43 protein-coding genes and 1 pseudogene (2 of these 44 running past the window's edge) are annotated in these 57671 nt (G+C 72.9%); 30 read left to right on the forward strand and 14 right to left on the reverse strand.

What is annotated here, in order from left to right; genetic code table 11:
* On the forward strand, positions 1–615 hold the 3' portion of the coding sequence (locus C2L59_RS37450; RefSeq protein ID WP_103354322.1) for a hypothetical protein. The gene continues 444 nt to the left of window position 1, outside the view; 615 of the gene's 1059 nt are visible here — the last part of the coding sequence; the start codon falls outside the window, past its left edge; it ends in the stop codon at positions 613–615.
* A 4-nt stretch (positions 616–619) separates the two neighbouring features.
* On the opposite strand, the gene C2L59_RS37455 is transcribed toward C2L59_RS37450, so the two are convergent.
* Entirely contained in the window at positions 620–1132 is a 513-nt protein-coding gene (locus C2L59_RS37455; protein WP_233223888.1) for a 2'-5' RNA ligase family protein, read from the reverse strand.
* 16 nt (positions 1133–1148) lie between these two features.
* Entirely contained in the window at positions 1149–1568 is a 420-nt protein-coding gene (locus tag C2L59_RS37460) for a hypothetical protein (protein ID WP_103354323.1), read from the reverse strand.
* Between the two features lie 155 nt (positions 1569–1723).
* On the opposite strand from C2L59_RS37460, the gene dinB reads away from it, so the two are divergent.
* A complete protein-coding gene (gene dinB, locus C2L59_RS37465) occupies positions 1724–2914 on the forward strand; it encodes a DNA polymerase IV (protein ID WP_103354324.1) in 1191 nt (396 codons plus the stop codon).
* A 298-nt stretch (positions 2915–3212) separates the two neighbouring features.
* On the opposite strand, the gene C2L59_RS37470 is transcribed toward dinB, so the two are convergent.
* The gene (locus tag C2L59_RS37470; protein ID WP_199199451.1) at positions 3213–3752 is read right to left on the reverse strand and encodes a class I SAM-dependent methyltransferase; all 540 of its coding nucleotides are present in this window, start codon (positions 3750–3752) and stop codon (positions 3213–3215) included.
* Between the two features lie 217 nt (positions 3753–3969).
* Between C2L59_RS37470 and C2L59_RS37475 the strand changes: the two genes are divergently transcribed.
* From C2L59_RS37475 to C2L59_RS37485, 3 genes are all read left to right on the forward strand, one after another.
* Positions 3970–4380, forward strand: coding sequence for an Lsr2 family protein (locus C2L59_RS37475; RefSeq protein ID WP_103354325.1), 411 nt, complete (start codon positions 3970–3972; stop codon positions 4378–4380).
* A gap of 429 nt (positions 4381–4809) precedes the next feature.
* Positions 4810–6099 carry an MFS transporter gene (locus C2L59_RS37480; RefSeq protein ID WP_103354326.1) on the forward strand — a complete coding sequence of 430 codons (1290 nt, stop codon included), beginning with the start codon at positions 4810–4812 and terminating at the stop codon, positions 6097–6099.
* A gap of 1 nt (position 6100) precedes the next feature.
* On the forward strand, positions 6101–6697 hold the full coding sequence (locus C2L59_RS37485) for a formate dehydrogenase accessory sulfurtransferase FdhD (protein ID WP_199199454.1): 597 nt from the start codon (positions 6101–6103) through the stop codon (positions 6695–6697).
* On the opposite strand, the gene C2L59_RS37490 is transcribed toward C2L59_RS37485, so the two are convergent.
* The 3 genes from C2L59_RS37490 to sucC are packed head-to-tail and all read right to left on the reverse strand — an operon-like array spanning position 6685 to position 9503.
* Positions 6685–7473: a LysR family transcriptional regulator gene (locus C2L59_RS37490; protein ID WP_199199455.1), complete on the reverse strand. Its 789-nt coding sequence runs from the start codon at positions 7471–7473 to the stop codon at positions 6685–6687. The two genes, C2L59_RS37485 and C2L59_RS37490, sit on opposite strands and share 13 nt — an antisense overlap.
* The gene (gene sucD, locus C2L59_RS37495) at positions 7473–8354 is read right to left on the reverse strand and encodes a succinate--CoA ligase subunit alpha (protein WP_103354328.1); all 882 of its coding nucleotides are present in this window, start codon (positions 8352–8354) and stop codon (positions 7473–7475) included. The genes C2L59_RS37490 and sucD overlap by 1 nt, the downstream gene beginning before the upstream one ends.
* 3 nt (positions 8355–8357) lie before the next feature.
* Positions 8358–9503, reverse strand: a complete 1146-nt coding sequence (sucC, locus tag C2L59_RS37500; RefSeq protein WP_103354329.1) for an ADP-forming succinate--CoA ligase subunit beta — start codon at positions 9501–9503, stop codon at positions 8358–8360.
* A 262-nt stretch (positions 9504–9765) separates the two neighbouring features.
* Here sucC and C2L59_RS37505 point away from each other — a divergent pair, with 262 nt between their 5' ends.
* The 4 genes from C2L59_RS37505 to C2L59_RS37520 are packed head-to-tail and all read left to right on the forward strand — an operon-like array spanning position 9766 to position 16277.
* The gene (locus tag C2L59_RS37505) at positions 9766–11496 is read left to right on the forward strand and encodes a thiamine pyrophosphate-binding protein (protein WP_199199456.1); all 1731 of its coding nucleotides are present in this window, start codon (positions 9766–9768) and stop codon (positions 11494–11496) included.
* Positions 11497–11509: 13 nt separating this feature from the next.
* The gene (frc, locus tag C2L59_RS37510; RefSeq protein WP_103354330.1) at positions 11510–12739 is read left to right on the forward strand and encodes a formyl-CoA transferase; all 1230 of its coding nucleotides are present in this window, start codon (positions 11510–11512) and stop codon (positions 12737–12739) included.
* Position 12740: 1 nt separating this feature from the next.
* A complete protein-coding gene (locus C2L59_RS37515; protein ID WP_103354331.1) occupies positions 12741–14885 on the forward strand; it encodes an acetate--CoA ligase family protein in 2145 nt (714 codons plus the stop codon).
* Between the two features lie 15 nt (positions 14886–14900).
* Positions 14901–16277 (forward strand): OFA family MFS transporter, encoded by a 1377-nt coding sequence (locus C2L59_RS37520; RefSeq protein ID WP_103354332.1) that lies wholly within the window; start codon positions 14901–14903, stop codon positions 16275–16277.
* Positions 16278–16289: 12 nt separating this feature from the next.
* Here C2L59_RS37520 and C2L59_RS37525 read toward each other — a convergent pair whose 3' ends face one another.
* Positions 16290–17087, reverse strand: coding sequence for a GntR family transcriptional regulator (locus C2L59_RS37525; protein ID WP_103354333.1), 798 nt, complete (start codon positions 17085–17087; stop codon positions 16290–16292).
* 178 nt (positions 17088–17265) lie between these two features.
* On the opposite strand from C2L59_RS37525, the gene C2L59_RS37530 reads away from it, so the two are divergent.
* The 14 genes and pseudogenes from C2L59_RS37530 (at position 17266) to C2L59_RS37595 (ending at position 33982) form a co-directional block, all read left to right on the forward strand.
* Positions 17266–18261: a 2-dehydropantoate 2-reductase gene (locus C2L59_RS37530; RefSeq protein ID WP_103354334.1), complete on the forward strand. Its 996-nt coding sequence runs from the start codon at positions 17266–17268 to the stop codon at positions 18259–18261.
* A 12-nt stretch (positions 18262–18273) separates the two neighbouring features.
* A pseudogene (locus C2L59_RS49960) lies at positions 18274–19768 on the forward strand (molybdopterin oxidoreductase family protein).
* 283 nt (positions 19769–20051) lie between these two features.
* Entirely contained in the window at positions 20052–20864 is an 813-nt protein-coding gene (locus tag C2L59_RS37540) for a hydroxypyruvate isomerase family protein (RefSeq protein ID WP_103354387.1), read from the forward strand.
* Positions 20861–21748 (forward strand): 2-hydroxy-3-oxopropionate reductase, encoded by an 888-nt coding sequence (locus tag C2L59_RS37545; RefSeq protein WP_103354335.1) that lies wholly within the window; start codon positions 20861–20863, stop codon positions 21746–21748. The genes C2L59_RS37540 and C2L59_RS37545 overlap by 4 nt, the downstream gene beginning before the upstream one ends.
* A gap of 1 nt (position 21749) precedes the next feature.
* On the forward strand, positions 21750–23438 hold the full coding sequence (gene gcl, locus C2L59_RS37550; protein WP_103354336.1) for a glyoxylate carboligase: 1689 nt from the start codon (positions 21750–21752) through the stop codon (positions 23436–23438).
* Between the two features lie 191 nt (positions 23439–23629).
* Complete coding sequence (locus C2L59_RS37555; protein ID WP_103354337.1) at positions 23630–24499, forward strand: xanthine dehydrogenase family protein subunit M; 870 nt, start codon at positions 23630–23632, stop codon at positions 24497–24499.
* A complete protein-coding gene (locus C2L59_RS37560) occupies positions 24490–24960 on the forward strand; it encodes a (2Fe-2S)-binding protein (RefSeq protein WP_103354338.1) in 471 nt (156 codons plus the stop codon). Before C2L59_RS37555 ends, C2L59_RS37560 begins: the two co-directional genes overlap by 10 nt.
* On the forward strand, positions 24957–27248 hold the full coding sequence (pucD, locus tag C2L59_RS37565; protein WP_103354339.1) for a xanthine dehydrogenase subunit D: 2292 nt from the start codon (positions 24957–24959) through the stop codon (positions 27246–27248). The genes C2L59_RS37560 and pucD overlap by 4 nt, the downstream gene beginning before the upstream one ends.
* Position 27249: 1 nt before the next feature.
* Positions 27250–27795, forward strand: a complete 546-nt coding sequence (locus C2L59_RS37570; RefSeq protein ID WP_233223889.1) for a nucleoside deaminase — start codon at positions 27250–27252, stop codon at positions 27793–27795.
* 198 nt (positions 27796–27993) lie between these two features.
* Complete coding sequence (locus tag C2L59_RS37575) at positions 27994–29439, forward strand: NCS2 family permease (RefSeq protein ID WP_103354340.1); 1446 nt, start codon at positions 27994–27996, stop codon at positions 29437–29439.
* 9 nt (positions 29440–29448) lie between these two features.
* Positions 29449–29826 carry a gamma-glutamylcyclotransferase gene (locus tag C2L59_RS37580; protein WP_103354341.1) on the forward strand — a complete coding sequence of 126 codons (378 nt, stop codon included), beginning with the start codon at positions 29449–29451 and terminating at the stop codon, positions 29824–29826.
* Positions 29823–30917 carry a glycerate kinase gene (locus tag C2L59_RS37585; protein ID WP_103354342.1) on the forward strand — a complete coding sequence of 365 codons (1095 nt, stop codon included), beginning with the start codon at positions 29823–29825 and terminating at the stop codon, positions 30915–30917. Before C2L59_RS37580 ends, C2L59_RS37585 begins: the two co-directional genes overlap by 4 nt.
* Positions 30918–30952: 35 nt before the next feature.
* Positions 30953–31648 carry a TetR/AcrR family transcriptional regulator gene (locus tag C2L59_RS37590; protein ID WP_103354343.1) on the forward strand — a complete coding sequence of 232 codons (696 nt, stop codon included), beginning with the start codon at positions 30953–30955 and terminating at the stop codon, positions 31646–31648.
* Positions 31649–31756: 108 nt separating this feature from the next.
* On the forward strand, positions 31757–33982 hold the full coding sequence (locus tag C2L59_RS37595; protein WP_103354344.1) for a glycoside hydrolase family 15 protein: 2226 nt from the start codon (positions 31757–31759) through the stop codon (positions 33980–33982).
* 43 nt (positions 33983–34025) lie between these two features.
* On the opposite strand, the gene C2L59_RS37600 is transcribed toward C2L59_RS37595, so the two are convergent.
* Positions 34026–34895: an NAD(+)/NADH kinase gene (locus C2L59_RS37600; protein ID WP_103354345.1), complete on the reverse strand. Its 870-nt coding sequence runs from the start codon at positions 34893–34895 to the stop codon at positions 34026–34028.
* A 79-nt stretch (positions 34896–34974) separates the two neighbouring features.
* Positions 34975–35976, reverse strand: coding sequence for an SPFH domain-containing protein (locus tag C2L59_RS37605; protein ID WP_103354346.1), 1002 nt, complete (start codon positions 35974–35976; stop codon positions 34975–34977).
* Between the two features lie 84 nt (positions 35977–36060).
* Between C2L59_RS37605 and C2L59_RS37610 the strand changes: the two genes are divergently transcribed.
* The gene (locus C2L59_RS37610; RefSeq protein WP_103354347.1) at positions 36061–36738 is read left to right on the forward strand and encodes an NUDIX domain-containing protein; all 678 of its coding nucleotides are present in this window, start codon (positions 36061–36063) and stop codon (positions 36736–36738) included.
* 16 nt (positions 36739–36754) lie between these two features.
* Here C2L59_RS37610 and C2L59_RS37615 read toward each other — a convergent pair whose 3' ends face one another.
* From C2L59_RS37615 to C2L59_RS37625, 3 genes are all read right to left on the reverse strand, one after another.
* A complete protein-coding gene (locus tag C2L59_RS37615) occupies positions 36755–39370 on the reverse strand; it encodes a glycoside hydrolase family 2 TIM barrel-domain containing protein (protein ID WP_103354348.1) in 2616 nt (871 codons plus the stop codon).
* Between the two features lie 89 nt (positions 39371–39459).
* Positions 39460–40461 (reverse strand): LacI family DNA-binding transcriptional regulator, encoded by a 1002-nt coding sequence (locus C2L59_RS37620; RefSeq protein ID WP_233223890.1) that lies wholly within the window; start codon positions 40459–40461, stop codon positions 39460–39462.
* Positions 40462–40492: 31 nt separating this feature from the next.
* A complete protein-coding gene (locus C2L59_RS37625; RefSeq protein WP_103354350.1) occupies positions 40493–41884 on the reverse strand; it encodes an amino acid permease in 1392 nt (463 codons plus the stop codon).
* Positions 41885–42016: 132 nt separating this feature from the next.
* Between C2L59_RS37625 and C2L59_RS37630 the strand changes: the two genes are divergently transcribed.
* A complete protein-coding gene (locus C2L59_RS37630; RefSeq protein ID WP_103354389.1) occupies positions 42017–42922 on the forward strand; it encodes a glutaminase in 906 nt (301 codons plus the stop codon).
* 2 nt (positions 42923–42924) lie between these two features.
* Here the strand turns inward: C2L59_RS37630 and C2L59_RS37635 are convergent, their stop codons facing one another.
* On the reverse strand, positions 42925–43542 hold the full coding sequence (locus tag C2L59_RS37635) for a transcriptional regulator (RefSeq protein WP_103354351.1): 618 nt from the start codon (positions 43540–43542) through the stop codon (positions 42925–42927).
* Positions 43539–44648 carry a pyridoxal-phosphate dependent enzyme gene (locus C2L59_RS37640; protein WP_103354352.1) on the reverse strand — a complete coding sequence of 370 codons (1110 nt, stop codon included), beginning with the start codon at positions 44646–44648 and terminating at the stop codon, positions 43539–43541. The genes C2L59_RS37635 and C2L59_RS37640 overlap by 4 nt, the downstream gene beginning before the upstream one ends.
* Before the next feature lie 763 nt (positions 44649–45411).
* On the opposite strand from C2L59_RS37640, the gene C2L59_RS37645 reads away from it, so the two are divergent.
* The 5 genes in view from C2L59_RS37645 to C2L59_RS37665 are tightly spaced (at most 5 nt apart) and all read left to right on the forward strand, a layout consistent with a single transcriptional unit that may run on beyond the window.
* Positions 45412–52212 (forward strand): type I polyketide synthase, encoded by a 6801-nt coding sequence (locus C2L59_RS37645; protein WP_103354353.1) that lies wholly within the window; start codon positions 45412–45414, stop codon positions 52210–52212.
* Between the two features lie 5 nt (positions 52213–52217).
* Entirely contained in the window at positions 52218–56549 is a 4332-nt protein-coding gene (locus C2L59_RS37650) for a type I polyketide synthase (RefSeq protein WP_103354354.1), read from the forward strand.
* Entirely contained in the window at positions 56546–56851 is a 306-nt protein-coding gene (locus tag C2L59_RS37655; protein ID WP_103354355.1) for an acyl carrier protein, read from the forward strand. The genes C2L59_RS37650 and C2L59_RS37655 overlap by 4 nt, the downstream gene beginning before the upstream one ends.
* Positions 56848–57654: an alpha/beta fold hydrolase gene (locus tag C2L59_RS37660; protein ID WP_103354356.1), complete on the forward strand. Its 807-nt coding sequence runs from the start codon at positions 56848–56850 to the stop codon at positions 57652–57654. The genes C2L59_RS37655 and C2L59_RS37660 overlap by 4 nt, the downstream gene beginning before the upstream one ends.
* On the forward strand, positions 57654–57671 hold the beginning of the coding sequence (locus C2L59_RS37665) for a glycosyltransferase (protein ID WP_103354357.1). Its footprint extends 1161 nt past the window's final position; 18 of the gene's 1179 nt are visible here — the first part of the coding sequence; its start codon is at positions 57654–57656; the stop codon falls past the right edge of the window. The genes C2L59_RS37660 and C2L59_RS37665 overlap by 1 nt, the downstream gene beginning before the upstream one ends.

Raw genomic sequence — 57671 nt, forward strand, 5'->3', positions numbered from 1 at the left:
GTCATCGACATCGGCATCGTGTCGGCGGTGACGATCCGCGCCAGCGGCGGCGCCCTGCGCGCGGGGCTCGCGCTGTTGCTGCTGGCGTCGGCTTTCGCGGTGGCCTACCTGGCCGGCAAGGTCGTGGCGACGCTGCACGCGCTGCAGGCCGACCACCCGGCGAAGGGATTGTGCCGGGGGCCGTTCTCGACACTGCCGTGCACGCTGGACGTGGGGTTCCCGGCCGTGTCGGTGCTGTTGATCGTCCTGGGGTTGACGATCCCGGCGGTCCCGGGCCTCGTGGCGGCCCGGCGTGACGCGCGCACGCTCCGGCTGCTCCGGCCGTTGCGCGAGCACCTGACGCGCCGGTTCCCGGAGATAGCCCGCATCGACCCGGGTGGGGCCTCGCGCCGCGAGCGGCTGCTGACGGCGATGAGCGAGACGAACGACGGCCTGATCCTGGCGGGCGTGACGCCGGAGCTGCCGCCCCCGGCCGCGGCGAGGCTGGTGCGCGACCTCCCGGACGAGCCGGACGAGACGGAGCCGCCTGCCGCGCCGGCAGAACCGTTCGCCGCGGACGTGGCCCGGTTGCGGGCGATCGCCCGGGCGTACGGGAAGCTGGCGCACGACGGCTGACCGCTCAGCCTCCGAGCGGGGCCTCCAGACGCGGCTCCCAGCCGCGTTCGGTGAGCGCCACCAACCGCAAGGTCTCCGCCCGATCGGCCACCGGGAGCAGCGGCCGCACTTCCCGGCCGACCCCCTCGAGCGTCTCCGCCGAGCCGCCCATCGCCACGGTCAGGTGCGCAGCCGGCCGAGGACCGAACCTGCCCCCGTACGGCGGAACGCCGGGCCACCGGGCACAGACGGCATCGGCCACCCCCTGCAGCTCCGGAGCCGGGATCGCCGCGAAGCCCGGCGCTGTCACGAGCTCCGTGAGCCGAACCGACGCCGGCGCAAGTTCCGCCGCCAGCGTCCGGACTGCCCCCAGCACCGAGTCGTTCAGCGAGTCATCCGGCAGGAACGGGTACAACGCCGTCACGTGGGCCGGGAGGCCGGGGCGGACCAGCTCGGGCGACACCCGCCGGACCGCGGCCAGGACCGGCTCGGCGGCGGGCAGCAACACGACCAGCGCGGTGGTTCCGATCTCGGGCACCCCCGCATCATGGCAGTCAGGCGACGGCGCTCTCCGGGAACCGTCCCGACCGGGCCAGCGCCAGGCTCCGCCGGCACAGCTCCACGAGCTCCTGGTTCGCCCGGCTGTGCGGGGTCCGGCCGCAGAGCCCGCAGCGGATCGTCACCTCGCCGGCGAGTTCGTCCACCGCGACCAGCGCCTGGTGGTCGCAGCGGCGGCACCACCGGTACCCGACCGCCGGGTTCGTGTGCACCGGGGACGCCACGCAGTCGTGCAGCCAGCGGCGGTGCGTCCGGCACGTGACGCGGTCGGTCGGGTCGAGCCCGTCGGTGTCCTCCGCGCGGTCTTCGCGGGCCAGCGTCGCGGCCAGCAGGGGCTGCCGCACCGCCGCCGGCCTGTCCTCCGGGCTGGGTGCGGCCCACGCGTGGTGGTCGCCGCATCGGCACTTGTCGGTCATGTCGCCCCCAGTGGTCGGGTCGTTCGATCCCTCGAGTGTGAGCTGGGCAACAGAACGGCGACAACCGGAAAAGGGCGCACTTTCGTCCGGCGGCCGGTCACCCGCGGCGGGCGGAGGGGCGGACTTCGGCCCGCGGGTATGCGAACATGTGTTCTATGACCGACGAGGGGCCCATCCTGCACGCCGACCTCGACTCCTTCTACGCGTCGGTCGAGCAGCGGGACGATCCGGCCCTCAGGGGACGGCCGGTGATCGTCGGCGGCGGGGTCGTCCTCGCCGCGAGTTACGAGGCGAAGGCCTACGGCGTGCGCACCGCGATGGGGGGCACGCAGGCCCGCCGGCTGTGCCCGCACGCCGTCGTCGTGCCGCCGCGGATGTCGGCCTACATGGCTGCCAGCCGGGCCGTCTTCGACGTCTTCCACGACACGACGCCGTGGGTGGAGGGCATCTCGGTCGACGAGGCGTTCCTCGACGTCGGTGGGTTGGGCAGGATCGCCGGGCGGCCGAGCCAGATCGCCGAACGGCTGCGCACCGCCGTCGCCGAGCGGGCCGGGCTGCCGATCACCGTCGGGGTGGCGCGGACGAAGTTCCTCGCCAAGGTCGCCAGCCGGGTGGCCAAGCCCGACGGCCTGCTCGTCGTCCCGCACGACGGGGAAATGGCGTTCCTGCACCCGTTGCCGGTCACGGCGCTCTGGGGGGTGGGCAAGATCACCGCCGAGAAGCTGCGGATCCGGGGGATCACCACCGTCGGGCAGCTGGCCGCGTCGGAGCAGGTGGACCTCGTCGGCCTGCTGGGCCGGGTCGCCGGCGCGCACCTGCACGACCTGGCGCACAACGAAGACCCGCGACGCGTGGAGCTCGGGCGGCGGCGGCGCTCGATCGGCGCCCAGCGGGCCCTCGGCCGCGGCCGGCGGACACCGGCCGAGCTCGACGTCGTGCTGGTGGCGCTGATCGACCGGATCGCCCGCCGGCTGCGCGCGGCCGGCCGCGTCTGCCGCACGGTGACGATCCGCCTGCGCTTCGCCGACTTTTCCCGCGCCACCCGCTCGCACACGCTGACCGACCCGACGGCCGGCACCGGCGTGCTGCTGGCCGCGGCGCGGGACCTGCTCGTCGCCGCGCTGCCGCTGATCGCCGACCGCGGGCTCACCCTGCTCGGCGCCGCGCTGTCCAACCTGGCCGACGAAAACCCGTTCCAGCCGACGCTGCCGTTCCGGGAGGAACGGGCCGGTGAGCTCGACTCCGCGCTGGACGCGGTGCGGGACCGGTTCGGCAAGTCGGCGGTCACCCGGGCGGTCCTGCTCGGCCGCCCGGACGACCTCGAAGTGCCGCTGCTGCCCGACTGACCGGGAGGCAGCACGGCGGAAAAAGCCGTCAGCGGCCCGGCATTCCCGGCCGGCGGGGGAATGCGCGCGTGCGTCAACGCGGAAAGCGCGGCCGGCCGCAGCGCGTCCGTGCGCCGCTGCGGGGGAGAGGAACGTGGGCCACGGCTCGCCCTGCGCGGCGGCCACCGGCCGGACGGCTTCGGCGTAGGCGGCCCCGGCCGCGTCGCGCAGTTCCGCGGGCCGCAGGTGATCGGCCGGTTTTCCGTTCCCGGGGCGAATCCGCCGGGATCCGTCAATGTGGCGGCAATCGCCGGACGGGTCAGGTGCACGGTGACACCGAGCCAGCTCGCGGACACGGGGCGAAACAGATCCAGTCCACACTGGACGAGCCGTCCTCGAGAGGCTCGGCTTCGAAGCCGGCCGGGACGAAGGTGACCGATGGCGGTTCGGCGACGCCGGCGGCGGCCGGCAGTTCCCGTTCGACCTCCTGGGTGGCCGGGTGGCCGACCTCGAACACGCGGAATCGTCGTGCCATGGTTCGATACGCGAACGAATCGGGCCCGGTACCCGGAATCGGATACTGGTATATACCGGAATTGCCGGTCGCCGGCCGGTCGTCGGCGAACCGGCTGCGGCACACCGCTTCGGCGCAGGCGCCGGCCGGCACCGGGTGCGTGGTGTGCATCCGGTGGTAGGCCAAAAGTTCCTCGGCGTGGTCGCCGGGCAGGGGAGCGGCAAGAGGGCCGGAGAAGATGACCGGCTCGCGGTCGACCAGCAAATGTGCCGCGCGTGCGGCGACGGCCGTGAAGGCGGCGTGGCCGGCTCGGGGAGTATTACGGCTAACGGCGGTGGTCCGCATCCCGCCACGGTACCGATTTGATTTCGAGCATATCACAAAAATGGATTTTCGACAAGGTCGCGAGCATTTCGGCCCGGTTGCGGTCACTCTGGACGCGGGCGGCCCGGCCGCCCGAGCGGCCATTGTGGACGCTTCAGGGTGTCGCGCGTGCTGGACGTGATTCGACAGGTTAGGGTCTGTCCGACCGTGTTCTGGAGAAGATGAGGAACGACGAACCATGGCGCAACGGGTGCAGGTCCAGATGGTGGACGACCTCGACGGGAGCGAGGCTTCGCAGACCGTCCCCTTCAGCCTCGACGGGGTGACGTACGAGATCGACCTGTCCGAGGAGAACGCCTCCGCGCTGCGGGACGAACTCGCCCGGTACGTCGCGGCCGCGCGGCGCATCGGCGGCCGCAAGGTGCGCCTGGCGACCGGGCAGTCGCTGTCCGGCCCGTCCGGCTCGGGCACCGACCGTGAACGCAACCGGCAGATCCGCGAATGGGCGCAGGCCAACGGCTACGAGGTCGCCGAGCGCGGCCGGCTGTCCAGCGAGATCATCGCCGGCTTCGAAGCCGAACAGGCCGCGGCGGCCGAGCCCGCCGACGCCAAGCCGGCGCGCAAGCGAGCGTCCCGCCGGAAGTCTTGAGGTCGGTTGCCCGGCCCCGCGCGCTGACGAAGCCACGCCGACGGGAGTGGCTTCGTCAGCCGGCAGCCCGGTGAGGGCGCCGGTGCGCTGATCTCTCCCGCTGGACGCCCAGGTGGCGTTCAGTGCTCTTTTCGCGCCCCGCCGTCACTTTTCGTGGCCGCGGCCCGCACCGGATGGTGCGTTGTGGACAAAGCCCGGCCCGCTGCCGGGCGAAAGCTTGTCGGAGGGCGGCTCCGATCGCCACACTGTCAGTGCTCCCCGCGGCCGGTACCGCGGCGGGGCACCGGCCCGGTGGCCGCCTCCTCCCTCGATGGCCACCGGGCCGCCTTCTTCCCCCTCGGGATCCCTCGGTAGACATTCGCCCGCAATGAGCGCACACTCAGCCTACTCCATACTGCATACAATCTTCAGTGTGAGGAGGCGGTCGCCTTGACGGAGGTCCGCGAGTTGCGGGACGTCTACGGACGGTGGTACCGGGTCGGCGAGACCGACCGGGAGCTGCTCGGCCGGCCGCGGACCTGGATCACCTGGCTCGCCGCGGCGGCCATGCTCGCGGCCGGGGTGCAGCAGTACGGCTTCGGCGCGATCGTGCCGTCGCTGAGCCGGACGCCCGGCTGGACGTCCGGCGGGATCGTGCTCTCGCTCGCGGTGTGGGCGATCTGCCAGGCCGGCGCCGCGTTCCCGGCGGCGTGGCTCCGCGAACGCGGCCTGCTGCCGGCGCGCGCGGCGATGGCCGCCGGCGCGGTCCTGTGCGCGGCCGGGCTGGTGACGCTCGGCCACGCGACCAGCCTCGTCACCGTCTTCGTCGGGTACTCGGTGCTCGGCGGGCTCGGCACCGGGCTCGTCTACGCCACCTGCGTCGGCGCGGTGCTCGCCTGGTTCCCGGACCGCACCGGCTCCCGGGCCGGCATCGTGAGCGGCGCCTTCGCCTACGGCAGCGTCCCGTTCGTCGTGCTCGCCGCCGCGTTGCCGGCCGCACGGCCGGAGCTGCTCGATGGCACGGCCGCGGTCGTGCTCGTCGTCATCACCGGCTGCGCGGCGCTGCTGCGGTACCCGCCACGGCACTGGTGGCCCGCCACGCCCGAACCCCGGACGTGGGCCCTCGACCGGGCGCACAACCGCCGGCCGGCGGTCCGGCACTACCGGCCGGCCGAACTGTTCCGGTGCCGCGCCACGCTTTCGCTGTACCTCGTCGTCGTGCTCGCGGCCGCTGTGCTGCTGTTCGACCTGGCCTACCTGGCGACGTTCGCCGCCGCCCGCAGCGGGCCCGGGCTCGCCGCGGCCGCCCTGGCGTCGCTGGCGGCGGCCACCGGCAGCGGCCGGGTCCTCATCGGACGGCTCGCCGGCCGGCACCGGATCCTGCGGTTCGCGTTGCTCGCGGGCGGTGTCGCGCAGTTCGTGCTGTGCTATTCGGGCGAACACCGGCACGCCGTCGGCCTGCTGCTGGGCGCCGCGCTGGCCGGGCTTGGCAACGGCTGCTGCTACACGCTGCTCGTCGGCCTGGTGCGGGAGTACTTCGGCGACGAATCGGCGGCGCAGAACTTCGGAATCCTGTACAGCGCCAAGGCCATCGGCGCGGCGGTCGGGATCGCGCCGGCCGCGCTCGTCGTGGCGGAAAACGGGTTCGTCGCGGCCGGTGTGCTGAGCCTGGCCGCCGCCGTGCTGTCCGGGCGGCTGACCCAGCCGGGCCGGCCCGCGTCGCTGCTGCCGGCGGCCTGACGTGGGGCGGATGACGGCCCGGCGGCGGGTGCTGCGGGTTCACGACGGCGCGCACACCGCGCGGCCGGACACGCTGACCGTCGAGGAACCCCTCGAGATCCGGGTCGCCGGCCTGTGCGGCAAGGCGAGCCTGGACGCCGTGCGCACGACCGTCACCTGGCCGGTCGACGGCGACCCGTTCACCACCGGCCCGGCGACGCTGGCCGGGCTGCCGGACGAGCTCCGTGCGGCGCAACGGGTCTTCGACCGCACCGGCGGTCTCCACGCGGCCGGGCTCTTCGACGCCGGCGGGAAGCTGCGGTGCCTGCGCGAGGACGTCGGCCGGCACAACGCGGCGGGCAAGGTGGTCGGCTGGGCGGCCCGGGCCGGCGAGCTGCCGCTGTCCGCGACGGCGCTGATGGTCAGCGGGCGGGCGTCGTTCGAGCTGGTGCAGAAGGCGGCGATGGCCGGGATTCCGTTGCTGACGGCGGTTTCCGCGCCGTCGTCGCTGGCCGTGGACCTGGCCGCCGAGCGGGGCCTGACGCTGGTCGGTTTTCCGCGCGGGACGTCGATGAACGTCTACACGCGACCGGACCGCCTGGGGCTTCAGCCGAGCTGAGCGAGCACGGCGGCCACGGCGGGGGAGACGCCGGCCCGGTGCACGGCGGCGAGCTGCCACGGGACGGGCCGCTCGAACCGCCGCACGGTGAGCTCGGGGAACCGGGCGGCCGCGGAGGCGGGAAGGACGCAGGCGGCGAGCCCGGCCCGCACCAGCCCGGTGGCCACGGCGAGGTCGTCGACCTCCAGGGAGATCCGGCGGTGCGGGAAGGCCCGGTCGACGGCTTCGCGGATCGCCCAGCCCGCCGGGAAGCCGGCGAGGGACAGCGCGGAGAGGTCGGCGGGGGCGGACTGCGAACCGCCGGGCGCGGTGGCGAGGACGAGCTCTTCGGCGGGAAGAAGCGTGACTTCGGTGCTGGGAGCGAGGTCGGCGGCCGACGTCAGGGTGACGTCCACAGTGGATTCCGCCGGGCCGCAGCGGACCTCCAGCTCCACCCGCGGGTGCGTGTGCCGCAGCCGGTCCAGCACCCGGTGGAGGTCGGCCAGCAGACCGGGGCGCACGCCGAGCCGGACCCGGCCGCGCACGGGGGACACCGCCGCGCGGGCGCGCTCGGCCGCTTCCAGCGCCGCGCGGGCGGCCGGGACGAACGCCTCGCCCGCCGGGGTGAGGATGACCCGGTGCGTCGTCCGGTGGAACAACGGGGTGCCCAGGTCGCGCTCCAGGGCGCGGACCACCGTGGACACCGTCGACTGGACCGTCCGCAGGCGCTGGGCGGCCGCCGTGAACCCGCCCTCCTCGGCGACCGCCACCACCACCGCCAGCTGGCGGAGTTCCATCAGCCGAGCACCTCGCGCACGAGCGCCGCCGTCTCGCCCGGCGTCCGGCCGACGCGGATTCCCGCTGCCTCCCACGCTTCCTTCTTCGCCGCCGCGGTTCCCGCCGAGCCCGAAACGATCGCGCCCGCGTGCCCCATCGTCTTGCCTTCCGGGGCGGTGAAACCCGCGACGTACCCGACGACCGGCTTGGACACGGTGGCCCGGACGAACTCTCCGGTCCGCTCTTCGGCGTCGCCACCGATCTCGCCGACCAGCACGATCAGGTCGGTCTCGGGGTCCTTTTCGAACGCCTCCGCCGCGTCGATGTGCGTTGTCCCGATGATCGGGTCGCCGCCGATGCCGACGCACGTCGAAAAGCCGATGTCCCGCAGTTCGTGCATGAGCTGGTAGGTCAGCGTGCCGGACTTCGACACGAGGCCGATCCGGCCCGGGCCGGTGATGTCGGCCGGGATGATGCCGGCGTTCGCGCGGCCCGGGGAGATGATGCCGGGGCAGTTCGGGCCGACGATCCGGGTCCGGCCGCCCGCCGCGACAGCGTGCGCCCACAACCGCGCGGTGTCGTGCACCGGGACGCCTTCGGTGATCACCACCGCGAGGCCGATCCCGGCGTCCACCGCCTCGATCACCGCGTCGGCCACGAACGGCGGCGGGACGAACAGCACGCAGACGTCGGCGCCGGTCGACGCCATCGAGTCCGCGACGCTCGCGAACACCGGCAGCTCCTTCGGGCCGATCCGCACCGGCCGCCCGGCCTTGCGCGGGTTGACCCCGCCGACGACGTTCGTCCCGGCGGCGAGCATCCGCCGCGTGTGCTCGGCCCCTTCGGAGCCGGTGATGCCGGAGACGACGATCCGGCTGTTTTCGTCCAGGAAGACGGCCATGGTTCAGACCTCCGCGATCGCCAGCTTCGCCGCCTCGCGGGCGGCATCGTCCATGGTGGCCACCACGGTGACCAGCGGGTGGGCGGCCTCGGCGAGGATCCGCCTGCCCTCGGTGACGTTGTTCCCGTCGAGCCGGACGACCAGGGGCTTGGCCGCCCGCGGACCCAGGACCTCCAGCGACCGCACGATTCCCGCCGCCACGGCGTCGCACGCCGTGATGCCACCGAAGACGTTGACGAACACGCTGCGGACCTGCGGATCGCCGAGGATCACCGTCAACCCGTCGACCATCACCCCGGCCGACGCCCCGCCGCCGATGTCGAGGAAGTTCGCCGGCCCGCGGGCGCCCGCCTCGGCCGCAGCGGCCGCAACTACGTCCAAAGTGGACATGACCAGCCCGGCGCCGTTGCCGATCACGCCGATGTCGCCGTCGAGCTTGACGTAGTTGAGGCCCTTCGCGCGGGCGGCACGCTCCAGCGGATCACCGTCGACGGACTCGTCGTACGCCGAGGAGCGGCGGAAGGACGCGTTGTCGTCCAACGTGATCTTGCCGTCCAGGGCAACGATCCCGGCCGGCGTGCTCGCGAGGGGATTCACCTCGACCAGCGTGCAGTCCTCGGCGACGAACACCTCCCACAGCTTGGCGACGACGCCCGCCACTTCCGCCCGCACGCCGGCGGGGAACGCCGCCGCGACGGCCGCGGCGTCGACCCCGGCCAGGGGGTCGACCGGCACCCGGACCAGTGCGTCCGGCCGGGACGCCGCCACCTCCTCGATCTCCATCCCGCCTGCGGTCGACGCCATGGCGAGGAACCTCCGCCCGGCCCGGTCGAGCAGGAACGAGACGTAGTACTCATCGGCGATTTCGCTCGCCTCGGTCACCAGCACGCGGCGGACGGTGTGGCCCTTGATGTCCATCCCGAGGATGTCGTCGGCGGCCTGCTCGGCGTCGTCGGCGGTGCGCACCACCCGGACCCCGCCCGCCTTGCCGCGGCCGCCGGTTTTCACCTGCGCCTTGACCACCACGGGGCCGCCGAGGTCCGCGGCCGCCGCCCGGGCCGCGGCCGGATCGTCGGCGACCCGCCCGCGGGGGACCGGTACGCCGTGCTTTTCGAAGAGATCGCGGGCTTCGTGTTCGAAGAGGTCCATCCGGGAGCGTCCTTTCCGCGACGGGGCAGGGCGGGCGAACCCGCCGTGTCCGGGCGTGGGGCGGTGGTCCGCGGGGATCGGATCCGAGTCCGGAAAAACCCTGCGGATAGCCCTGGACACAGCCAGCCTGCAGGGTGACTATATGCCTACCCCATACGGTATGCAATCTACAGTCTGCCATGAAGGGGTCGCTGACCTCGGGAAAAGGCGGCACGCACCGCCGGACAAGAGAGCTCCGGTGGCGGACCAGAGGAGTTGAGCCATGGCGCTGACCACGACCGGCACGACCGCGGGGGAGAGTGCCGCGGCGACGAACGGTGCCGAGCCCGCCGGGATATCCGGCGGCCACCTGGTGGCCAAGGCGTTGAAGGCCGAAGGGGTCGACACGATCTTCACCCTGTGCGGCGGCCACATCATCGACATCTACGACGGCTGCGTCGACGAGGGCATCGAGGTCATCGACGTCCGGCACGAACAGGTCGCCGCGCACGCGGCCGACGGCTACGCGCGGATCACCGGCAAGCCCGGCTGCGCGGTCGTCACCGCCGGGCCGGGCACGACCGACGCCGTCACCGGTATCGCGAACGCGCTGCGCGCCGAGAGCCCGATGCTGCTCATCGGCGGCCAGGGCGCGCTGACCCAGCACAAGATGGGGTCTCTGCAGGACCTCCCGCACGTGGACATGATGACGCCGATCACCAAGTTCGCCGCCACCGTCCCGCACACCGCCCGCGTCGCCGACCTGGTGAGCATGGCGTTCCGGGAGGCCTACGCCGGCGCGCCGGGACCGTCCTTCCTGGAGATCCCGCGGGATGTCCTCGACGCGCGCGTACCCCTGGAACAGGCACGGATCCCCGAAGCCGGCCGCTATCGCGCGTCCACGAAGAACGCGGGCGACCCGGCCGACGTCGAAAAGCTCGCCGACCTGCTGGTGCACGCGAAGAAGCCGGCCATCCTGCTCGGCAGCCAGGTCTGGACCACCCGGGCGACCGGCCCGGCCACCGAGCTGGTGCGCACGCTCGACATCCCGGCCTACATGAACGGCGCCGGCCGCGGCACGCTGCCGCCCGGCGACCCGCACCACTTCCAGCTGTCCCGCCGGTACGCCTTCGACAACGCCGACGTGATCGTGATCGTCGGCACCCCGTTCGACTTCCGGATGGGCTACGGCAAGCGCCTGTCGAAGGACGCCACCGTCGTCCAGATCGACCTCGACTACCGCACGGTCGGCAAGAACCGCGACGTCGACCTCGGCCTCGTCGGCGACGCCGGCCAGGTGCTCGCCGCCGTCGCCGAGGCCGCGTCCGGCCGCACCGACAACGGCGCCACCGGCCGCAAGGCCTGGCTCGAAGAACTCCAGGCCGTCGAAGAGAAGGCTAAGCAGAAGCGGCTGCCGCTGCAGCACTCCGACGCGCGCCCCATCCACCCGTACCGGCTCGTCCACGAGATCAACGAGTTCCTCACCGAGGACTCGATCTACATCGGTGACGGCGGCGACATCGTCACCTTCTCGGGCCAGGTCGTGCAGCCCAAGTCGCCCGGGCACTGGATGGACCCCGGTCCACTCGGGACACTCGGCGTCGGGATCCCGTTCGTGCTGGCGGCCAAGCACGCGCGCCCGGACAAGGAGGTCGTCGCGCTCTTCGGCGACGGCGCCTTCAGCCTGACCGGCTGGGACTTCGAAACGCTGGTGCGGTTCGACCTGCCGTTCGTCGGGATCGTCGGCAACAACTCGTCGATGAACCAGATCCGCTACGGCCAGGCCGCGAAGTACGGTCTGCCGCGCGAGCGCGTCGGCAACACCCTCGGCGACGTCCGCTACGACGAGTTCGCGCGGATGCTCGGCGGCCACGGCGAGGAGGTCCGCGACCCGGCCGACATCGGGCCGGCCCTGCTGCGGGCGCGCGAGTCCGGCAAGCCGTCGCTGATCAACGTCTGGATCGACCCCGACGTGTACGCCCCCGGAACCATGAACCAGACCATGTACAAGTGAGCGGAGGCAAGGCATGGGCAAGGCATTGGAGGGCGTCCGCGTCCTCGACATGACGCACGTGCAGTCCGGTCCGTCGTCGACGCAGCTGCTCGCCTGGCTCGGCGCGGACGTGATCAAGCTCGAAACGCCCGGCCGGGGCGACATCACCCGCGGACAGCTGCGGGACCTGCCCGGTGTGGACAGTCTCTACTTCACGATGCTGAACGCCAACAAGCGCAGCATCACGCTCAACATGAAGAGCGACGAAGGCAAGGGCGTCTTCGAGAAGCTCGTGTCCGGAGTGGACGTCCTGGTGGAGAACTTCGGCCCGGGCGTGGTCGACCGGTTCGGCTACCCCTGGGAGAAGCTCGCCGCGCTCAACCCGCGGCTGGTCTACGCCTCCATCAAGGGGTTCGGCCCCGGCCGGTACGCCGGTTTCAAGGCGTACGAGGTGATCGCGCAGGCCATGGGCGGGGCGATGAGCACCACCGGGTTCGAAGACGGGCCGCCGACCGCGACCGGCGCGCAGATCGGCGACTCCGGCACCGGCATCCACCTGGTGGCCGCCATCCTCGCCGCGCTGTACCAGCGGACCTCGACCGGCCGCGGCCAGCGCGTCCAGGTCGCCATGCAGGACGCCGTGCTCAACCTGTGCCGGGTCAAGCTGCGCGACCAGCAGCGGCTGGCGCACGGCCCGCTGGGGGAGTACCCGAACGACCAGTTCGGCGACGAGGTCCCGCGCTCGGGCAACGCCTCCGGCGGCGGCCAGCCCGGCTGGGCCGTCAGGTGCGCGCCCGGTGGGCCGAACGACTACATCTACGTGATCGTCCAGCCGCCCGGCTGGGCGCCGCTCGCCCGGCTGATCGGCCGGGCCGAGCTGGCCGACGACCCGGCGTGGGCCACCCCGGAGGTCCGGCTGTCCAAACTGGACAAGATGTTCGCGCTCGTCGAGGAGTGGACCGAGCGGCACACCAAGTGGGAGGTGCTGGAAGAGCTGAACGCCCGCAACATCCCGTGCGGCCCGATCCTGTCCACCAAGGAGCTGATCGAGGACGAGACCCTCGCCGAGCTCGGCTCGGTCGTCGAGGTGCCGCACCCCGAGCGAGGCAGCTTCACGACCGTCGGCTGCCCGCTCAAGCTGTCCGACTCGCCGGTGGAGATCGAACGGTCGCCGCTGCTCGGCGAGCACAACGACGAGGTGCTGACCGAACTCGGCTACAGCGAAGCGGAACTCGGCAAGTTCCGCGCGGCGGGGGTGATCTGACGTGGCTGATCGTGCGGCGGTCGAACAGATCCTCGAGCGGGTGGCGGCCGACGGCCGGTCGTCGCTGACCGCGCCCGAGGGGCGGGCGGTCTGCGAGGCGTACGGTATCCCGACGCCGGCCGAGCGGCTGGCCACCACGGCCGGGGAAGCCGTGGCCCACGCCGAAGCCATCGGGCTGCCGGTGGTGCTCAAGATCGTTTCGCCGGACATCCTGCACAAGACCGAGGCCGGCGGGGTGCTCGTCGGGCTGACGGACGTGGATGCGGTATCCGCGGGATTCGTGCAGATCGTGGCCAATGCCCTGGCGTACGACGCCGACGCGAAGATCCTCGGCGTCCAGGTCCAGCAGATGCTCACCGAAGGCCAGGAGGTGATCATCGGTTCGGTCACCGACCCGACGTTCGGCAAGGTCGTCGCCTTCGGCCTCGGCGGGGTGCTCGTCGAGGTGCTCAAGGACGTCACCTTCCGGCTCGCGCCGACGTCGACCGACGAGGCGCTGTCGATGATCGACGGTATCCAGGCGGCCGAGATCCTGCGGGGCGTCCGCGGGTCGGCTCCGGCCGACCGCGGCGCGCTCGCGGCCGTGCTCACCGGCCTGGGCGAGCTGGTCACCGACTTCCCGCAGCTGTCGGAGGTCGACCTCAACCCGGTGCTCGCCACGCCGGGCGGCGCCACCGCGGTCGACGTCCGCATCCTCGTCGACCCGGAAGCCGCGAAGAAACCGCACCGGTTCACCCGGGACGAGATCCTCGCGTCGATGAACCGGATCATGAAACCGGCGGCGGTCGCGGTGATCGGCGCGTCGGCCGAAGCCGGGAAGATCGGCAACTCGGTGCTGAAGAACCTGGTCGATGGCGGGTACGCGGGCGAGATCCACCCGATCAACCCCAAGGCCGCCGAGATCCTCGACCGCAAGGCCTACCCGAGCATCACCGACGTCCCCGGCGACGTCGACGTCGCGGTGTTCGCCATCCCGGCGAAGTTCGTCCCCGCGGCGCTGGAAGAGGCCGGGAAGAAGGGCGTCGCCGGCGCCATCCTCATCCCCTCGGGATTCGGCGAGACCGGCAACGTCGAGCTGCAGGACGAGGTCGTCGCGATCGCCCGGAAGCACGGCGTCCGCATCCTCGGGCCGAACATCTACGGCTACTACTACACGCCGGAAAACCTGTCGGCGACCTTCTGCACACCGTATGACCTCAAGGGTGGCGTGGCCCTTTCGTCGCAGAGCGGTGGGATCGGGATGGCGATCCTCGGCTTCAGCCGTTCGGCGAAGATGGGCGTCTCCTCGATCGTCGGCGTGGGCAACAAGGCCGACATCGACGAGGACGACCTGCTCACCTTCTTCGAGCAGGACGACAACACCCAGCTCGTCGCCATGCACCTGGAGGACCTCAAGGACGGCCGGGCGTTCGCGGAAACGGCGAGCCGGGTGTCGAAGCGCAAGCCGGTCGTCGTGCTCAAGGCCGGCCGGACGTCGCAGGGCGCGAAGGCGGCCAGCTCGCACACCGGCGCGCTGGCCGGCGACGACAAGGTCTACGACGACATCCTCCGCCAGAGCGGCGTGATCCGGGCCCCCGGGCTGAACGACCTGCTCGAATACGCCCGCGGCATCCCGCTGCTGCCGGCGCCGCAGGGGGAGAACGTCGTCATCATCACCGGCGCCGGCGGGTCCGGCGTGCTCCTTTCGGACGCCTGTGTCGACAACGGGCTGCAGCTGATGGAGATCCCGCCGGACCTCGACACGGCGTTCCGGAAGTTCATCCCGCCGTTCGGCGCGGCCGGCAACCCCGTCGACATCACCGGCGGTGAGCCACCCTCGACCTACCGCAACACGATCGCGCTGGGCCTCGAGGACGACCGCATCCACGCCCTGATCCTGGGCTACTGGCACACCATCGTCACCCCGCCGATGGTGTTCGCGCAGCTCGTCTCCGAAGTGGTCGGGAAGTACCGCGCGAAGGGGATCCACAAGCCCGTCGTGGCGTCGCTGGCCGGGGACGTCGAAGTGGAGGAGGCGAGCGAGTACCTGTACGACCGCGGCATCGTCGCGTACCCCTACACCACCGAAAAGCCCGTGGCGGTGCTCGGCGCGAAGTACCGCTGGGCCCGGGCCGCGGGCCTGCTTTCGAACCTGAGTCAACGGTGACGAAGGAGAACTCCGATGACAGCAGCCACTCACCAGGAGATAGTCGACGAGAACGGAAGAGTTTACCGGGTAGGCGAGTCCCCGTACGACATCATGGGACGTTCGCGCAGCTGGATGGTCTGGCTGCCGTGGATCGCCATGATGGCGGTGAGCGTGTTCGAGTACGGCTGGGGCGCCGTCGAGGGCACGCTGGAGGAGAAGTACGGCTGGACGCTGTCGGACGCGTTCTGGCTGGCCAGCATCTGGGCGGTGTTCCAGGCCGGGGTGGCGTTCCCGGCGGGCCGCCTCCGGGAGAAGAACATCGTGTCGGCGAAGACGGCCATGCTGACCGGCGCGGTGTGCAGCGGCATCGGCTACTTCACCATCGCGCACAGCGGGAACCTGACGCTGGCGTTCATCGGGTACTCGGTCCTCGGCGGCACCGGCGCCGGGCTGGTGTACGCGACCTGCATCAACATGGTCGGCAAGTGGTACCCGGAGAAGCGCGGCGCCCGCACCGGGTTCGTGAACGGCGGGTTCGCCTACGGCTCGGTGCCGTTCATCTACCTGTTCAGCGCGTTCCTCGGGCACGAGAACGTCACCGGGGTGCTGGACGGCATCGGCCTGTACATGCTGATCGTCGTCGGCGTGTGCGGGTTCCTGTTCAAGGACCCGCCGAAGAGCTGGTGGCCGAAGGAGGTCGACCCGATCTCCTGGGCGAAGGGCAAGGCCGGCGTGCAGAGCCTGGCCAAGAACCCGCCGGCGGTCCGCCAGTTCGCCCCGATGGAGGCGGTCCGGACCGGCATGCTCCCGCTGATGTGGGTGTGCCTGGTGATCATCGGCGGCGTTTCGCTGTTCGGCATCAACTTCCAGGTGCCGTTCGCCAAGGAGAGCCACTTCGGCGCGTTCGTCGCGGCCTCTTCGGCCGGTGTGCTGGCCATCGTGAACGGCACCGGGCGCGCCGTCGTCGGCTGGGCGTCGGACAAGCTCGGGCGGCGCCAGACGCTGACCATCGTGCTGCTGATCGCCGGCGGCGCGCAGTTCGGCGTGCTCTACGCCGGGAACACGCACAACCTGGTGCTGTTCGTGGTGTTCGCGTTCCTGACCGGGTTCGGCGGCGGGGCGTTCTACCCGCTGTTCGCCGCGCTCGTGCCGGACTACTTCGGCGAGAACAACAACGCGTCGAACTACGGCCTGGTCTACAGCGCGAAACTGGTCGGTGGCGTCGGCGGCGGCGGGCTCGCCGCGGGGGTCATCAGCGCGTGGGGCTACACCGGCGCGTACGTCCTGGCCGGGTGCATCGCGGTGCTTTCGGCGGTGCTGACGCTGTTCCTGCGCCAGCCGGGCCGGCCGCGCCACCAGCTCGCCGAAACCGAGCTGGTGGCGCGGCCGTCCGCCGCGGCGGGCGGCTGACCCGCCGGGGTCTCAGCGGCGCTCGCCCCCGCCGGGGGTTCGGGGGCGTGCCCCCGGCGGGGTCCGGGGCTCCGCCTCGGAAGGCGCGGCCGGACGTTCGTGGTAGGCCTGGCGGGTCCGTTCGGTGTGCTTGGCCATGACCTGTTCGGCCAGTTCGCCGTCTTCCCTCGCGATCGCGGTGATCAGCTCTTCGTGCTCGTGCCAGGCGTCCTGGCCGCGGGGCCGGGCGATCGGCGTGTAGTACCAGCGGACCCGGCGGTCGACGAGGCCGATCAGCTCGGCCAGCACCGCGTTCCCCGACAGCTGCGTGATGAACGCGTGGAGGGCGGCGTTGGCCGCGACCAGGCCCTCGGTGTCCTCCGCCTTCAGCGCCTGGAGACCTTCTTTCTGCAGCTCCCACAACCGCTCGACGTCTTCGGCGGTCGCGTTGCCGGCGGCGAGCTTCGCCGAGTGGGTCTCCAGCACGCTGCGGACGCTCAGCAGCTGGTCGGCTTCTTCGTCGGTGGGCAGGTGCACGAACGCGCCCTGCGCGGGGCGGAGGTCGACCCAGCCTTCGCTCTGCAGCCGCTGCAGGGCTTCGCGGACGGGCTGCCGGCTGACGCCGAGGTACTCGGCCAGGTCGGCTTCGACCAGGTGCTGGCCGGGTTCGAGGGTGCGGTTGATGATCAGCTCGGCGAGGGCCTCGTAGACGACCTGGCGCAGCGGGGCCGGCCGCTCGACGCGCTTGGCGGCGGTCGAGCCGAGCGAGCCCTTGGCCGTGCGGCGGCCGGTCGGGCCGCGGCCGGGGAGCGGGGAAGCGGGCTGGCTCACGGGACACCTCGTCGGGGAGTGGAAGCGGTGATCGAACTTCAGGATACAGGTTTTGGTATGCAAAATCCCAGTTTCTCACCCTCTCGGGAGTTTCCCGCGCCGGCGCCGGCCGGCAGGCTCTGGTCTCCCTTCCGAATCCAGGATACTGTATGCAATCGAGCGACCAGGGAGGCACATCATGAAGGTGGCTGTTCTCGGGGCCGGGGCGATCGGTGCCTACGTCGGGGCCGCGCTGCACCGCGGGGGGACCGAGGTGCACCTGATCGCCCGCCGGGCCCATTTCGCCGCGATGCGCGAGCACGGCGTCCGCGTGCTCAGCCCCCGCGGTGACTTCACCGCGTACCCCCACGTCACCGACGACCCCGTGGAGGTCGGCGAGGTCGACTACGTGTTCCTCGGCCTGAAAGCGAACTCCTACGCCTCGTGCGGGCCGCTGCTCGCCCCGCTGCTCGGGCCCGGGACGGCGATCGTCGCCGCCCAGAACGGCATCCCGTGGTGGTACTTCCACGGCCTGCACGGGCATCCGCTCGAAGGACGGCGGGTCGAGACCGTCGATCCCGGCGGATCGGTGACCGCCGCGCTGGAACTGCGGCGCGCGATCGGCTGCGTCGTCTACTGCTCGACGGTGATCGAGGAGCCGGGCGTCGTCCGGCACCTGGAAGGCACCCGGTTCTCCCTCGGCGAGCCGGACGGCGCGATCTCGGCGCGGGCCGAGGTGTTCAGCGCGGCGCTGATCGCCGGCGGGCTCAAGGCGCCGGTCGAACCGGACCTGCGCAACGACATCTGGATCAAGCTGATGGGCAACGTGGCCTTCAACCCGCTCTCGGCGCTGACCCGGGCGACCATGGCCCAGATGTGCGAGCACGACGACACCCGCGCGCTCGTCGCCACGATGATGACCGAAACCCTCGCCATCGCCCGCGCCGCGGGCTGCGACCCGGGCGTCTCGGTCGAGAAGCGCATCGACGGCGCCTGGCGCGTCGGCCACCACAAGACGTCGATGCTGCAGGACCTCGAAGCGGGCAAGCCCCTCGAGATCGACGCGATCATCGGCGCGGTCGTCGAGCTGGCCGGCCTCACCGGCGTGCCGGCGCCGGCTCTGCGGCACGTCCACGCCGCCATCTCGCTGCTCGACCACACCAGCTCCACCCCCGTCCCCGTCGGGTCGCCCTGACCGGAGGTTCCCGTGAAGCGCAGGAAGACCGAGCCGTACATCCGGCTCACCCGGCCCCTGGTGCGCGACTCCGGCGTGCTGCGGCCGGCGACCTGGGCGGAGGCCCTCGGCCGGGCCGCCGCCGGGATCCGCCGCACCCTCGAGCGCACGGGACCCGAAGCGTTCGGGATGTTCTCGTGCGCCCGCGCCACCAACGAGATGAACTTCGTCGCGCAGAAGTTCACCCGCGCGGTGATCGGCACGAACAACGTCGACTCGTGCAACCGCACCTGCCACGCGCCGAGCGTCGCCGGGCCGGCCCGCGTGTTCGGCGGCGGCGGCACGTCGTCCTACCGGGAGATCGAGGACGCCGACGTCGTCGTGATCTGGGGCGGCCGGCGTGCCGGCCGAGCTGATCCGCGAACTGGCCCACGCCTACGCCCGCGCCGACCGCGCCCAGCTGTCCTGGACCCTCGGCATCACCGAGCACCACAACTTCCTGGCGCTGATCAACCTCGCCCTGCTGGCCGGGCAGGTCGGCCGCTACGGCGCCGGGCTGAACCCGCTGCGCGGGCAGAACAACGTCCAGGGCGGCGGCGACATGGGCGCGTTCCCGGACCGGCTCCCGGGGTTCCAGGACGTCCTCGACACCGGCGTCCGCGCCAAGTTCGACACCGCCTGGGGTTCGGCGATCCCGCCGCACCGGGGCCTCGACCTGACCCAGATGCTCGACGCGACGGAACGCGGCGACCTGACAGACCGCGCAGCCGGCCGACGTCGTGCTGCCGGCGTCGGCGGCCTGGTGCGAGAGCGACGGCACCTTCACCAATTCCGAACGCCGGGTCCAGCGCGTCCGCAAGGCCCTCGAACCACCGGAAGGCACCCGCGACGACATCGAGCTGCTGTCCGAACTGGCCCGCCGGCTCGGCCACGACTGGCACTGCACCGGCGGCGAAGCAGTCTGGGACGAACTGCGCTCGCTGTCGCCGATGCACGCCGGGATGTCGTACGCCCGGCTCGAAGAGCTCGGCGGCATCCAGTGGCCGTGCTACTCCGAACACACCCTCGAACCGACCTTCCTGCACGCCCGCCTGTGGGCCGGGGACCCGGCCGCCCGGCGCCGTTCACCGTGATCGCGCACAGCCCGCCGGTGGACCTGCTGACCGAGGAGTTCCCGATCCGGCTCACCACCGGTAGGCGGCTGGACTCCTGCAACACCGGTGTCCAGTCCGGCGGGTTCCCTTCGCCGCTGCGGCAGGGTGAGATTCTCGACCTCTGCCCGGAGGACGCGCGGGCGCTCGGCGTCGAACCCGACGAACTGGTCCGGATCTCCTCTCGGCGCGGGGAGATCATGGCGCCGGTCCGGCTGGACACGCGGCTCAAACCCGGGCTCGCGTTCATGACCTTCCCCTTCCCGGACGAGGTCGACGTCAACGTGCTCACCATCGAGGCCACCTGCCCGGTCGCCGGGACCGCCGAGTACCAGGCCGCGGCGATCCGCGTCGAGAAGCTCCCGGTGGAGGTCTGAAGTGGACCTCAAGCTGCTGGACGCGATCGCGTCGCGCGAAGAGCAGGAAGCCGTCGCCGGGTTCGCCGGTGGGGGCCGCGACCAGCTGCTGCCCGCACTGCACGCGGTCGACGACCGGGCCGGCTGGATCAGCCAGGGCGCGCTGAACCTCATCGCTCACTTCCCGCCGGTTGCCGGAGCGGCCGAACTACCGCACCGGCTCGGGCCGTTGACCGCGCCGCAGGTCAGCGGCTATTCTCGATATGCGAAAGAAAAATTCCGGATAGCGAAATTCGAGGTCGCGATGCCCGAACACCGGCACTCCCTGCCGTACGTCGCCAACCTGTCGATCCTGTTCAAGGAGGTCCCCCTCCTGGAGCGGGCCGCCGCCGCGCGGGCGGCCGGGTTCACCGACGTCGAGTTCTGGTGGCCGTTCGACACCGCGGTTCCCGCGCGCGAGGAGATCGATGCCTTCGTCCACAGCCTGGACGGGGTCCGGCTGCGCGGCCTGAACTTCTACGCCGGGGACATGGCCGCTGGGGAGCGGGGCCTGGTGAGCTGGCCCGGCCGCGAGACCGAGTTCGCCGACAGCCTCGTCGTCGCGCTCGGGATCGCCGAACGCACCGGGTGCCGCAGCTTCAACGCGCTTTACGGCAACCGGCTCGACGGGGAAGACCCAGCCGAACAGGACGACCTGGCCCGCGCGCACCTGGACCAGGCCGCCGACGCCGCCGCGCGGATCGGGGCGCAGCTGGTCCTCGAGCCGCTCTCCGGTGCGGACCGCTATCCGCTCAAGACCGCCGCGGACGCCGTGGCCGTGCTCGACGACCTCGGGCGCGAAAACGTGCGGCTGCTGGCCGACCTGTACCACCTGGCAGTCAACGGTGACGACCTGGACGCGCTGGTGACGCGGCACATCGCCCGGATCGGGCACGTGCAGATCGCCGACGCGCCCGGCCGCCACCAGCCCGGCACCGGCGAGCTGGACATCGAGGGGTACCTCGCGAAGCTCCAGCGCGCCGGCTACGGCGGGTTCGTCGGGATCGAGTACGTCCCGGAGCCCGACACCGCCACGTCGCTGGCCTGGCTGCCGATCACCCGAAGGGGACGAGCATGAAACTGGGATTCATCGGACTGGGCGTGATGGGCGCCCCGATGGCCGCGCACCTCGTCGCGGCCGGGCACGACGTCGGCGGCTACGACGTCAGCCCGGCCGCGGGGGAGAAGCTGGCCGCCGCCGGCGGACGCGCGGCGACCGGCGTCGCCGACGCGGTGGCCGGGGCGGACGTCGTCATCACGATGCTGCCGAACCACCCGCACGTCGAAGAGGTGGTGCTGGCCGCGGGCGGTGTCCTGGACGCCGCCGAGCCCGGCACGCTCCTGATCGACATGAGCACCATCCGGCCCGAGACGTCGATCGCGATCGCGGAAGCTGCGCGGGACCGGAAGATCCGCGTGCTCGACGCCCCCGTCTCGGGCGGGCAGGCCGGCGCCGAGCAGGCGTCGCTGTCCATCATGGTCGGTGGCGCGGAAGAGGACTTCGGAGCCGCGAAGCCGGTGCTCGAAGCCGTCGGCAAGACGGTCGTGCACGTCGGCCCGCACGGCGCCGGCCAGGTCGTGAAGGCGGCCAACCAGCTCGTCGTGGGCGGGATCTACGGCCTGGTCGCCGAGGCGATCGTGCTGCTCGAAGCGTCCGGTGTGGACGCCACGACCGGGCTGGACGTGCTCGCCGGGGGACTGGCGGGCAGCCGGATCCTCGAGCTCAAGCGCAAGTCCATGGTGGACCGGCAGTTCGCGCCCGGCTTCCGGATCGACCTGCACCACAAGGACATGGGGATCGCGCTGGCCGCCGCCCGGCAGGCCGGCGTCGCGCTCCCGCTGACCGGGCTGGTCGCCCAGCTCGTCGCCGCCGGCCGCGCCATGGGGTACGGCTCCCTGGACCACTCGGCCTTGCTGAAGGTCGCCGAACAGTTGTCGGGCCGCGTCCCGGCGGAGGTGTGACATGCCCAGAATCCCCGCGATGCAGGCGGTCGTCGACGTCCTGGAGAGCGAAGGCGTCGACACCGTCTTCGGCTGTCCCGGCGCCGCCATCCTCCCCCTGTATAACGCCCTGCAAGGCCGGGCGATCAAGCACCTGATCGTCCGCCACGAAGAAGGCGCGACCCACATGGCCGACGGCTGGGCGAGGACGAACGGCAACGTCGGTGTCGCCATCGGGACCTCCGGCCCGGCCGGGACGAACATGATCACCGGCCTCTACACCGCGCACGCGGACTCGATCCCGATGATCTGCATCACCGGCCAGGCGGCCACGACGAAGCTGCACCAGGAAGCGTTCCAGGCGGTCGACATCGTCGAGATCGCCAAGCCGGTGACGAAGTGGGCGGTGCAGGTCAGGGAGGCCGCGCAGCTGCCGTGGATCTTCCGCGAGGCGTTCCGGATCGCCCGCTCGGGCCGCCCCGGCCCGGTGCTGATCGACCTGCCGATCGACGTCCAGAAGCAGGACATCGAGTGGGACTCCTCGATCGACTCGCCGCTGCCGGTGACCGCCGTGCGGCCCGCGCCGGCCCGCGTCGAGCGCGCGCTCGACCTGCTGCTGGCCGCCGAACGCCCGCTGATCCTGGCCGGCGGCGGGGTCGTCCTGGGGGAGGCGAGCGAGCAGCTGCGCGCCGCGGCCGAGCGCCTGGACGTCCCGGTGCAGGTGACGCTGATGGGCAAGGGCAGCTTTCCCGAGGACCACGAGCTGTTCGCCGGGATGGCCGGCATCCAGACGTCGCAGCGCTGGGCCAACGCGGCCTTCCTGGAGGCGGACCTGGTGCTCGCGCTGGGCGCGCGGTTCGGCGACCGGCACACCGGCGAGCTGTCGGTGTACCGCGGCGAGCGGAAGTTCATCCACGTCGACATCGAGCCGACGCAGCTGGGCAAGGTGTTCGGTCCCGACCTCGGGATCGTCTCGGACACGCGCGAGTTCCTCGACGCGCTGCTGGCGGCGCTGGAGCAACGCGAACCGAAGCCGCGCCGCAAGTGGGCCGGCCGGATCGCGGAGCTCAAGGAAGCGCTTCCCCGCCGCGACGACTTCGACGCCCTGCCGATCAAGGCACCGCGGGTCTTCAAGGAGATCAACGAAACCTTCGGCGAAGACACCTACTTCGTCACCGCGATCGGGCTCTACCAGATCTGGTCGGGGCAGTTCCAGAAGGCGCACAAGCCGCGGCACTACCAGGTGTGCGGCCAGGCCGGCCCGCTCGGCTGGGAGATCCCCGCCGCCATCGGGGTCAAGAAGGCGCGGCCGGAGGCGGAGGTCGTCGGCGTGGTCGGGGACTACTCGTTCCAGTTCCTGGTCGAGGAGCTGGCGGTGGCCGCGCAGTACGACGTCGGATTCGTGCTGATCATGCTGAACAACGAGTACCTCGGCCTGATCCGCCAGGCCGAGACCGGGTACGAGATGAACTTCGAGGTCGACATCCACTACGACTCGAACGGCACCGACAACGTCAAGATCATGGAGGCCTACGGCTGCTCCGGCACCCGCGTGCACGAGCCGGGGGAGATCCGGACGTCCCTGGAGTGGGCGCGCAAGGAGGCCGAACGCACCAGCCGCCCGGTCCTGGTGGAGATCATGATCGAACGTGAGGGCAACGCCGCCATGGGCGCCGCGCTCGACGCCGTCAAGGAGTTCGAACCCGCGTAACACCCGCGTGACCACGGCCGCCGCACGAGACCTGACCTCGTGCGGCGGCTTCGGCGCGCGCACGAAGGCGGTTGTCGGAAAGTACAAACGCGGGCCGTGAATTCACCCGCCTTTCGGGGGTTTTGCCGTGGTCCCGGCCACACCCGAGCGTGTGTACTTCTTGCCGAAGCAGCCCCGAAAGGACGTCCACAGTGGAATTCCTCCGACCCGACTCGCTGGCCGGCGCCCTCGCCGAGAAGGCCGCGAACCCCGGTGCGGTCCCGATCGCCGGCGGCACGGACGTGATGGTCGAGCTCAACTTCGACCACCGCCGTCCGGACACCCTGCTCGACCTCGGCCGCGTCGCCGAGCTGCACGAGCACGGCACCGACGGCGGCCGGATCCGGATCGGTGCGGCCGTGCCCTACACCCGGATCATCGGCGAGCTCGGCGCACAGCTGCCCGGCCTGGCGATGGCCGCGCGGACCGTCGGGTCCCCGCAGATCCGCAACCGCGGCACGGTCGGCGGCAACCTGGGCGCGGCCTCGCCCGCGGGTGACTCGCACCCCGCGCTGCTGGCCGCGGACGCCGAGGTCGAGATCGCGTCGGTCCGCGGCACCCGGATCGTCGCCGCGAAGGACTTCTACGCGGGCGTCAAGCGGAACGTCCTGGAACCGGACGAGCTGATCACGGCGGTGCTGCTGGCACCGGCCACCGGGCCCCAGCAGTTCAGCAAGATCGGCACCCGCAACGCCATGGTGATCGCGGTCGCCGCCTTCGGGCTGGCCCTGCACCCGGAGCAGCGGCGCGTCGGCACCGGCGTCGGCTCGGCCGCACCCACGCCGCGCCGGGCATTCGAAGCCGAGGAGTTCCTGGCCGCCGAGCTGAACTGGGACAGCCCGAAAGTGCTGACCGACTCGGTCAAGCGCCGCTTCGGCGACCTGGTGGCGGCGGCCGCGTCGCCGATCGACGACGTCCGCGGCAGCGCCGCCTACCGGCGGCACGCCCTGAGCGTCATGGCGCGAAGGACGCTGACCTGGGCCTGGACCGAATACTGTGGAGGGAGCGCCCAATGCGCGTGAACGTCACCGTCAACGGCGAACCCCGCCGGGCGGACAACGTCCGGGAAGGCGAAAGCCTCCTGTACGTCCTGCGCGAGCGGCTCGGCCTGCCGGGCTCGAAGAACGCCTGTGAACAGGGCGAATGCGGTTCGTGCACGGTCTACCTCGACGGCGTCCCGGCGTGTGCCTGCCTGGTCGCGGCCGGCCAGGCCGAGGGCCGCGAGGTCGTCACGGTCGAAGGGCTCGCCGACGGCGCCGCGCTCGACCCGGTCCAGGAGGCGTTCGTCGAGCGCGGTGCCGTCCAGTGCGGCTTCTGCACCCCCGGCCTGCTGGTCGCCGCGCACGACCTCATCGAGCGCGTCCCGGACCCGAGCGACGTCGAGATCCGCGAGGCCCTCGCCGGGAACCTCTGCCGCTGCACCGGCTACGAGAAGATCCTCGACGCGGTCCGCGACGCCGCCGCGAAGAAGGCCGTCCGATGAGCGCCCCGGCCCGGTCGCCGCAGGACCTGCACGACACGATCGCCGGCGGCATCGGCGAAAGCCCGCTGCGCCCGGACGGCACGCTCAAGGTGCGCGGCGAGTTCGCCTACTCCTCGGACCTGTGGCACGAGGACATGCTCTGGGGCGCCACCCTGCGCAGCCCGCACCCGCACGCCCGGATCGTCCGCCTCGACGTCTCCCGCGCGCTGGCTCAGCCCGGCGTGCACGCGGTGCTCACGCACGAAGACGTACCCGGCGAGAACGTGTACGGCCTCAAGTTCCAGGACACCCCGGCGCTGGCCGACGGCCTGGTCCGGTACCAGGGCGAGCCGATCGCCATCCTGGCCGCCGACCACCCGGAGATCGCGCGGCAGGCGCTCAAGGAGATCGTCGTCGAGTACGACGTCCTCGAGCCGGTCACCGACCCCGAGCGGGCCGCGCACGACGACACCCTGCCGAAGCTGCACCCGGGCGGGAACCTGGTCCGCCACCAGCGGATCGTCAAGGGCGACCCGGCCGCGACCGCGGACGTCGTCGTGTCCGGCGTCTACGAGATCGGCATGCAGGACCAGGCGTTCCTCGGACCGGAGTCCGGGCTCGCCGTGCCGGCCGAGGACGGCGGCGTCGACCTCTACCTGGCCACCCAGTGGCTGCACGTCGACCAGCGGCAGACGGCGAAGGCGCTCGGCCTGCCCCTGGAGAAGGTCCGGCTGACCCTGTCCGGGGTCGGCGGGGCGTTCGGCGGCCGCGAAGACCTGTCCATGCAGATCCACTCGTGCATGCTGGCGCTGCGCACCGGCCGCCCGGTGAAGATGAGCTACAACCGCTTGGAGTCGTTCTTCGGGCACGTCCACCGCCACCCGGCGAAGATGTACTACGAGCACGGCGCCACCCACGACGGCAAGCTCGTCTACGTCCGCGCCAAGCTGTACTTCGACGGCGGCGCGTACGCGTCCAAGACCCCGGTCGTCGTCGGCAACGGCACCACGCTCAGCGTCGGCCCCTACGACGTCCCGAACGCGCACATCGAGGGCTGGGGCGTCTACACCAACAACCCGACGTGCGGCGCGATGCGCGGGCTCGGCGCGGTCCAGCCGACGTACGCGTACGAGTCCCAAATGGACAAACTCGCGTCCGCTTTGGACATGGACCCGGCGGAACTGCGGATCCGCAACGCGCTGAGCGAAGGGTCCACTGTGGTCACCGGCCAGGTGGTCGACTTCCCGGCGCCGGTGGCGGAGCTCGTTCAGCGGGTCCGCGACCTGCCGCTGCCGCCGGCACCCGCCGGCGAGCGGGACATCCGCGAGCTGCCCGGCGGTGCGTCCAACACGACCCACGGCGAGGGCGTCGTCCGCGGCGTCGGCTACGGCGTCACGATCAAGAACATCTCCTACGCCGAGGGGCTCGACGACTACTCGACCGCCCGCGTCCGCCTGGAGGTGCTCGGCGGCGAGGCGGTGGCGCTGGTGCACACCGCGGCGGCCGAGGTCGGGCAGGGCCTGGTCACGCTGCAGCAGCAGATCGCCCGGACCGAGCTGGGCGTGACGCGGGTGAGCGTGCACCCGGCCGACACGAGCGTCGGCGACGCGGGCTCCAGCTCGGCGTCACGCCAGACGTACGTCACTGGCGGCGCGGTCCGCAACGCCTGCCGCGCGGTCGCCGAGGCCGTCTACGCACGGCTCGGGGTGTCCGCCGGGGGCATGTCCCTGGTCGGCGGCAAGGTCGTCGCGGCGGACGGCGAGGTCGTCGCCGACCTGGCCGAGCTGCTCGGCGACACCGCGATCGAGGAGACCCGCGAGTTCCACCACCGCCCGACCTACCCCCTCGACCCCGAGACCGGCCAGGGTGACGCCCACGTCCAGTACGGGTTCTCCGCCCACCGCGCGGTGGTCGACGTCGACCTGGACCTCGGCCTGGTCAAGGTGGTCCAGCTGGACTGCGCCCAGGACGTCGGCAAGGCGATGAACCCGGACGCCGTGGTCGCCCAGATCCAGGGCGGCTCGGCGCAGGGGCTCGGCCTCGCCGTGATGGAGGAGATCCTGGTCGAGGGCGGCAAGGTGCGGAACCCGTCGTTCACCGACTACCTCATCCCGACCATCCTCGACATGCCACCGATGCGCGTCGACGTCCTCGAACGGCCCGACCCGCACGCGCCCTACGGCGTCCGCGGCGTCGGCGAACCACCCACGATCTCGGCCACGCCGGCGATCGCCAACGCCATCCGCGCGGCCACCGGCCTCGAGCTGCCGCGCGTCCCGATCCGCCCCGAGCACATCACCGGAGTTTGAGATGACCACCGTGACACGCCGGGGCTCCGCCCCGGGCCGGGGGCTCCGCCACCCGGACCCCCGCAAAGACACGTTGCTTTCCGTCGAGCAGGACTGGCTGGACGAAGCCGTCCGCATCGCCACGCGCAACGTCGAGAACGGCGGCGGCCCGTTCGGCGCGCTGATCGTGCGCGACGGCGAGATCGTCGCGACCGGCGTCAACCGCGTCACCGCGAACCTGGACCCGACCGCGCACGCCGAGGTGGTCGCGATCCGCGCGGCCTGCCAGGCGCTCGGCACGTTCAAGCTGGACGGCTGCGTGCTCGTCTCCAGCTGCGAACCGTGCCCGATGTGCCTGTCCTCGGCGCTCTGGGCGCGGGTGGACAAGGTGATCTTCGCCGCCGACCGCGACGACGCCGCCAAGGCCGGCTTCGACGACCGCGCCTTCTACGAACTGTTCGACCGTCCGCGCGAAACGTGGACGGTGCCCGTGACGCGACTGTCCTCGAAGGACGGTTTCGCGCCCTTTGCGGCTTGGCTCGACAAGGCCGACCGCACCGACTACTGACCCACAAGGCCAGCTGACCGGAGCAAATCGAATCGAACGTCCCGCTCGCCCAGGCACGGCGCTGTGCCTTGGCCTGGCCGAGCACCCCCGATGAGGATTATTCAGCCGTCGCCCGGCGCAAAGTCCCTGTTGGGTTGCACGCGCAAGTCCGTTGCGCCGGGCCAGCCCGAATAACCCTCACCGGCAAGGGCAGGACGCATGACCCAGACCGAAGTCCCCACCCCAGTAGTCGACGAAGTACCCCCGCAACGCCGATCGCTGCTCGACAAGCTGTTCGAGTTGCGCGTCCGGCAGACCACGATCGGCCGCGAGGTCCGCGGCGGCGTCACGACGTTCGTCGCGATGGCCTACATCGTGCTGCTCAACCCGCTCATCCTCGGCGCCTCCGCCGACATCACCGGCGCCCGGCTGTCGGCCGCGCAGGTGACCACGGCGACCGCGCTGGCCGCCGCCGTGATGACCGTCCTCATGGGACTCGTCGGCAACGCGCCCCTCGCGCTGGCCGCCGGCCTCGGCATCAACGGCATCGTCGCCTTCCAGATGGCCCCGTCGATGACCTGGGCGCAGGCGTTCGGGCTGGTCGTGCTCGAAGGCGTCTGCATCGTGCTGATGGCCGTCAGCGGCGTCCGCGAACGGATCATGAACGCCATCCCGCGGCCGCTCAAGATGGCGATCACCGTCGGGATCGGGCTCTACATCGCCCTGGTCGGGCTGGTCAGCGCCGGGTTCGTCACCCGGATGCCGGACTCGGCGCAGACCACGGTCCCGGTGCGCCTCGGGGCGGGCGGGCACCTGCACGGCTGGCCGATCGTCGTGTTCTGCTTCGGGCTGCTGCTGATGATCGTGCTGATGGCCCGCAAGGTCCCGGGCGCGGTGCTGATCAGCATCGGGGTGGCCACCGCGGTCGCCGTCGTGCTGCACGAGGGGTTCGGCGTCGGCGGCTGGGGCCTCACCACCCCGGCGCTGCCCGAGCACGTCGTCGCGGCACCGGACTTCGGGCTCTTCGGCCACATCGACCTGTTCGGCGGCTTCGCCTCGGCGGGCGCGCTGGCGGCCACGGTGTTCCTCTTCACGCTGGTGCTGTCCGGCTTCTTCGACGCCATGGGCACGATCACCAGCGTCTCCGACGAAGCCGGGCTGTCGAAGAACGGCAAGGTGCCGCGGATGGGCCGGATCCTGCTGGTCGACGGCGCGGGCGCGATCGCCGGCGGCGTCACCGGCTCGTCGCCGAACACGGTGTTCCTCGAATCCGCGGCCGGGGTCGGCGAGGGGGCGCGGACCGGCCTGGCCAGCGTCGTGACCGGGCTGCTGTTCGCCGGGACGCTGCTGTTCACCCCGCTGGCCGGGGTCGTCCCGGCCCAGGCCGCGGCGCCCGCGCTGGTCGTCATCGGCGGCATGATGGTCGCGCAGTGCCGCCACATCCCGTGGCACGACCCCGACTACACGATCCCGGTGTTCCTGACCGCCGCCCTGATCCCGTTCACCTACTCGATCACCAACGGCGTCGGCGCCGGCTTGATCGCGTTCGTGCTGATCAAGATCGGCCGCGGCAAGTGGCGCGAGGCCGGCTGGCTGCTTTCCCTGCTGGCGCTGGTGTTCGCGGTGTACTTCGCCATCGACGGTGTCGAAGCCCTGTTCCGGTAAGGAGTTCCCGTGGCCCTGATGTTCTTCAACGGCGGCGCCATGCGCGGCGAACCGCTGCACCACCTGCTCGAGGGTTCGCCGTTCGTGGGCACCGCGAGGACGGCGGCGAAGTACCGGTTCTACGCGGTCGGTGACCAGTGTCCGGCGCTGTACCCGGTTTCGCACGGCGGTGCCGAGGTGGCGGGCGAGGTCTACGACGTCTCGCTGGACGACCTGCGGGACAGGGTGCTGCCGTCCGAGCCGCACGAGCTGGAGCTCGGCGTGGTGGAGCTGGCGGACGGCAGCTCGGCGTTCGCGATGCTGCTGCGCCGGCCGTACACCTCGCACGTGGCGCTGCGGGACATCACCGACGTCGGCGACTGGCGGGCGTACAAGGCGAGCGCGTGAAGGTCCTCGTCGCGCCGGACAAGTTCAAGGGGTCGCTGACCGCGGCCGAGGTGGCGTCGGCGGTGGCTTCGGGCCTCGCCGACGGCCACCCGGGGGTGGCGGTCACGACCCTGCCGGTGGCCGACGGCGGCGAGGGCACGGTCGCCGCCGCCGTCGCCGCCGGGTTCCGCCGCGTGCGGGTCCCCGCCCGGGGGCCGACCGGGCGGCCGTTGACCGCGTCCTACGCGGTGCGCGGGGACACCGCGGTGGTGGAACTGGCCGAGACGTCCGGGCTGCACCGGCTCCCCGCCGGGCCGGCACCGCTCACCGCGTCGAGCGCGGGTACCGGCGACGTCATCGCCGCCGCGGTGCGCGGGGGCTGCCGCCGGATCGTGCTCGGCGTCGGCGGCAGTGCCTGCACCGACGGAGGCGCGGGCATGCTGACCGCCCTGGGGGCCCGGCTGCTGGACGACGCCGGGCGGGAGCTCCCGCCGGGTGGTGCGGCGTTGTCCCGGCTCGCTTCGCTGGACTTGACCGGACTGTCCGAAGTGGACATCGAGCTGGCGTGCGATGTGGACAATCCCCTGTGCGGGCCGCGCGGAGCCGCTTCCGTCTACGGTCCGCAGAAAGGCGCGTCCCCCGGCGACGTCGAGGCGCTCGACGCGGCGTTGCGGCACTGGGCGTCGATCGCCGGGCCGGAATTCGCTTCCCGGCCGGGCGCCGGCGCGGCCGGGGGAGTGGGCTTCGCCGCGCTGGCCGTGCTGGGCGCCCGGATGCGGCCGGGCATCGACCTGCTGCTGGATCTGCTGGGCTTCGGCGCGGCGGTGGCGGGCGCCGACCTGGTCATCACCGGGGAAGGTTCCCTGGACCGGCAGACGCTGTCCGGCAAGGCCCCGGCCGGGGTGGCCCGGGCCGCCGCGGCCGGGGGCGTTCCGTGCGTCGCGGTCTCCGGGCGGTGCCTCCTGTCGCCCGTCGAGCTCGCCGAGGCGGGGATCGCGGCCGGGTACGCGCTGACGGACCTGGAGCCGGACCCGGCCCGGTGCATGGCCGAGGCCGGGCCTCTGCTCCGGCGGCTCGCCTGCCGCGTCGCCGCGGACCACCTCGCCTTCTGAACGAGTGCTACCCCAGTTTTGTTATCATTGGAACCATGGTGACGAAGACGGCGGCGGACACCCGTGAGCGGATCCTTCAGGCGGCGGCCGCGCTGCTCGCGGCGGAGGGGCGCGACGGTCTGTCGACCCGCGCGGTCAGTGCCGCCGCCGGCGTCCAGCCGCCCGCGCTGTACCGGCTCTTCGGTGACAAGGACGGCCTGCTCGACGCCGTCGCCGCGTACGGCTTCGACCAGTACCTGACGAGCAAGCGCGCGCTCGGTTCGACCGGTGACGCCGTGGCAGACCTGCGCCGCGGCTGGGACCTGCACATCGAGTTCGGCCTGTCCCGCCCGGAGTTCTACGTGCTCATGTACGGCGACGCGCGCCCGGGCCGCACGTCGCCCGCCAGGCGGGAGGCCGAGGCGATGCTGCGCGGCATCGTCGAGCGCGTCGCGGCGGCGGGCCGGCTCCGGGTGAGCGTCGAGCGCGCGGCGCGGCTGGTGCACGCGACCGGGATGGGGGTCGTGCTGGCCCTGATCGCCACCCCGGCGGCAGACCGCGACCCGGAGTTTTCGGCGACCGCTCGGGAGACCGTGCTCAGCCGGATCCTGACCGGCGACGGCGAACCGGCCGGCTCGGACCTGCCGGAGCGGGCCATCGCGCTGCGGGCCGGGCTCGACGGCGCCACCGTCCTCACCGCGGCCGAACGCGTCCTGATGGCCGAATGGCTGGACCGGATCGCCGACGCCTGAGACCGGGCTGGATCGGTTCAGATCGATCGGACATTGCTTGTCACCGACGCGTGGCTCAATATGTTGCGGCCCGCAACATATTGACGACAACGCCGTCGGAGGGTCCCCATGATCAGGTGGAAAGCAGTGCTGGCCTGCGCCGGAGCGGGAATCCTGCTCGCCGGGGCGATGCCGGGCACAGCACTGGCGAGCGGCACCGCGACCGACTGCTGCGGCGGCGGGGCCTCATGGACGACGGGCGACAAGTCCGCCCTCGGGACGTCGACGACCACCGGCAGCCCCGTGTGGTTCACCGTCGCCGACGGCGTCACCTCGGAGGTCTTCTACCCGCGCGCCGACGTCCCCGACATGCAGGACATGCAGTTCGTGATCACCGACGGCTCGAGCTTCGTCGACCTGGAGCGCGACGCCACGAACCACGTCGTGTCCATGCCCGACGAGAAGGCGCTGCAGTACACCGTCACCAACACGGCCAAGAGCGGGAAGTACCGGATCACCACCGACTACGTCACCGACCCGGCCCGCGCGACCCTGGTCACGAACACCCGGTTCCAGTCGCTCGACGGCGGCAGCTACCGGCTCTACCTGCTGGCCAACCCGTCGATGGCCGGCGGTGGCGCGAACGACAACGCCTGGTGGGACGCCTCGGGCGCGCTGATGGCGAGCGGCACCGAGACGCTGTTCGGCGGCACGGCCACCACGGTCGTCTCCGCCCTGCGCGTCTCGACCGGGTTCACCGCGCACGACAACGGCTACACCGGTGCGGGCAGCGACTGCCTGGCCGACCTGCGCGCGGACAAGACGCTGAACAACCAGTTCGACAACGTCTCCGGCACCGGCAATGTCGTCCAATGTGGACAGATTCCGGTCGGTGCCGACACGACGTTCACCGTCGCCCTCGGCTACGGCGGCACCGCGGCCGCCGCTTCCTCGGCCGCGAGCGGGTCGCTGAGCACCGGATTCGCGAGCGTTTCGGCGTCCTACCGCGGTGGCTGGAACTCCTACGTCAACGGCCTGAAGGCCGCTCCGGCGAGCGTTTCCGGGGACACGCAACGGCGTCGCGCCTACTACGTCGCGGCGATGGCCTTGAAGACCGCCGAGGACAAGCAGCACCCGGGCGCGAGCGTCGCGGGCCTGGCCACGCCGTGGGGCGACTTCGCAGGCGGCGACCACCTCAACGACGGCTACCACCGCGTCTGGGGCCGTGACCTCTACCAGCAGGCGACCGGTCTCCTGGCCGCCGGCGACAGCGCGCAGGCCAAGCGGATGGCCCGGTTCCTCTGGAACTCGCAGTGGATCGGCAGCCCGACGGCCGGCGACGGCACGACCTACCCGGCGGGTTCGTTCCCGCGTTACAGCCCGGTTTCCGGCGTCACGGGCGCGAGCGCCCAGCAGCTCGGCTGCTGCGAACAGCTCGACCAGGACGCCGACGCCATCCTGCTGGCCTGGCTGACCGGACTCACCGACGCCTCGACGTTCGCGAAGGTCAAGACCACCGCGAACCACATCGTCGCGACCGGCCCGGACACCACCGAGCGGTGGGAGGAGCAGTACGGCAAGTCGCCGTCGTCGGTGGCCGCCGAGATCGCCGGGCTGATCGCCGCGGGCGCCATCGCCCGGGCCAACGGCGACACGGCGAGCGCGTCCTCGTGGGAGTCCACAGCGGACTCCTGGCGCACCTCCCTGGCCGGCTGGACCGTGACGACGTCCGGCTACTGGGGCGGGCACACGTACTACGAGCGCCTCGACCGCGCCGGCAACCCGAACGACGGCGCCACGATCTGTTTCGACGAAGGCTGCTTCTACGAACACGACGTCACCGACTTCGGCTTTCTCGACCTGGTGCGGCTCGGCATCCGCCCGGCCGGTGACCCGGCGATCGCGAACTCGGTGGCGCCGACGGCCGCCGCGTCGGACGGCAACTCGGCGATGCAGGTGACGCTGCCGAACGGCGACGTCTACTTCCACCGCTACCCGCACGACAACTACGGCGAGAGCACGGCGAACTGCAGCGGCTGGCCGGCCGGGGGCGGTCAGCGGTTCGGGCGGCTGTGGCCGGTGCTGTCGGGGGAACGCGGCGAGTACGAACTGGCCAACGGCCGCTCGGCGGCGGGGTACCTCAAGTCCATGGCGGACTCGGCCAACGACGGGTACTTCGTGCCGGAGCAGGTCTGGGACCGCGCGGACGTCGGCTGCTTCGGGCTGGGCCGGCCGACCGGCAGCGCGGGCCCGCTGATGTGGGCCGAGGGCCAGTACCTGCGGCTGGCGCAGAGCATGGACGCGGGCCGCAACCTCGACACGCCGTCGATCGTCAAGGCCCGGTACGGCGCCTGAGGCACCGGCCCGGCACGCCCCCTCGGCGTGCCGGGCCGGTGGGTCACCGCACCAGGCGGACGGTCTTCGCCGCGGGGGCGAAGGTCGCCGTCTGGCCACGGGTGAGGGCGACGGTGTCGGCCTCGAGGCCGTCGCCGAAGGCGACCAGGCGGTCGGATTCGACCTCGACGGTCAACGGCGTCCCCGTCAGGTCGCCTTCGGTGCGGGTCGTCCCGGTCGACGGCGACGGCCACGCCTCCCGCACGAACCAGACCAGCCGGGCCTCGCCGGGCGCGGGCAGGCGCAGCGGGCTGCGACGTTCCCGCCAGACGGAACCGCACCAGCCGGTGGCACCGGTCCCGGTGCCGACGAGGATGCCCGACGACGCCTGGCGTTCGGCCGGCCCGCCGCCGGTTCCCAGCCGGTAGCGGGCGGTCTGGTGCCCGGCGTGCCCGAGGTAGATCTCGTTGAGGGCGAGCAGCCGCTGCCCGTCGTCGGCGGTGAGCTCGGCCATCGTCCGCTCTTCGGCAGCCCCGGTCGACCGCACGAGATCCGCGACGGCGTGCGCCGGGTGCTTGACGAGCACCCCGGGCTCGCCGGGCGCGACCCCGATGACGGGCTGGCCGTCGAGGTACTTGGCGACGTTGGCGACCAGCCCGTCCTGCCCGACCACGACGACGACGTCCTCGGGGGTGAAAAGGAACCGGTCGAGATCGGCCCGTTCGACCTCACCGCGGCGCCAGTCGAGCGGAATGGCGGCACTGGCCACGGCGAGCGCGCCCCGCACGGCAGCATCGGCGGCGGTCACCTCGGCGAGGTCCCGCCCACGGCTGCGCAGGAAGAACTCGGCCTGACCCCGGGTGCCGTGCCGGGCGACGAGCTCATCCAGCTCGGTCCGCCGATGGACGAGGACGACCCGCGGGGCAAGGCTCACGACGGACCGCCGTGGCGGCGGGCGGCGGGGGTTTTCGCGCTCGCTGGAGCGGCTGTTCCCCCCGGCATGACCACCGAGCTCACGATCCCACTCCCAGCCGGGTCAGCAGCGGCGTGAGCAGGTCCGGGGTCAGCACCAGGTTGTCGATCTGCGGCAGGTTCCCCGCAAGTTCCTTCAGTGCCAACCCGGTCAGCACCCCCGCCGGCAAATCACGGTAGGCCGCCAGCCGGGCCGCTTCGCCCGCCGCCTCCGCTTCGCCCAGTGCGCGCTTGCCCGCCGCCTCCACCTGGGTCAACCTCTCCCTCCGGAGGGCCTGCGCCTCCGTCTCGATCCGGTTCGCCGCCGCGGCTTCCTCCGCCTGCCTGCGGGCGTTCGCGCCGCGCTGGGTGAGCAGCTGCTCCTCGCGGCGGGCCAGCTCGATCTGGTTCTGCAGCTCGTTCTCGCTGATCGCGCGCTCGCGTTCGACGGCGAGTGCGCGCCGCTCGAAGGTGGCGCGGTCGGCTTCCTGCTGGACCTTCTCGCGGGCCGTCGTCTGAAGTGCCTTCTCCACCTCCGGCTCGGCCCGGATCGCCACGACCCGCACGTCGAGCACCGCCGAGCCGGTCTGCGCCAGGCGCGTGTCCTCTTCGGCCAGGCCCGCGCGGATGCGGTCGCGGACCGCGCGGACGCCGTCGACGAGCGCGGTCGCCAGGGGAGTGCGGGTCAGCACCTCCACCGCGTACTGCTGGACGTTTTCCGTGAGCAGCCCGCTGATCTGCGCCAGGGGGTCGCTTCTCCAGCGTCCGGTGTCCGGGTCGATGGAGAAGTCGATGCGCTGCGCGGCCAGCGCCGGGTCCTCGATGCGGAACGTCAGGGCGAGCTGGACGGTGACGTCCTGGAAGTCGGCCGTCCGGGCGTGGAACAACAGCGGCAGCTCGCGGTCGTCGACCGGGACCTCCGACACGACCGCCGTCAGCGGCCGGTACCAGAACGACAGCCCGACGCCGTCGTGCGCGAGCTTGCCGCGGCGGTAGTGGCGGATGTGCACGGTCGGGGCGCCGCGCAGGTGCCGGAACCCGAACCGGCGATCGATGTCGGCCATGGAGCCCTCCTCTTATCGTCAGCATGACGATATGCGGTGAGCGCCCTAATCGTCAAGCTGACGATTAGCGGGTAGGGTGGTGGCATGGGTCACCCGCCGTTCGCCGTCACCGTCGACCTCGTCGTGCTCACCCTGACCGGGGACGGCCTGTGCGCCCTGGTGGTGCGCCGCGGTGTCGAGCCGTACCTGGGGGAGTGGGCGCTGCCCGGCGGGTTCGTCCGCGCGGACGAAGACCTGCCGGACGCGGCGCGCCGGGAACTGGCGGAGGAGACCGGGCTGGCGCCGGGGTCCGTCCACATCGAACAGCTCGCCGGCTACGGCGCCCCGGACCGCGATCCGCGCATGCGGGTGGTGACGGTGGCGTACCTGGCCCTGGCGCCGGACCTGCCGGCTCCGCGCGCGGGCACGGACGCGGCGGAGGCCCGCTGGGCGCCGGTCAGCGCGCTGCTGGCCGAGCGGCTGGCGTTCGACCACAACCGCATTCTCGCCGACGGCCTCGAGCGCGCTCGCGCGAAACTGGAGTATTCCCCGCTGGCGACGGCGTTCTGCCCACCGGAGTTCACGGTCGCGGAGCTGCGCCGGGTGTACGAGGTCGTCTGGGCCACCCGGCTCGACCCGCGCAACTTCCACCGCAAGGTGACGGGCGCGGACGGCCTCCTGGAAGAGACGGGCCGCACCACCACCCGTGACGGCGGCCGCCCGGCCCGGCTCTACCGGCGGGGCCGGGCCGAACTGCTGTACCCGCCGATGTTGCGCACCTGAGGAGCGGGGCCCGGAGTCACCGGGTCGACACCACCCGGAACCACAGCGTGAACTCCGTCTTCTGCGGCACCAGCCGGTACCGCGGCAGCACCCCGGGCCCGCACGACGCCGAGCCCAACCCGTGCTGGGCCACGTCCAGCGTCAGGTGCACCAGCTCACCCGGCACGAGGTCGTCGGTGTGCCGCGCCGCCTCCAGGTCGGCCGCGGTCCAGCGGCGGGCCGTGAAATCGAACTGCGGGTCGCCGTCGATGTGGAGGCCCGTGCCGTCCGGGGCCGTCAAGCGGGCCCAGCGGACCGCCGTCCGGTTGCCGTTCTCCTGCGGGAACACGTACGGCGTCTGCAGGCCGTCGACGCTGCTGGAGAACCGGCCGATCCGCGCCGCCTGGCGGCTGTCCGGGTACGCCTCGCCCGGGCCGGCGCCGAACCACTCGGCCGAGCCGAACGTGCCCGGGACCGCCATCGCCAGCCCGAGCCGGGGGAGCGTGCCGGGGAACTCGCCGTCCGGGGTCACCTCGAGCCGCAGCCGCAGGCGGTCTTCGAACGCGGTCCACGTGTAGTCCGCGAACAGGCCGAACGGCTGCGCCGGCGGGGCCACCCGGGTGCGCACCACCAGTTCCTCGCCGTCGGCGTCGACCGTGAGCACGCGGTGCTGCATGCGGTGCAGCCCGGCCTCGCGCCACCGGCCGGCGTCGGGCCGGCCGCCGAACGTGCCGCGGTCGTTGTCGGTCGTCGCGCGCCAGACGTCGAGCCGGGGCCCGTGCACCGCGTGCTCGCCGAGCGACGACAGGACGCCGGTCGCCGGGTCGAACGCGCCGGCGCCCAGCAGCAGCCGGCCGCCGGTGCGGAACACCGGTCCGCGTGGCGGGAGCGGCGCCGCGGCGGGCGCCGCCGATACCGGCAGCTGCCCCCGGCCGACGACGTGCCCGGCCGGGGCCCACGCCGTCGCCGAGGTCAGCGTCGCCGACACCGTCAACCACGACTCGCCACGGGTGGTGGGCAATCCGGGCAGCGGCACCGAAGCGCTCTGTCCGGATCGGACCGGCGGAACGTCGAGAACGCCTTCGGCGACCGCGATCCCTTCGTCCTCCAGGGTCCACGTGAACGTGAGGTGCGCGGTGCTCACGAAGTCGTGGTGGTTGCCCACCAGGATCCCGGACCCGCCGGCCGAAATCCGGACCGGCTCGATGACCTTCGCGTACTCGACCAGTCCCGGCGACGGCGTCCGGTCCGGGAAGACCAGGCCGTCGATGACGAAGTTGCCGTCGTGGAGCGGCTCGCCGAAGTCCCCGCCGTAGGCGAAGTGCCCGCCGGCGGCGAGGCCGTGGTCGATCCACTCCCAGACGAACCCGCCCTGGCAGTTCGGGTACCGCTCGAACAGCTCGCGGTACTCCAGCAGGCCGCCCGGGCCGTTGCCCATCGCGTGCCCGTACTCGCACAGCACGAACGGCAGGTCGCGGCGGCGCGCGTTGTCGTCCTCGCGGCGGCCGATCCGCTCGACCTCCTCGTGCGTGGCGTACATCCGGCTGTGCACGTCCACATAGGCGCAGTCGTGATCGCCTTCGTAGTGGATCGGCCGCGTCGGATCGCGGTGGCGCACCCACTCCGCCATCTTCGCCAGGTTCTCCCCGGTGTGGCTTTCGTTGCCCAGCGACCAGAGGATCACGCTGGGCCGGTTCTTGTCCCGCTCCACCGTGCGCCGGATCCGGTCGAGGTAGGCCTCCGTCCACACCGGATCGCCGCTGGGGTTGCCGGCCCAGCCCAGCGGCTCGAAGCCGTGGGTCTCCAGGTCGCACTCGTCGATCACCCACAGGCCGTAGGTGTCGCACAGTTCGAGGAACGCTGGATCCGGCGGGTAGTGGCTGGTCCGGACGGCGTTGACGTTGTGCCGCTTCATCAGCAGCACGTCGGCCAGCGCGGTTTCCGGCGCCACCACGCGCCCGGTGCGCGGGTCGTGCTCGTGGCGGTTCACCCCGCGCAGCAGCAGCCGGCGGCCGTTGACCTTCAGCTGCCCGTCCTCGATCGTCACCGTCCGGAACCCGAGCCGCACCGGCACCCGCTCGGCCTCGGTCGACAGCGTCCCGTCGTACAGCCGCGGGGTCTCCGCGCTCCACGGTTCGACCGCCAGTTCCAGGGGCTCCCCGGCCGGGTGCCCGGCGACGTCGAGTCCGGGGATGTCCAGCACGACGTCCGGGCCGGTTTCGACGCAGACGGTGCCCAGCCCGGTCGTGTGGTCGTAGTCGGCGCGGACGTGGTAGTCGCCGATGCCGCCGTCCGGGCGGGCGAGCAGGGTGACGGCGCGGAAGATCCCGGACAGCCACCACATGTCCTGGTCCTCGAGGTAACTGCCGGCCGACCACTGGTGCACGCGCACCGCGAGGACGTTCCCGGTGGGCCGCAGCAGCGGCCCGACCTCGAACTCCGCCGCCAGCCGGCTGCCCTGCGTCACGCCGAGCTCGGTGCCGTTGAGCCAGATCCGGCCGCACGAGTCGATCCCGGCCGGCGCGGCGGCGAGGCCGGGCGAGAGCCGGAAGCGCCACGTGCCGTTCAGCGAGAGGGCGGGCGCGTCGGAGGTGAAGGCCGCGCGCGCGGCGACGGACCCCCGGCCGGGCCGGGGGTCTTCGAGGTACGACATGGGGGTCCTTCCGCTTGCCGTGAGCGTTCCCGTGAACGTTCACGGCCCGCTCGGCAGTGTGCGTTCCGGGGCGACCCGGTGTCAAGCGGTCAGGCCGATTCGCGCAGGTGGAGGCGGGCGCGGACGGTCAGTTCACCCGAGCCGAGCGGCTCGGCCCCGGTCACGAGCCGGGCGGCCTGCTCGACGGCGAGCGCACCGACCGCGCGGGTGTCGACGGCGACGCTGGAGAGCTCCGGCTCGACCAGGGTGCCGAGGGCGAGCCCGTCGAACCCGATCACGGCGAGGTCGGCGGGCAGGCGCAGGCCGAACCGGCGGGCCTCGCGCAGGGCGCCGATCGCCATCACGTCGTTGAAGGCGAACACGGCGGTGACGTCGGGGTGGGCGGCGAGCAGGGTGGCCAGCGCCGCGCCGCCGCCGTCGACGCTCTGGGCGCCGCCGGCGATCCAGCCGGGGTGCACGGCGACCCCGCACTCGGCGGCGGCCCGCAGGAACCACTGCCGCCGGACACCCGGCGCGGGACGGCCGTCGAGCATGCCGATCCGCCGGTGCCCGCGCGAGACCAGGTGGGCGACGGCCTCGCGGACGCCTTCCTCGCCGTCGATCCCGATCCCGCTGAACCGCGGGGTGCGCGGCTCCCGGCCGATCAGGACGACCGGGATGCCGGCGGTGAGGCGCTCGAGGTCCTCGTCGGACCGGCCGAAGTAGCCCGCGACCGCGTCCACCTGGGCGCCGATCACGCGCAGCGTGGCCAGCTCCTGCTCCGGGTCGTCGGCGGTGTCGTGCACGACGACGTGCCAGCCGCGGGCCCGGGCCGCCGCCAGCGCGCCGGCGGCGACCTCGGTGAAGAACGGGTTGAGCAGGTCCGGCACGACGAGCCCGATCGTGGTGGTGTCCGGCCGGACCAGGCCGCGGGCGAAGCGGCTCGGGCGGTAGCCGAGCTCGCGGGCGGCGTCGAGGACGCGTTGCTTGGTCGAGCCGTCGATCTCGGCCTTGTCGTTCAGCGCCCGCGACACCGTCTGCCGCGAGACCCCGGCCGAGCGGGCGACGTCGTGGATCGTCACCCTCCGGGGTTCCGTGCTGCTCGGGGACATCCGTCGAGTATGCCCGCCCGCGCCCGGCCCGCTACCCGGCCGGGGTGCGTTCGCGGCGCTTGACCACGAGCCGCCAGCCCACCGCCAGGACCACCGCGAGCACCGGGATGGAGTAGAAGGCGATCTTCTCGGCGCCGTCCGAGAAGCCCATCAGCACCACCACCAGGGCCAGGAACCCGAGCGTCGCCCAGCCGCTGTAGGGCGCCCACGGCATCCGGTACGACGGACGCTCCAGCTCGCCGCGCAGCGCGGCCTGCCGCAGCCGCAGCTGGCAGAAGATGAGCGTCGCCCAGGTGCTGATCACGCCGAGGGACGCGATCGCGATGGCGATGTCGAACGCCTCCTTCGGCACCAGGTAGTTCAGCACCACGCCGAGCACGTAGGCCACCGACGTGAACAGGATGCCGCCGTAGGGCACCTGCCGGCGGCTCAGCCGTCTGACGAACGACGGCGCCTCGCCCTCTTCGGCCAGCGAACGCAGGATCCGGCCGGTCGAGTAGAGGCCGGAGTTGACGCTGGACAGCGCCGCGGTCAGCACCACCGCGTTCATCACGTCGCCGATGCCCGGGATGCCGAGCCGGCTGAACACGGTGACGAACGGGCTTTCGTCGCCGCTGTAGAACGGCCACGGCAGCAGCATGGCCAGCAGCAGCACCGAGCCGACGTAGAACACGCCGATCCGCCAGACCACGCCGTTGATCGCCTTCGGCAGCACCTGGCGCGGGTCCTTCGTTTCGCCGGCCGCGATGCCGACCACCTCGATGGCCGAGTAGGCGAAGATGACGGCCTGCAGCGTCATCAGCGCGACGCCGGCGCCCGCCGGGAACAGTCCACTGTGGCCGGTCAGGTTGTGCGGGCCGGCGGGCGCGCCGCCGATGTCCGCGCTCGTCAGCACCAGACCGGCGCCGACGACCAGGAAGACGACGATGGCCAGCACCTTGACCACCGAGAACCAGAACTCCAGCTCGCCGAACACCTTCACCGACAGCAGGTTCACCATCAGCAGCACGCCGAGGGCGATCAGCGCGGTGATCCACTGCGGCGCGTCCGGCAGCCACTTGTGGACGTAGATGGCGACCGCGGTGATCTCGGCGATCCCGGTCATCGCCCAGTTCACCCAGTACATCCAGCCCGAGGCGAAGCCGGCCCACGGGCCGATGAACTTCCGCGCGTAGGTGACGAAGCTGCCGGAGCTGGGCTCGTGCAGGACGAGCTCGCCGAGCGCGCGCATCACGAAGTAGGCGGCGATTCCGCAGATCGCGTAGGAGAAGACCAGCGACGGGCCGACCTGGTGCAGCTTGCCGCCGGCGCCGAGGAACAGCCCGACGCCGATCGCGCCGCCGATGGCGATCATCTGCACCTGGCGGTTGCCCAGGGCTTTCGAATAGCTTTCACCTTTTTCGGTGAGCAGCGAGGAATCCATGGTTGCCAGACGCTAGAGCGTGTGCGAGAGGTCACCAAGCGGGCTAAGGAAGACTTAAGGTGTGCCGGACATCACGGCGACCGGAGCGGGGTGCGTGCGGCCCGGCCGGGGCGCGGCTTCCACGCTACGGCCGTGGATCTCGCGGCGCTGCTGGACCGGATAGCCGACGACGTCGCGCCGGAAATCGGCCGCGGCGCCGTCGCCGGCTACATTCCCGCGCTGGCCAGGGTGGAACCGTCGCGGTTCGGCATGGCGGTGGCCGAAGTGGACGGTGCGGTCCACGGCGCCGGCGACTGGAAGCACCCGTTCTCCGTGCCGAGCATGTCCAAAGTGTTCACCCTGGCGTTGACGCTCTCGCGCGGCGACCGCGTCTGGACGCGCGTCGGCCGCGAACCGTCGGGCGACCCGTTCAATTCGCTGGTGCAGCTGGAACACGAGGACGGCATTCCGCGGAACCCGTTCATCAACGCGGGCGCCCTGGTGGTGACCGACGAACTCGCCCGCCACGGCGACGCGGTGGAGGCTCTGCTCGCCTTCCTCCGGCAGGAGAGCGGCCGCCCGGAAATCGCGGTGGACCCGGAGGTGGCGGCCTCGGAGGCGGCGCACGCCGACCGCAACCGCGCCCTCGCCTATTTCATGGCGTCCTACGGCAACATGCGCCACCCGGTGCCCTCGGTGCTGGACCAGTACGTCCGCCAGTGCTCGATCGCGATGAGCTGCGCGGACGTCGCCCGCTCGGCGTTGTTCCTGGCCCGCCACGGCCTCCGCAACGACGGGTCCCGCCTCCTGGACCTCAGCGCGGCGAAGCGGATCAACGCGGTGATGCTGACCTGCGGCACGTACGACGCGGCGGGCGAGTTCGCCTACCGCGTCGGCCTCCCGGGCAAGAGCGGCGTGGGCGGCGGAATCCTCGCGATCGTCCCGGGCCGGTGCGCGGTGTGCGTGTGGAGCCCGGGGTTGGACGCGCGCGGCAACTCGGTGGCGGGGGTCGCGGCGCTGGACCGGTTCACCACACTGACCGGCTGGTCGATCTTCTGACCTCAGCGCAGGTAGTTGTAGACGCTGGCCCGTGAGATCCCGAGCAGGTCCGTCAACGCCGGCACCGCGTTCTTCAGCTCCAGGAACCCGCGCGCCTTCAGCGACCGCACCAGGTCCTTCTTCCCGGACGGCGGCAGGCTGCGCGGGGTGTGGCCGCGCTCGGTGGCGTAGTCCTCCACCAGGGCGCGCAGCTCGTCCGCCGTGCGGGCGCGCAGGGACTCCGCCAGGGGGGCCGGCTCGTCCGTGCCGGCCAGGCGGGTCAGGGCGCGGGCCGCCGGGCCGAGGAGGGACACGTCAAGGTTGAGGCACAGGGCCGCCACGTACTCGCCCGCCGCGTTGCGGATGCCGATCGACGTGCTCTTCGCCGGGCGGCCGTCCGGGAAGCGGTTCGGGTAGTTCTGCAGGACGTCCGGGAACTCCGGGTCGGCGATCCGGGCCAGGCCCAGCTCGGTGGCCGGGTCGCCGACCGCGCGGCCGGACAGGCCGCCCTCGATCGCGCGGACCGCGTGGGCCGGGTCGCGCAGGTCGTGCAGCACCACCTCGCAGAGGCCGGGGAACATCCGGCCGACCGCGTGGGCGATCTTCTCGGCTTCGCGCAGCAGCAGCTCGTCCTCGGTCATCCGATCAGCTCCCGCAGCCTGTCCGCCGCCTTCAGGCCGGAGCCGGTGAGCACGACGACGGTCGTCTCGCCCGGCCGGATGGCGCCCCGCGCGCGGAACACGTCGATGGCCGCGGCGGCCGTCGCGCTGGTCGGCTCCGCGTAGAGGCCGAGGGACGCCAGGCGGCGGGCGGCCGCGGCGATGGCGTCCTCCTCGATCGCCGCGGTGTCCCCGCCCGAGCGCCGGATCGCCGCGACCACCTCCGGCAGCCGCACCGGACGGCGGATCGCGGTCCCCTCGGCGACCGTCGGCGCGAACGGCGGCGGCTGCCGGTCGTGGAACGCCGCGTCGACGGGGGAGCAGTTCCGCGGCTGGGCGACCAGCAGGCGGGGGCGCTGCCCGATCGACCCGGCGGCGAGCAGCTCCCCGAACCCGAGGTCGCAGCCCAGCACGATGCTGCCCGCGCCGGCCACCGTGACGACGGCGTCCGGCGCGCGGAAGCCGAGGTCCTCCCACAGCTCGTAGGCCAGGGTCTTGGTGCCCTGCAGGAAGAACGGGTGCCAGTTGTGGCTGGCGTAGGTCGTGCGGGCCGAGCGGCGGACGGCCTCGGCGGCGGTGTCGTCGCGGGTGCCCGGCACCAGTTCGACGGCCGCGCCGTACGCGCGGGTCTGCAGGACCTTCGCCGGCGACGTCCCTTCGGGCGCCAGTACGGTCGCCGCGATGCCGGCCGCGGCGCTGTAGGCCGCCACCGACGAGCCGCCGTTGCCCGAGCTGTCCTCCAGCAGTTCGCGCACCCCGGCGCCGGCCAGCGCGGAGACCATGACGCTGGTGCCGCGGTCCTTGAAGCTGCCGGTCGGGCTGAACCACTCGAGCTTGAACCGCACCTCCGCCTCGCCCCAGGCCCGCGGCACCAGCGGGGTACAGCCCTCGCCGAGCGACACCGGGCGCAGGTCGCCGGGCAGCGCGGCCCGGTACCGCCACAGCGAGCGGACGCCGGTGTCGACGTCGGCCGGGCGTAGGCCGGGCAGCGGCGCGACGGTGAGCGGGACGCCGTCGTCGCCACGCCAGCGCCGGGGATCGCCGGGGTACCGCGTGCCCGAGCGTTCATCGGTGTACCAGTACTCCACCGCCACCTCCGTGTCTGGACGAATAGTCCAAGTCTAGACCTACCGTCTAGTGCTACTGACTGGTACGCGAAATAACTTCAGCTTCTTCTCAGGAAAAGCTTGTCACGCGGAGACGGAAAATTTCGATCACCGCCACCCGGGCCGCACCGCCCGGAGTACCGGAGGTGGCCGCCCGAATACCGCCGGTCGTCACGGCCGCCGCGGGCGACGTCCCCGTTCGTGGTCTGTGAGCACCGGGAACCCCGGGGTGCCCCCAATCCACTGTGGACCACCAGCGTGTGAGGGGGTGGTGACGCGTATTCTTCGGCCGATTCTTACCGGTGCCTGGAAAAGGACGGCCGAATTGACCGCGATAACCGGCGAAGAAGTGTCTGGCGGAGTCGGCGGAGACGGCGGTTTCGGATAGCGGGTTTACCGTCCGGATACGCGGCGGTGGTGGGCCGGAAACGCGGTACCCGACGGTCGGCGTGGTCCGGAACGGGCAACGCCAACGCGTCTGCCAGGCGGGATCGCTTGCGCCGTCCGGCGGTGCGTGCCGGGTGGACCACACCGCGGAAGCGGTCCGGGCAGCCGGGCAATCGCCTCTCGCCAGTCGGACGGCCGAGCGTGACGGCGACGTTGAATTCTTGCGCCGCCGGCCTGGTCCATCCCGAATTTTCTGCACCCCGGCGATGAAATCGCGGCGGGTTGTTGACGGCACGGAAGGAACCCGCTTAAGTACTCCCCGTTACCCTTCACCCTTTCGTGCGTAGCGGGAGTTCCCATGCGTCTCTCGAAAGACGACTCCGTGCCGGCCGACCTGGTCGTCGCCGTGTCGCCGCTGCGGTGGCCGTCGGCGCGCGGGGTCGCCGCCGCCGCGCGCGGGGGCGGCCTCGGCGTGCTCGACCTGACCAGCGCCGGCGCGGCGGACGAGCTCGCGCTCCTGGGGGAATGGGACATCCCGGCGTTCGGCGTGCGGCTGACGCACCCGGCGGACCTGCCGGAAGCCGTGACCACCGTGCTGCTGACCGAAGACGCCGCCTGCTCGGCCCGGGACTTCCCGGGCCGGCGCGTGCTGGCCGAAGTCACCTCCCGCGCGGCGGCCGCCCGGGCGATCGACGGCGGCGCGCACGGCCTGATCGCCCGCGGGCACGAATGCGGCGGGCCGACCGGGGAACTGAGCACGTTCGTGCTGCTCCAGGCGCTGCTCGCCGACGAAACGCTCGACGTCCCGGTGTGGGCGGCGGGCGGCATCGGGCCGCACACCGCCGCGGCCGCGGTCGCGGGCGGCGCGGCCGGCGTCGTCGTGGACACGCAGCTCGCCCTGCTGCCCGAAGCCGAATTGCCGCCGGCGCTCACCACCGCCGTCACCGGCCTCGACGGATCGGAAACGACCGTCGTCGACGGCGTCCGCGTGCTGGCGCGCCGCGGCACCGAGCCGGTCGAGGCCGGGCAGGACGTTTTCCTCGCCACCCGGTTCCGCGACCGCTGGGGCACGGTGACCGCGGCGGTGCGCGGCCTGGCCGACGCCGTCGGCGAGGCCCTGCGCGTGCCGGACGCGGTCCTCGGCCCGGGCAGCGCGGGCAGCCGCGCGCTGGGCACCGCGCTGCCGGTCGCGCAGGGACCGATGACCCGCGTCAGCGATCAGCCCCGCTTCGCGGCCGAAGTCGCCGCGGGCGGCGCGCTGCCGTTCATCGCGCTGGCCCTGTCCGGCCGGGAACAGACCCGCGATGTGCTGGAACGGACCCGCGAAGCCGTCGGCGACGCGCCCTGGGGTGTCGGCGTCCTCGGGTTCGCCGCCGACGACGTCAAGGCGGCGCAGCTGGCAGTGATCCGCGAGCTGCGGCCGACCCACGCGATCATCGCCGGCGGCCGCCCGGCCCAGGCCGCGGCCCTGGAGGACGCGGGCATCGCCACCTTCCTGCACGTGCCGTCACCGGGCCTGCTCAGGCAGTTCCTCGAGGCGGGCGCGCGCAAGTTCGTGTTCGAAGGCTCCGAATGCGGGGGGCACGTAGGCCCGCGCACCAGCTTCCCGTTGTGGGAGGCGCAGCTCGGCGTGCTCGGCGACTTCCTCGCGGCCGCCCCGGACGCGGCCGCCGGCCTGCAGCTGCTGTTCGCCGGCGGGGTCCACGACGAGCGCTCGGCCGCGATGGTGGCCGCCCTCGCCGCGCCGGTGGCCGCGCGGGGCGCGGCGATCGGCGTGCTGATGGGGACCGCCTACCTGTTCACCCGCGAAGCCGTCGACGCCGGCGCCGTGCTCCCGTTGTTCCAGCGCCGGCTCCTGGCGGCCGAGCACACGGACCTGCTGGAAACCGCGCCCGGCCACGCCACGCGCTGCGTCCGCAGCCCGTTCACCGAGGAGTACGCGGCGATCAAGGCGGACCTCGCCGGACGCGGCGTGCCGAGCCGGGACGCGTGGGAGCAGCTGGAAACGCTCAACGTCGGGCGGCTGCGCCTGGCGAGCAAGGGCATCGAGCGCGTCGGCGCGGAACTGCGGGACGTCGGCGAAGACCGGCAGCTGGCCGAAGGCATGTTCATGGCGGGCGAGGTGGCCGTGCTGCGCTCGGCCGTCACCACGATCGCCGCGCTGCACCACTCGGTGGGTGAGGGCGCGAACGAATTCCTGCGCGCGCGGGCCGCGGAGTTCGGCGTCGCCGAGGGGGAACCGCCGGCCCCCGCGCCGCTGGACATCGCGATCGTCGGCATGGCCTGCATGTTCCCGCAGGCCCCGGACCTGGCCGCGTTCTGGGCGAACATCCTGGCCGGCGCCGACGCGGTCACCGAAGTACCGCCGCAGCGCTGGGACACGTCCCTCTACTACGACCCGGACGGCCAGGGGGAGCGGACGCCGTCGCGCTGGGGCGGGTTCCTGCCCGAAATCGGTTTCGACCCGCTGAAGTACGGCATCCCGCCGTCGTCGCTGGCCAGCATCGAACCCGTGCAGCTGCTGGCCCTGGAGGCCGCGCACCGGGCGCTCGCCGACGCGGGGTACGCCGACCGCGCGTTCGACCGGGCCCGGACGTCCGTGGTGTTCGGCGCCGAGGCGGGCAGCGACCTGTCGAACGCGATGACGCTGCGGACCGTGCTGCCGTCCTACCTGGGCGAACTGCCGTCCGAACTGGACGATCGCCTCCCGCGCATCACCGAGGACTCCTTCCCCGGCGTGCTCGCCAACGTCATCGCCGGGCGGATCGCCAACCGGCTCGACCTGGGCGGCGCCAACTACACCGTCGACGCGGCGTGTGCGTCCTCGCTGACCGCGGTCGACGTCGCCTGCAAGGAACTGACCGCCGGCACCAGCGACCTCGTCCTCTGCGGCGGCGCCGACCTGCACAACGGCATCAACGACTACCTCCTGTTCGCCTCGGCGCACGCCCTCTCGCCGACCGGCCGGTCGGCGACGTTCGACAGCGCGGCCGACGGCATCGCGCTCGGCGAAGGCGTCGCGTGCGTCGCGCTGAAGCGCCTCGCCGACGCCGAACGCGACGGCGACCGCGTGTACGCCGTGATCAAGGGCGTCGGCGCGGCGTCCGACGGCCGCGCGCTCGGCCTCACCGCACCCCGGCCCGAAGGCCAGCACACCGCGTTGACCCGTGCCTACCGCAACGCCGGTGTCTCGCCCGCGCGGGTCGGGCTGGTCGAGGCGCACGGGACCGGCACGGTCCTCGGCGACCGGACCGAACTCGGCACGCTGACGAAGGTGTTCACCGAGGCCGGCGCCGCACCCGGCGGCTGCACGGTCGGCTCGGTGAAGTCCCAGATCGGGCACACGAAGTGCGCCGCCGGCCTGGCCGGGCTGATCAAGGCCGCGCTGGCGCTGCACACCGGCGTCAAACCGCCGACGCTGCACCTCACCTCGCCGAACCCGGCGTGGGATCCCGGGACCAGCCCGTTCGTCTTCCAGTCGGCGGCGCAGCCGTGGCCCGCGCCGCCCGCGGAGCGGCTCGCCGGGGTCAGCGCGTTCGGCTTCGGCGGCACGAACTTCCACGTGGTGCTGGGTGCGCACCCCGGCGTGCCGCCCGCGCAGACGGCGGACGAGTGGCCCGCGGAGCTGTTCACCTTCACGACGGAGGCCGCGGCGCGGGCCGTGCTGGAACTGGCGTCGGACGTCCCGGCGGGCCGGCAGCCGTGGCGGCTGCGGGACCTCGCCCTCGGCGCGTCCCGGCGGGCCGAAGCGGCGGGCGGGCGGATCCGGCTCGCCGTCGTCGCGTCCACTGTGGACGAACTGGTCGAGCTGCTGCGGAAGGCCCTGGACGGGGCGGACGCGCCGGGCGTGTACCGCGCCGGCCCGGACGAGCCGGGCGAGGTCGTGGTGCTGTTCCCGGGGCAGGGCAGCCAGCGGCCGGGCATGTTCGCCGAGCTGTTCGTCACCTTCCCCGAGCTGCAACGGTACCTGCGCCTGGACCCGGCGACGGCCGGGGTCGTGTTCGGCCCGGCGGTGTTCGGGGAATCCGCCCGGCAGGCCGTGGCCGGCCGCGTCACGGACACCCGCGTCGCCCAGCCCGCCCTCGGCCTCACCGGGCTGGCGGCCTACCGGCTCCTGACCCGCGCCGGCGTCCGGCCCGCGATGGTCGGCGGCCACAGCTACGGGGAGCTGACCGCGCTGGCGGCCGCGGGCGCGCTCACGCCGGAAGGGCTGCTGCACGCCAGCCACGCCCGGGCCGGCGCGATGGCCGGTGCCGTGCCGCCGGAGGACCCGGGCGCGATGGCCGCGGTCTCGGCGGACGCCGCGGAGACCGGGAAGGTGCTCGCCGACGCCGGGCTCGCCACCGTCGTACTGGCCAACCACAACTCACCCCGGCAGACCGTGATCTCGGGGCCGACAGCCGACGTCGAGACGGCCGTCGGGCAGCTGCGGGCCGCCGGGCTCGGCGCGAACCGGATCCAGGTCGCCTGCGCGTTCCACAGCCCGCTGGTGGCGCCGGCGGGGGAAGCGTTCGGCCGGGCGCTCGACGCGATCGGCGTCGTGCGGCCCGCCGTCCCGGTGTACGCGAACCGGACGGCCGGCCCCTACCCGCCGGACCCGGACGCGATCCGCGGCGAGCTGGCCGCCCAGCTGGGCGCGCCGGTCCGGTTCGCCGAGCAGGTCGAAGCGATGTACGCGGCCGGGGCGCGGGTGTTCGTCGAGGCGGGCCCGGGCGCGGTCCTGGCCAAGCAGGTCGCCGCGATCCTCGGCGACCGTCCCCATCGGACGGTCGGCTTCGAACAGCCGGGGCGTCGCGGCCTGCCGGGTTTCCTCGGCGCGTTGGCGCAGCTGGCGGTGTCCGGAGTGGACGTCGGGACCGGCTGGCTGTTCCGCGGCCGCGACGCGGTCGACGCGGCGACGGCGCCGCGCCCGAAGCGTCCCGGGTGGACGGTCGACGGCCACCTGCTGCGCGCCGCGGACGGCTCGATCCCCGCCGGGGCCCTCCGCCCGGCCGAGCGGATCAGCCTCGCCGTCGCGCCGGAGCCGGGGACGTCGTCGGAAGCGATGGTCGCGGACTTCCTGCGCACGAGCCGCGAGCTGATCGCGGCCCAGCGTGACGTGCTGCTCGGCTTCTTCGGCGCGGACGCCCCGGCGGAGGTGCGGGCGCCGATCCCGGTGGTGGTGGCGCCGGTCCAGCCGGAGGTCGCGGTGGGCCGGTCGGTGCTGGAGACCGTCGTCGAGGTGATCGGGGAGCGGACCGGGTACCCGGTGGAGATGATCGAGCCGGACCTCGATCTGGAAGCCGACCTGAGCGTGGATTCGATCAAGCGGGCGGAGATCGCGGGCGAGCTGGCGGCGCGGCTGGGGCTCGCCGGCGGTGACGTCGAGGAGTTCGCGAAGGCCCGGACGGCGGCGGCGATCGTCGCGCTGATCGGCGGCGGGCCGCCCGCCACGCCGGCCACCTCGGTGCTGGACACCGTGGTCGCGGTGATCGGGGAGCGGACGGGCTATCCGGCGGAGATGATCGAGCCGGACCTCGACCTGGAAGCCGACCTGAGCATCGACTCGATCAAGCGGGCCGAAATCGCCGGCGAGCTCGCCACGCGCCTGAACCTCGGCACCGGCGGCGACGTCGAAGAGCTGGCCAAGGCCCGCACCGCGGCCGCCATCGCCGCCCTGGCCGAGCGCCCCGATGTGGCGTTGGTTGCGTCCAACGCACCGAACGCCACATTGGGTGCGCTGGATGCACCGAACGCCACATTGGGGCGCTTGGAACCCGCGCCGGTCATCGTCGCGCCGAAACGCCTGGTCATGACCGAATACGACCTCCCTCCAGCCGAAACGCCCGATGTCGCCGGGCGCGAGTTCCTCCTGCTCGGCCGCGGCCCCCTCGCCGAAGCCGTGCAAGCCGACCTGACGGCCCGGGGCGCGACGGCCGAGCTCACCGACGACGTCCGCGCCGGCTTCGACGGGATCCTGCTGTTCCCGGACGCCGGGCCGGTCCTGCCCGCCGCCTTCCCGCGGTACCAGGCCGCCCTGGCGACGGCGCCGACCTGGCTGCTGACCGTCGGCCCCGGCGAGGGCCTGCGCGGCTTCCACCGCAGCGTCGCCCGTGAGTACCCCGGGACGCTCACCCGCGTGGTCGAGCTGTCCGACGCGGAGACGCCGGAAGCGCAGGCGGCCGCGTTCGTCGCGGAGCTGTCCACAATGGACCGAGAACCGGTCGTCCGGCGGGAACCCGGCTCCCGCAGGGGTTTCCGGATGACCGAACAGGACCTCGGGCCGCTGGCCGCCGGCGGCGCCGGTCCGGCGGGCGACGGCGCCGCCGAGGCGGCCGCGATCGGCCTGGACCGCGACTCGGTGGTCCTGCTCGTCGGCGGCGCGAAGGGCATCACCGCCCGGTTCGCCGCCACCCTCGCCGGTGCCGCCCGCTGCCGGATCGAGCTACTCGGCCGGACGCCGGTGCCCGGCCCCGACGACGAACACCCGCAGGCCGGGACGGTCCAGGAGCTCCGCGTCGCACTCATCGGAGCCGGGCTGAAGAGCCCGGCCGAGATCGAACGGACAGTCCGCCGGATCCAAAGCGAACGCGAAATCCGCCAGACCTTGCGGAAGATCGGTGAACTCGGCAGCCCGGTCCGCTACCAGTCGGTCGACATGCTCGACGCCGAAGCCGTGCACCGGGCGGTCAAGGAGATCCACGCCGAGCACGGCCGCCTCGACGGCATCGTCTACGCGGCCGGCGTGATCGAGGACAAGCTCGTCGCCGAGAAGGCGCCGGAGTCGTTCGAGCGCGTCTACGGCACGAAGGTCGACGGCGCCCGCACCCTTCTGGAGGCGACCGCCGACCTGCCCGACGAGCCGAAGTTCGTCGTCCTCTTCGGCAGCATCGCCGCCGCGCTGGGCAACCGCGGCCAGTCCGACTACGCCGCCGCGAACGACGCCCTCGAAGCACTGGGCGGCCGGTGGCCGGCCGGGCGCGCGGTGACCGTCCACTGGGGACCGTGGGCCCCGACCGGCGACCACGACGGCATGGTGACTCCCGAGCTGATGCGCGACTACGCCCGCCGCGGCATCGCGCTCATCGACCCCGAAGAGGGCACCCTCGGCCTGCTGCGGGAGCTGGCCTGGGGCCGCCCGGGCACCGCCGCCGTCGTCCACACCGCGTCGGGCTGGTGACGCGGATGCTCCAGCCCGTGGCCATCGTCGGGATGTCGGTGCTGCTGCCCGGCGCGCCGGACCTGGCGGCGTACTGGCGCAACCTCGTCGGCGGTGTCGACGCGATCACCGAGGTGCCGCCGGAGAAGTGGGACGTCACCCACTACGCGCCGGGCGAGCGGCGCCGGGCCGATCGGGTCTACTGCCGGCGCGGCGGGTTCGTCGACGAACTGGCCGAAGTGGACGTCACCGGCTTCGGGATCATGCCGGCCTCGGTGCCCGCCACCGAGCCCGACCAGCTGATCGCGCTGCGCGTCGCGGCGCAGGCCGTCGCGGACGCCGGCGGCCCGGACCGGCTGCCCGCCGACCGCGCGAAGGTCGGCGTCGTGCTCGGCCGCGGCGGCTACCTGACGCCCGGGCTGGTCCGGCTCGACCAGCGCGTCCGCACCGCGACCCAGCTCGTGCGGACGCTGGGGGAGCTGCTGCCGGACCTGGACGCGGACCGGCTCGACGCCGTCCGCCGGGCCTTCACCGACCAGCTCGGCCCGGAGGCGCCGGAGTCCGCGATCGGGCTGGTGCCCAACCTGGCCGCGTCCCGGCTGGCCAACCGGCTCGACCTGCGCGGGCCGGCGTACACCGTGGACGCGGCGTGCGCGTCCTCGCTGATCGCGGTCGACCACGCCGTGCGCGAGCTGGCGACCGGCCGCTGCGACGTCGTCCTCGCCGGTGGCGTCCACCACTGCCACGACATCACCTTCTGGAGCGTGTTCACCCAGCTCGGTGCGCTGTCGCCGTCCGAGCGGATCCGGCCGTTCCACCGCGACGCCGACGGCGTGCTGATCGGCGAGGGCACCGGCATCGTCGTCCTCAAGCGCCTCGCCGACGCCCAGCGCGACGGCGACCGCGTCTACGCGGTGATCACCGGCACCGGCGTCGCCTCCGACGGGCGGACGGCCGGCCTGGCCAGCCCCGACTCCGGCGGCCAGGTCCGGGCGGTCCGCCAGGCATGGGCCGCGGCCGGCCTGGACCCGGCCGCCCCGGACGCGATCGGCCTGCTGGAAGCGCACGGCACCGCGACCCCGGCCGGCGACGCGGCCGAGCTCGCCACCCTGTCCGAGGTGTTCGGGACGCGGGGGAGTGCGGTGCTCGGCTCGGTCAAGTCGATGATCGGCCACACCATGCCGGCGGCCGGGATCGCCGGGCTGGTCAAGGCGGCCCTGGCCGTGCACCACGGCGTCCTCCTGCCCACCCTGCACTGCGACGACCCGCACCCGGCGCTCGCGGAAACCCGCTTCTCCACTTTGGCCGCGGCGGAACCGTGGGACGCGCCGGTGCGCCGCGCCGGGGTCAACGCGTTCGGCTTCGGCGGGATCAACGCCCACGTCGTCCTGGAACAGGCACCGGGCCGGGCGAAGCCGGTCGTGGTGCGCGAGCCGGAACGCGTGCTGCGGCTCGCCGCGCCGACCGTCGAGGCCCTGCGCGAGGCGTTCGACCGGCCCGGGCCGCCGGAGCTCGGCGACGGGCCGGTCCGGCTCGGCATCGTCGACCCGACGGAGAAGCGGCTGGCCTTGGCCCGCAAGGCCATCGCCCGGGGCCGGGCCTGGCGCGGGCGCAACGACGTGTGGTTCGCCGACCGCCCGTTGCTCGGGCCGGGCGGCGGCAAGATCGCCTTCCTCTTCCCCGGCCTGGAATCGGAGCTCACGCTCAACTCCGGCGACGTCGCCCGCCACTTCGGCCTGCCCTGGAAGCACGCGGACGTCGAGGTCGGCGACGTCGGGCGGCAGGGTGCCGCGGTGTTCGAGCTGGGCCGGCTGCTGCACGCGGCCATCGGCCGGCTCGGCGTCACGCCGGACGCCGTCGCCGGGCACAGCCTCGGCGAATGGACGGCGATGGCGGTGGCCGGCGTGCACGCCGAAGCCGAGGTCGACGCCTTCCTCGCCGGCTTCGACCCGGACGCGCTCGTCGTCCCCGGTCTCGCCTTCGCCGCGATCGGCGCCCCCGCGCCGCGGGTGCTCGAGGAGCTGGCCGGCCGGGCGGACGTCGTCCTCTCCCACGACAACTCCCCGAACCAGGCCATGATCTGCGGCCCGGAAGCGGCCGTCGGCACGCTCGTGCAGCGGTTCCGCGACGCCGGGATCGTGGCGCAGGTGCTGCCGTTCCGGTCCGGTTTCCACACCCCGATGCTGCGGCCGTACCTCGGCCCGATCCGGGACGCGGCCGAGCGCTTCACCCTGCACCCGCCGGCCCTGCCGCTCTGGTCGGCGACCACGGTGTCGGAGTACCCGGCCGCCGAGGCCGAGGTCCGCGAGCTGTTCGTCCGGCACCTGCTGCAGCCGGTCCGGTTCCGCCCGCTCGTGCGCGCGCTGCACGACGCCGGATTCCGCGCCTTCGTCCAGGTCGGTGCCGGGCAGCTCGGCTCCCTGGTCGGCGACACCCTGCACGGCGAGGAACACCTGGTCGTGGCGGCGCACTCGGCGCAGCGCCCGGGGCTCGCGCAGCTGCGCCGGGTCGCGACCGCGCTGTGGGCCGACGGCCTGGACATCGACTTCGCCCGCCTGCCCGGCGAACGCCCGGCCACGCCCAAGGCGGTCAAGCTCGACCTCGGCGGCCGCCTGATCTCCCTGGACGACCAGGTCCGCGCGCGGATCGCGCTGCCGGCCGCCCGAAACTCCACTGTGGACGACCTGGCCGCGAAGGGCCCCTTGGCCGCGGAGTTCGCCGCCCTGCTGGCCGACACGGCCGAGCTGGCGTCCACCGTCCTCGCCACCCGTCCCGACGCGGCACTTTCACGCGAAAGTGCCGCCCCGGGACGGAGCGTTCACGTGAAAGCGCCGTCACCGGGCCCGCTGGACACCACGCTGACCGTGTCGCTCGAGGCGATGCCCTACCTGCTCGACCACTGCTTCTTCAAGCAGCCGCCGCAGGCCGACCCGGGCGACCGCTGGCCGGTCGTGCCCGCCACCACCGTGATCGGCCACCTCATGCGGTTCGCCGAGCAGGCCGCACCCGGCCGGCACGCGGTCGCCGTGCACGACGTGCGGCTCAGCCAGTGGATCACCGCGGTCCCGGCGGTCACCGTGCCGGTGCGCGTCCGGCCCCACGGCACCGACCGGGTGCACGCGGCGCTCGCCGGCTATTCGGAGGCCGTCGTGGAACTCGCCCCGGAGCACCCGGGCGCCGCGCCGGCACCGTGGCGGTTCCCGGCGTCGGCCGAACAGGTGCCCGAAACCACGGCGGCGCAGCTGTACGACGAACGCTGGATGTTCCACGGCCCGCAGTTCCGCGGCGTCACCGAGCTGACCGCCGTCGGCGACCGGCACGTGCGCGCGGTGCTGACCACGCCGGCCGCTCCCGGCGCGCTGCTCGACAACGTCGGCCAGGTGCTCGGCTACTGGATCATGTCCCGGCTGCCCGAGCGGACCACCGTCTTCCCGGTCGCCATGCGCGAAATCCGGTTCCACGGCCCGCACCCGGCGCCGGGGGAGCGGCTGGAGTGCCTGGTCCGGATCACCGGGCTGACCGAACAGTTCCTCGAAGCGGACATGCAGCTCGTCCACCGCGGTCAGGTGTGGGCCGAGTTCACCGGCTGGCGCGACCGCCGGTTCGACAGCACCCCGCACATCCGCCAGGCCGACCGCACGCCCGAGCGTTCGACGTTGTCGCACGAGCAGCCGGGCGGCTGGGCCCTGGTGCACGAGCAGTGGCCGGACCTGGCCACCCGCGAGCTGATCATGCGCAACTACCTCGCCGGCCCGGAACGCGCCGCCTACGAGCGCCGGCCGCCGCGCGGGCGGCGCCAGTGGCTGCTCGGCCGGATCGCCGCCAAGGACGCCGTCCGCCAATTCCTCTGGGCCCGCGGCGAGCGCGAGATGTTCCCCGCCGAACTGCGCATCGGCAACGACGCCGCCGGCCGGCCCTTCGCGACCGGCGCCTACGGCCGGGACCTGCCCGAGCTGACGATTTCCGTGGCCCACCGCGCCGAAGCCGGCGTGGCGATCGCCCGTCACGGCCCGTGCGGCATCGACGTCGAAGAGGTCGCGCCGCGTTCGGAGTCCACAGTGGAGGCCGCGCTGGGGCCGGGCGAGCTGGCGCTGTTCGCGAGCCTGCCGGGCGATCCGGAACGCTGGTTCGCCCGGTTCTGGACCGCCAAGGAGGCGGTCGCGAAGCTGCGCGGCACCGGGCTGCGCGGCGAACCCCGGGACTTCGAGGTCGTCGCGGCGGCCCCGGAGGAGATGACCGTCCGCGTCGCCGGCCACGACCACCGCGTGTACTGCGCCGACGTGGAGAACCCGCCCGGCGCACCGCCGCGCCACTACGTCGTCGCCTGGACCGAAGAGACGAAGGAGACCGCCGGATGAGCATCGAGACCACGGCCGCGAACGAGGTGACCGTGCTCGCCCAGCTCAGCGAAATGCTGCGGGAGTTGCTCGAGGAGTACGGGCTGGACGACGCCGAGATCACCATGGAGACGACCTTCCACGACGACCTCGAGCTGGAGAGCGTGGACCTGGTCGCGCTGTCCGGGCAGCTGCGCGAGCACTACGGCGACCGCGTCAACTTCGCGACCTTCATCGCCGAACGCGACCTGGACGAGATCATCGCGCTGACCGTCGGCGAACTCGTCCGGTACACCGTCGCCTCGCTGCGGGCGACCGCGTGAGCCGGATCCGCGCGGGCGAGCTGGACGTGCACGTCCAGCGGCTCACCCCGGACGCGCCCCTCGACGGCGACGCGCCGATCGTGGTGTGCGTCCACGGCCTGCTCACCGACAGCCTCGCCAGCTACTACTTCACCCTCGGCCCGGACTTCGCCGCGCGCGGGCTCGACGTGCTGATGTACGACCTGCGCGGGCACGGCCGCACCACCCGCCCGGCGTCCGGCTACCACCTGGAGCGGTTCGTCGACGACCTCGTCGCGGTCCTCGACGCGTGCGAGGTGACCCGGCCGGTGCACGTCGTCGGCAACTCGTTCGGCGCCTCGGTGGCGTTCGGGCTGGCCGCCGCCCGGCCGGACCGGGTAGCGAGCGTCGTCGTCATCGAAGGCGAACCGCCGACCGCCGAGTGGACCCGGCACATGGCCGACGGGCTCGCCGACGCGAAGGCCCGGCTGGCGATCGACGAGGTGATCGGCTGGATCGCCGACAACCACGGCGCGCACACCGCGCGGCTGTCCAAAGCCGCGAACCGGATCCTGCAGACCACCACGATCGCCGAGGACATCCCGCGCAGCGCGACGATCGCGGCGGACCTGTCGGCGGTGCGCTGCCCGGTGTTCGCCGTCTTCGGCGGCGACTCGGGCCTGGCCGCCCAGGTGCCGCACTTCGAGACGCACCTGGCGTCCTGCCGCACCGTCGTGCTGCCCGGCCAGGGGCACTCGGTGCTGGTCGAGCGGACCGCCGAGGTCACCGAGCTGATCTTCGGCTGGGTCCGCGACACCGCGCGCACGCAGGCGCGGGTGCGGTAGTGGCCCGGTTCCTGTTC

It is taken from the genome of Amycolatopsis sp. CA-128772 (assembly GCF_002904295.1).
Lineage (GTDB): Bacteria > Actinomycetota > Actinomycetes > Mycobacteriales > Pseudonocardiaceae > Amycolatopsis.

What these genes read in the sequence shown, in the direction of transcription:
- C2L59_RS37460 (WP_103354323.1), bottom strand. Translation starts at nt 1,568, where the DNA reads ATGACCGACAAGTGCCGATGCGGCGACCACCACGCGTGGGCCGCACCC.
- dinB (WP_103354324.1), top strand. Translation starts at nt 1,724, where the DNA reads ATGACCGACGAGGGGCCCATCCTGCACGCCGACCTCGACTCCTTCTAC.
- C2L59_RS37470 (WP_199199451.1), bottom strand. Translation starts at nt 3,752, where the DNA reads ATGCGGACCACCGCCGTTAGCCGTAATACTCCCCGAGCCGGCCACGCC.
- C2L59_RS37475 (WP_103354325.1), top strand. Translation starts at nt 3,970, where the DNA reads ATGGCGCAACGGGTGCAGGTCCAGATGGTGGACGACCTCGACGGGAGC.
- C2L59_RS37490 (WP_199199455.1), bottom strand. Translation starts at nt 7,473, where the DNA reads ATGGAACTCCGCCAGCTGGCGGTGGTGGTGGCGGTCGCCGAGGAGGGC.
- sucD (WP_103354328.1), bottom strand. Translation starts at nt 8,354, where the DNA reads ATGGCCGTCTTCCTGGACGAAAACAGCCGGATCGTCGTCTCCGGCATC.
- sucC (WP_103354329.1), bottom strand. Translation starts at nt 9,503, where the DNA reads ATGGACCTCTTCGAACACGAAGCCCGCGATCTCTTCGAAAAGCACGGC.
- C2L59_RS37505 (WP_199199456.1), top strand. Translation starts at nt 9,766, where the DNA reads ATGGCGCTGACCACGACCGGCACGACCGCGGGGGAGAGTGCCGCGGCG.
- frc (WP_103354330.1), top strand. Translation starts at nt 11,510, where the DNA reads ATGGGCAAGGCATTGGAGGGCGTCCGCGTCCTCGACATGACGCACGTG.
- C2L59_RS37520 (WP_103354332.1), top strand. Translation starts at nt 14,901, where the DNA reads ATGACAGCAGCCACTCACCAGGAGATAGTCGACGAGAACGGAAGAGTT.
- C2L59_RS37530 (WP_103354334.1), top strand. Translation starts at nt 17,266, where the DNA reads ATGAAGGTGGCTGTTCTCGGGGCCGGGGCGATCGGTGCCTACGTCGGG.
- C2L59_RS37540 (WP_103354387.1), top strand. Translation starts at nt 20,052, where the DNA reads ATGCCCGAACACCGGCACTCCCTGCCGTACGTCGCCAACCTGTCGATC.
- C2L59_RS37545 (WP_103354335.1), top strand. Translation starts at nt 20,861, where the DNA reads ATGAAACTGGGATTCATCGGACTGGGCGTGATGGGCGCCCCGATGGCC.
- gcl (WP_103354336.1), top strand. Translation starts at nt 21,750, where the DNA reads ATGCCCAGAATCCCCGCGATGCAGGCGGTCGTCGACGTCCTGGAGAGC.
- C2L59_RS37560 (WP_103354338.1), top strand. Translation starts at nt 24,490, where the DNA reads ATGCGCGTGAACGTCACCGTCAACGGCGAACCCCGCCGGGCGGACAAC.
- pucD (WP_103354339.1), top strand. Translation starts at nt 24,957, where the DNA reads ATGAGCGCCCCGGCCCGGTCGCCGCAGGACCTGCACGACACGATCGCC.
- C2L59_RS37570 (WP_233223889.1), top strand. Translation starts at nt 27,250, where the DNA reads ATGACCACCGTGACACGCCGGGGCTCCGCCCCGGGCCGGGGGCTCCGC.
- C2L59_RS37575 (WP_103354340.1), top strand. Translation starts at nt 27,994, where the DNA reads ATGACCCAGACCGAAGTCCCCACCCCAGTAGTCGACGAAGTACCCCCG.
- C2L59_RS37590 (WP_103354343.1), top strand. Translation starts at nt 30,953, where the DNA reads ATGGTGACGAAGACGGCGGCGGACACCCGTGAGCGGATCCTTCAGGCG.
- C2L59_RS37595 (WP_103354344.1), top strand. Translation starts at nt 31,757, where the DNA reads ATGATCAGGTGGAAAGCAGTGCTGGCCTGCGCCGGAGCGGGAATCCTG.
- C2L59_RS37605 (WP_103354346.1), bottom strand. Translation starts at nt 35,976, where the DNA reads ATGGCCGACATCGATCGCCGGTTCGGGTTCCGGCACCTGCGCGGCGCC.
- C2L59_RS37610 (WP_103354347.1), top strand. Translation starts at nt 36,061, where the DNA reads ATGGGTCACCCGCCGTTCGCCGTCACCGTCGACCTCGTCGTGCTCACC.
- C2L59_RS37615 (WP_103354348.1), bottom strand. Translation starts at nt 39,370, where the DNA reads ATGTCGTACCTCGAAGACCCCCGGCCCGGCCGGGGGTCCGTCGCCGCG.
- C2L59_RS37620 (WP_233223890.1), bottom strand. Translation starts at nt 40,461, where the DNA reads ATGTCCCCGAGCAGCACGGAACCCCGGAGGGTGACGATCCACGACGTC.
- C2L59_RS37625 (WP_103354350.1), bottom strand. Translation starts at nt 41,884, where the DNA reads ATGGATTCCTCGCTGCTCACCGAAAAAGGTGAAAGCTATTCGAAAGCC.
- C2L59_RS37635 (WP_103354351.1), bottom strand. Translation starts at nt 43,542, where the DNA reads ATGACCGAGGACGAGCTGCTGCTGCGCGAAGCCGAGAAGATCGCCCAC.
- C2L59_RS37645 (WP_103354353.1), top strand. Translation starts at nt 45,412, where the DNA reads ATGCGTCTCTCGAAAGACGACTCCGTGCCGGCCGACCTGGTCGTCGCC.
- C2L59_RS37650 (WP_103354354.1), top strand. Translation starts at nt 52,218, where the DNA reads ATGCTCCAGCCCGTGGCCATCGTCGGGATGTCGGTGCTGCTGCCCGGC.
- C2L59_RS37655 (WP_103354355.1), top strand. Translation starts at nt 56,546, where the DNA reads ATGAGCATCGAGACCACGGCCGCGAACGAGGTGACCGTGCTCGCCCAG.